At 64.1% G+C, this 57,247-nt stretch carries 51 protein-coding genes (1 of these 51 only partly in view); 26 read left to right on the forward strand and 25 right to left on the reverse strand.

Going from position 1 to position 57,247, the window contains the following annotated elements; all coding sequences use genetic code 11:
• The 3 genes from I6F36_RS12960 to I6F36_RS12970 all read right to left on the reverse strand — a co-directional run.
• Positions 1-21 carry the 5' portion of a tetratricopeptide repeat protein gene (locus I6F36_RS12960; RefSeq protein WP_036021589.1) on the reverse strand. 807 nt of this gene lie to the left of the window's left edge, so only the first 21 of its 828 coding nucleotides appear in the window; it begins with the start codon at positions 19-21; the stop codon falls past the left edge of the window.
• 96 nt (positions 22-117) lie between these two features.
• Positions 118-1,623 (reverse strand): metallophosphoesterase, encoded by a 1,506-nt coding sequence (locus tag I6F36_RS12965; protein WP_225171543.1) that lies wholly within the window; start codon positions 1,621-1,623, stop codon positions 118-120.
• A gap of 124 nt (positions 1,624-1,747) precedes the next feature.
• Positions 1,748-2,014, reverse strand: coding sequence for a hypothetical protein (locus tag I6F36_RS12970; protein WP_225171544.1), 267 nt, complete (start codon positions 2,012-2,014; stop codon positions 1,748-1,750).
• A gap of 59 nt (positions 2,015-2,073) precedes the next feature.
• Here I6F36_RS12970 and I6F36_RS12975 point away from each other — a divergent pair, with 59 nt between their 5' ends.
• A complete protein-coding gene (locus I6F36_RS12975; protein WP_225171545.1) occupies positions 2,074-3,447 on the forward strand; it encodes a M17 family metallopeptidase in 1,374 nt (457 codons plus the stop codon).
• A complete protein-coding gene (locus tag I6F36_RS12980; RefSeq protein ID WP_225139319.1) occupies positions 3,440-4,294 on the forward strand; it encodes an NlpC/P60 family protein in 855 nt (284 codons plus the stop codon). The genes I6F36_RS12975 and I6F36_RS12980 overlap by 8 nt, the downstream gene beginning before the upstream one ends.
• Positions 4,295-4,301: 7 nt before the next feature.
• On the opposite strand, the gene I6F36_RS12985 is transcribed toward I6F36_RS12980, so the two are convergent.
• The 6 genes from I6F36_RS12985 to I6F36_RS13010 form a co-directional block, all read right to left on the reverse strand.
• Complete coding sequence (locus tag I6F36_RS12985; protein WP_036021581.1) at positions 4,302-5,939, reverse strand: ABC transporter ATP-binding protein; 1,638 nt, start codon at positions 5,937-5,939, stop codon at positions 4,302-4,304.
• A gap of 4 nt (positions 5,940-5,943) precedes the next feature.
• On the reverse strand, positions 5,944-7,122 hold the full coding sequence (locus tag I6F36_RS12990) for an ABC transporter permease (RefSeq protein ID WP_225139320.1): 1,179 nt from the start codon (positions 7,120-7,122) through the stop codon (positions 5,944-5,946).
• Positions 7,122-8,231, reverse strand: a complete 1,110-nt coding sequence (locus I6F36_RS12995; protein ID WP_035998032.1) for a microcin C ABC transporter permease YejB — start codon at positions 8,229-8,231, stop codon at positions 7,122-7,124. Before I6F36_RS12995 ends, I6F36_RS12990 begins: the two co-directional genes overlap by 1 nt.
• Before the next feature lie 2 nt (positions 8,232-8,233).
• Positions 8,234-10,120 (reverse strand): extracellular solute-binding protein, encoded by a 1,887-nt coding sequence (locus I6F36_RS13000; RefSeq protein WP_225139321.1) that lies wholly within the window; start codon positions 10,118-10,120, stop codon positions 8,234-8,236.
• Between the two features lie 14 nt (positions 10,121-10,134).
• Entirely contained in the window at positions 10,135-12,048 is a 1,914-nt protein-coding gene (locus I6F36_RS13005) for an extracellular solute-binding protein (protein ID WP_225139322.1), read from the reverse strand.
• A 209-nt stretch (positions 12,049-12,257) separates the two neighbouring features.
• Positions 12,258-12,812: a cytochrome c family protein gene (locus tag I6F36_RS13010; protein WP_057028167.1), complete on the reverse strand. Its 555-nt coding sequence runs from the start codon at positions 12,810-12,812 to the stop codon at positions 12,258-12,260.
• 231 nt (positions 12,813-13,043) lie between these two features.
• Between I6F36_RS13010 and I6F36_RS13015 the strand changes: the two genes are divergently transcribed.
• The gene (locus I6F36_RS13015) at positions 13,044-13,784 is read left to right on the forward strand and encodes a 3-deoxy-manno-octulosonate cytidylyltransferase (protein ID WP_035998024.1); all 741 of its coding nucleotides are present in this window, start codon (positions 13,044-13,046) and stop codon (positions 13,782-13,784) included.
• Between the two features lie 21 nt (positions 13,785-13,805).
• Positions 13,806-14,663: a prephenate dehydratase gene (locus I6F36_RS13020; RefSeq protein WP_057028168.1), complete on the forward strand. Its 858-nt coding sequence runs from the start codon at positions 13,806-13,808 to the stop codon at positions 14,661-14,663.
• Positions 14,664-14,849: 186 nt separating this feature from the next.
• On the opposite strand, the gene I6F36_RS13025 is transcribed toward I6F36_RS13020, so the two are convergent.
• Complete coding sequence (locus tag I6F36_RS13025) at positions 14,850-15,863, reverse strand: LLM class flavin-dependent oxidoreductase (protein WP_036021573.1); 1,014 nt, start codon at positions 15,861-15,863, stop codon at positions 14,850-14,852.
• Positions 15,864-16,236: 373 nt separating this feature from the next.
• On the opposite strand from I6F36_RS13025, the gene metF reads away from it, so the two are divergent.
• Both metF and metH read left to right on the forward strand, forming a co-directional pair.
• Positions 16,237-17,157: a methylenetetrahydrofolate reductase [NAD(P)H] gene (metF, locus tag I6F36_RS13030; protein WP_225171546.1), complete on the forward strand. Its 921-nt coding sequence runs from the start codon at positions 16,237-16,239 to the stop codon at positions 17,155-17,157.
• A gap of 6 nt (positions 17,158-17,163) precedes the next feature.
• Entirely contained in the window at positions 17,164-21,006 is a 3,843-nt protein-coding gene (gene metH / locus I6F36_RS13035; protein WP_225171547.1) for a methionine synthase, read from the forward strand.
• A gap of 282 nt (positions 21,007-21,288) precedes the next feature.
• On the opposite strand, the gene I6F36_RS13040 is transcribed toward metH, so the two are convergent.
• Together I6F36_RS13040 and I6F36_RS13045 are read right to left on the reverse strand one after the other, a co-directional pair.
• Positions 21,289-21,918 (reverse strand): glutathione S-transferase family protein, encoded by a 630-nt coding sequence (locus I6F36_RS13040; RefSeq protein ID WP_225126436.1) that lies wholly within the window; start codon positions 21,916-21,918, stop codon positions 21,289-21,291.
• 140 nt (positions 21,919-22,058) lie between these two features.
• Positions 22,059-22,361 (reverse strand): helix-turn-helix transcriptional regulator, encoded by a 303-nt coding sequence (locus I6F36_RS13045; RefSeq protein ID WP_036021541.1) that lies wholly within the window; start codon positions 22,359-22,361, stop codon positions 22,059-22,061.
• A 27-nt stretch (positions 22,362-22,388) separates the two neighbouring features.
• Between I6F36_RS13045 and I6F36_RS13050 the strand changes: the two genes are divergently transcribed.
• Entirely contained in the window at positions 22,389-23,372 is a 984-nt protein-coding gene (locus tag I6F36_RS13050; protein ID WP_225126437.1) for a threonine/serine dehydratase, read from the forward strand.
• A gap of 11 nt (positions 23,373-23,383) precedes the next feature.
• Positions 23,384-23,803, forward strand: a complete 420-nt coding sequence (locus I6F36_RS13055; RefSeq protein WP_109142415.1) for a DUF6636 domain-containing protein — start codon at positions 23,384-23,386, stop codon at positions 23,801-23,803.
• Here the strand turns inward: I6F36_RS13055 and I6F36_RS13060 are convergent.
• From I6F36_RS13060 to I6F36_RS13100, 9 genes are all read right to left on the reverse strand, one after another.
• A complete protein-coding gene (locus I6F36_RS13060; protein WP_225171548.1) occupies positions 23,800-23,976 on the reverse strand; it encodes a hypothetical protein in 177 nt (58 codons plus the stop codon). The two genes, I6F36_RS13055 and I6F36_RS13060, sit on opposite strands and share 4 nt — an antisense overlap.
• A gap of 35 nt (positions 23,977-24,011) precedes the next feature.
• Complete coding sequence (locus I6F36_RS13065; protein ID WP_225171549.1) at positions 24,012-24,437, reverse strand: nucleoside 2-deoxyribosyltransferase; 426 nt, start codon at positions 24,435-24,437, stop codon at positions 24,012-24,014.
• Positions 24,438-24,581: 144 nt separating this feature from the next.
• Positions 24,582-25,175: an N-acetyltransferase gene (locus tag I6F36_RS13070; protein WP_225171550.1), complete on the reverse strand. Its 594-nt coding sequence runs from the start codon at positions 25,173-25,175 to the stop codon at positions 24,582-24,584.
• Between the two features lie 269 nt (positions 25,176-25,444).
• Positions 25,445-26,950: a glycerol kinase GlpK gene (glpK, locus tag I6F36_RS13075; protein ID WP_225126440.1), complete on the reverse strand. Its 1,506-nt coding sequence runs from the start codon at positions 26,948-26,950 to the stop codon at positions 25,445-25,447.
• A gap of 377 nt (positions 26,951-27,327) precedes the next feature.
• Complete coding sequence (locus I6F36_RS13080) at positions 27,328-28,101, reverse strand: SDR family NAD(P)-dependent oxidoreductase (RefSeq protein ID WP_225171551.1); 774 nt, start codon at positions 28,099-28,101, stop codon at positions 27,328-27,330.
• 143 nt (positions 28,102-28,244) lie between these two features.
• Positions 28,245-29,387 carry a pimeloyl-CoA dehydrogenase small subunit gene (pimD, locus tag I6F36_RS13085; protein ID WP_225126441.1) on the reverse strand — a complete coding sequence of 381 codons (1,143 nt, stop codon included), beginning with the start codon at positions 29,385-29,387 and terminating at the stop codon, positions 28,245-28,247.
• Positions 29,388-29,560: 173 nt separating this feature from the next.
• Positions 29,561-30,751 (reverse strand): pimeloyl-CoA dehydrogenase large subunit, encoded by a 1,191-nt coding sequence (gene pimC / locus I6F36_RS13090; protein ID WP_172784944.1) that lies wholly within the window; start codon positions 30,749-30,751, stop codon positions 29,561-29,563.
• 19 nt (positions 30,752-30,770) lie between these two features.
• Positions 30,771-32,465, reverse strand: coding sequence for a dicarboxylate--CoA ligase PimA (pimA, locus tag I6F36_RS13095; RefSeq protein WP_225126443.1), 1,695 nt, complete (start codon positions 32,463-32,465; stop codon positions 30,771-30,773).
• A gap of 158 nt (positions 32,466-32,623) precedes the next feature.
• On the reverse strand, positions 32,624-34,720 hold the full coding sequence (locus I6F36_RS13100) for a 3-hydroxyacyl-CoA dehydrogenase NAD-binding domain-containing protein (protein ID WP_225171552.1): 2,097 nt from the start codon (positions 34,718-34,720) through the stop codon (positions 32,624-32,626).
• Between the two features lie 130 nt (positions 34,721-34,850).
• On the opposite strand from I6F36_RS13100, the gene I6F36_RS13105 reads away from it, so the two are divergent.
• The 10 genes from I6F36_RS13105 (at position 34,851) to I6F36_RS13150 (ending at position 46,174) form a co-directional block, all read left to right on the forward strand.
• Positions 34,851-35,717, forward strand: coding sequence for an IclR family transcriptional regulator (locus I6F36_RS13105; protein WP_035997958.1), 867 nt, complete (start codon positions 34,851-34,853; stop codon positions 35,715-35,717).
• 66 nt (positions 35,718-35,783) lie between these two features.
• On the forward strand, positions 35,784-36,581 hold the full coding sequence (locus I6F36_RS13110; protein WP_057028181.1) for an ABC transporter ATP-binding protein: 798 nt from the start codon (positions 35,784-35,786) through the stop codon (positions 36,579-36,581).
• Complete coding sequence (locus I6F36_RS13115; RefSeq protein WP_035997952.1) at positions 36,578-37,291, forward strand: ABC transporter ATP-binding protein; 714 nt, start codon at positions 36,578-36,580, stop codon at positions 37,289-37,291. The genes I6F36_RS13110 and I6F36_RS13115 overlap by 4 nt, the downstream gene beginning before the upstream one ends.
• A 13-nt stretch (positions 37,292-37,304) precedes the next feature.
• The gene (locus tag I6F36_RS13120) at positions 37,305-38,183 is read left to right on the forward strand and encodes a branched-chain amino acid ABC transporter permease (protein WP_035997949.1); all 879 of its coding nucleotides are present in this window, start codon (positions 37,305-37,307) and stop codon (positions 38,181-38,183) included.
• Between the two features lie 2 nt (positions 38,184-38,185).
• Complete coding sequence (locus tag I6F36_RS13125) at positions 38,186-39,205, forward strand: branched-chain amino acid ABC transporter permease (protein WP_036021517.1); 1,020 nt, start codon at positions 38,186-38,188, stop codon at positions 39,203-39,205.
• Between the two features lie 30 nt (positions 39,206-39,235).
• Complete coding sequence (locus tag I6F36_RS13130) at positions 39,236-40,471, forward strand: ABC transporter substrate-binding protein (RefSeq protein ID WP_036021515.1); 1,236 nt, start codon at positions 39,236-39,238, stop codon at positions 40,469-40,471.
• Positions 40,472-40,587: 116 nt separating this feature from the next.
• The gene (locus I6F36_RS13135) at positions 40,588-41,814 is read left to right on the forward strand and encodes an ABC transporter substrate-binding protein (RefSeq protein ID WP_225171553.1); all 1,227 of its coding nucleotides are present in this window, start codon (positions 40,588-40,590) and stop codon (positions 41,812-41,814) included.
• Positions 41,815-42,063: 249 nt separating this feature from the next.
• The gene (locus I6F36_RS13140) at positions 42,064-43,293 is read left to right on the forward strand and encodes an ABC transporter substrate-binding protein (RefSeq protein WP_035997935.1); all 1,230 of its coding nucleotides are present in this window, start codon (positions 42,064-42,066) and stop codon (positions 43,291-43,293) included.
• A 178-nt stretch (positions 43,294-43,471) separates the two neighbouring features.
• A complete protein-coding gene (locus I6F36_RS13145) occupies positions 43,472-44,701 on the forward strand; it encodes an ABC transporter substrate-binding protein (protein WP_035997932.1) in 1,230 nt (409 codons plus the stop codon).
• A gap of 189 nt (positions 44,702-44,890) precedes the next feature.
• Positions 44,891-46,174 carry a glycerate kinase gene (locus tag I6F36_RS13150; protein ID WP_225146376.1) on the forward strand — a complete coding sequence of 428 codons (1,284 nt, stop codon included), beginning with the start codon at positions 44,891-44,893 and terminating at the stop codon, positions 46,172-46,174.
• 31 nt (positions 46,175-46,205) lie between these two features.
• On the opposite strand, the gene I6F36_RS13155 is transcribed toward I6F36_RS13150, so the two are convergent.
• Complete coding sequence (locus tag I6F36_RS13155) at positions 46,206-46,727, reverse strand: MarR family winged helix-turn-helix transcriptional regulator (protein ID WP_036021509.1); 522 nt, start codon at positions 46,725-46,727, stop codon at positions 46,206-46,208.
• 173 nt (positions 46,728-46,900) lie between these two features.
• On the opposite strand from I6F36_RS13155, the gene I6F36_RS13160 reads away from it, so the two are divergent.
• Genes I6F36_RS13160 through I6F36_RS13170 form a run of 3 tightly spaced genes read left to right on the forward strand, consistent with a single transcriptional unit; the run spans position 46,901 to position 50,444 of the window.
• Positions 46,901-47,941: a branched-chain amino acid ABC transporter permease gene (locus I6F36_RS13160; protein WP_036036742.1), complete on the forward strand. Its 1,041-nt coding sequence runs from the start codon at positions 46,901-46,903 to the stop codon at positions 47,939-47,941.
• A gap of 5 nt (positions 47,942-47,946) precedes the next feature.
• A complete protein-coding gene (locus I6F36_RS13165) occupies positions 47,947-49,716 on the forward strand; it encodes an ATP-binding cassette domain-containing protein (RefSeq protein ID WP_225171554.1) in 1,770 nt (589 codons plus the stop codon).
• The gene (locus tag I6F36_RS13170) at positions 49,713-50,444 is read left to right on the forward strand and encodes an ABC transporter ATP-binding protein (protein WP_225171555.1); all 732 of its coding nucleotides are present in this window, start codon (positions 49,713-49,715) and stop codon (positions 50,442-50,444) included. Before I6F36_RS13165 ends, I6F36_RS13170 begins: the two co-directional genes overlap by 4 nt.
• Before the next feature lie 206 nt (positions 50,445-50,650).
• On the opposite strand, the gene I6F36_RS13175 is transcribed toward I6F36_RS13170, so the two are convergent.
• A complete protein-coding gene (locus tag I6F36_RS13175; RefSeq protein WP_225126449.1) occupies positions 50,651-51,259 on the reverse strand; it encodes a pyridoxamine 5'-phosphate oxidase family protein in 609 nt (202 codons plus the stop codon).
• A gap of 121 nt (positions 51,260-51,380) precedes the next feature.
• On the opposite strand from I6F36_RS13175, the gene I6F36_RS13180 reads away from it, so the two are divergent.
• Entirely contained in the window at positions 51,381-52,265 is an 885-nt protein-coding gene (locus I6F36_RS13180; protein ID WP_225141304.1) for a LysR family transcriptional regulator, read from the forward strand.
• A 55-nt stretch (positions 52,266-52,320) separates the two neighbouring features.
• Here I6F36_RS13180 and I6F36_RS13185 read toward each other — a convergent pair whose 3' ends face one another.
• Positions 52,321-52,740 carry a PaaI family thioesterase gene (locus I6F36_RS13185; RefSeq protein ID WP_035997915.1) on the reverse strand — a complete coding sequence of 140 codons (420 nt, stop codon included), beginning with the start codon at positions 52,738-52,740 and terminating at the stop codon, positions 52,321-52,323.
• A gap of 415 nt (positions 52,741-53,155) precedes the next feature.
• Here I6F36_RS13185 and I6F36_RS13190 point away from each other — a divergent pair, with 415 nt between their 5' ends.
• The 4 genes from I6F36_RS13190 (at position 53,156) to I6F36_RS13205 (ending at position 56,949) form a co-directional block, all read left to right on the forward strand.
• Positions 53,156-54,172 (forward strand): TRAP transporter substrate-binding protein, encoded by a 1,017-nt coding sequence (locus I6F36_RS13190; protein ID WP_225171556.1) that lies wholly within the window; start codon positions 53,156-53,158, stop codon positions 54,170-54,172.
• Between the two features lie 280 nt (positions 54,173-54,452).
• Positions 54,453-54,962 (forward strand): TRAP transporter small permease, encoded by a 510-nt coding sequence (locus I6F36_RS13195; RefSeq protein WP_035997911.1) that lies wholly within the window; start codon positions 54,453-54,455, stop codon positions 54,960-54,962.
• Between the two features lie 2 nt (positions 54,963-54,964).
• Positions 54,965-56,284 (forward strand): TRAP transporter large permease, encoded by a 1,320-nt coding sequence (locus I6F36_RS13200; RefSeq protein WP_035997903.1) that lies wholly within the window; start codon positions 54,965-54,967, stop codon positions 56,282-56,284.
• Between the two features lie 203 nt (positions 56,285-56,487).
• The gene (locus I6F36_RS13205) at positions 56,488-56,949 is read left to right on the forward strand and encodes a DUF3237 domain-containing protein (RefSeq protein WP_035997901.1); all 462 of its coding nucleotides are present in this window, start codon (positions 56,488-56,490) and stop codon (positions 56,947-56,949) included.
• 83 nt (positions 56,950-57,032) lie between these two features.
• Here the strand turns inward: I6F36_RS13205 and I6F36_RS13210 are convergent, their stop codons facing one another.
• Positions 57,033-57,239: a hypothetical protein gene (locus I6F36_RS13210; RefSeq protein WP_025033895.1), complete on the reverse strand. Its 207-nt coding sequence runs from the start codon at positions 57,237-57,239 to the stop codon at positions 57,033-57,035.
• Between the last annotated feature and the right edge of the window lie 8 nt (positions 57,240-57,247).

Consider the following 57,247-nt stretch of genomic DNA (forward strand, 5'->3'; position numbering starts at 1 on the left):
AAGCCTGATCCGTTGACGCATGACGCTTTGACTCTCGAGCTGCTCGATCGAGCCGAACGTGTCAGCAGTAGAATGTTAACCCTAACGGCCGGTTAACAGCGCTCAGACGCGCTTCTCTCACGCCGGCGATGGTTGCGGCGGCGCTTTGCCGCCGAGGCCGAGATCGGGGCCGAGCGCCTGCACCTGCTGATCCAGCTCCAGCAGCAGTTGCAGCCTCTGCCGCCCCCGCCGCTGAACGTCGACACCTTCAGAAGGCAGCCGCGGCACCTGACGCAGGAAGTCGTTACAATTGATCAGGCCTCTCCCGTAGAGCTCATCGAGCTGAGCGCGATCGATGCCGAGCACGTCAGCGGATTGCTCGATCAATCGGCCGAGCAACGTTTTCACCGCGGCGAGCGCGTCGCTGTCGAATCCCGGCCGGGATCTCGCGGCCTTACGCTCGAGCTCCGCCCAGGCATGGGCCGAGACCATGTAGGTGTAGAGCGCTATCGCCCAGTTCGGCTCCGCCTCATCGTAAAAGCTGCCACGCATGAACAGCCGGCGGACGATCGCCGCGACCTGGTCGCGTTTCAGTGTGCGGGACGAGGCCGCCTCGATCGCCGACTGGACGGCCGGATCGCGCGAAAAATCCCGCCCCGCCGGTAGCCTGATGACGCCGCCCGGCAGGTTGGAATCGAGCGGCCTGAAGGCCGCATCGTTGCGGAGCCTCGTATAGCGGGTGATCGCGAAGCGGTGCTCGTTGCGGCCGGCATGGGACGCGGGGCCGAAATGGACGAGGTTGAAACCGGCATCGTCGCCGGCTTGCCCGGTCGAGGACGGACAGGAGAGCACGTAGATCGTGCGCCAGAACGCCTCACCGCTCTCGCTCGACGTCGCACGCGGATCGGGGATGGAATAGCGGGTCAGCCCCTCGACATGGCGATGACCGTGCAGAACCAGATCGACGTTGAGCGAGGTGGCGGCCTCGAGGAAGGTCGCGGGTGCGGCGAGATACATCAGCGGCTCGTCCGGCATGCCTAGAAAGCGCTTTCCTTCGCCGGTGGCCTGCGGCAGTGGGTGATGGTGCAGGGCCAGCACACGAACCAGATTTTCCGCCGGCTCGGCGTAGTCGGCGCGCCCGGCCGAACCGATGCTTCCCGCGACCTCGGCGCTCAGCCGGGCAGAATCGGCGACCATCGCCTTGTAAGCGCTCTCGTCGATCTTGCCGCTCGCGAGCGCCTTCAAGTTGGCGCGATTGGAATCGAGCAGCACCAGGTCGAGGCCTGCCTGACGGTAATAGACATTCTTCGCCGTCCGCGGCAGGTGCAGGTAATCGTAGGCGTCGTGACGGCCCGCACGCTGGCTCGGCCGCTTGACGTCGTGATTGCCTGCCACGGCTTGGATGTCGGTGAATAGCCCCGTCTGCCGGAAGCATGCGATGACGGCGAGCGCCTCGTCGAGCGCGCGCGGCGTTGGGTCGTCCACCAGATCGCCCGTGATCAGCAGGATGCGATCGGGAACATTCGCGGCAGCCGCCATCTTCTCGCAAATCGCGGCCCTGAGCGTCTCGATGGCCGGAAGCAACCGGCCCGACCCGTCCAGATGCAGGTCGGAAATCTGCGCAACAACGAACGATCTATCCATTTTGCGCCGCTCATCTGCATATGCTGCGCCGCCCAAACAATGAGAAAAATGCTTCGACGAGCAGATTCAGCCGTATCGACCCAACCTGGGCAGGCACCATGCCGCCGCGTGTCTGCGTTCGGGTTCATGCAGAACAAGCGACACAATCTAAAATGTTCGTCGATAATGCCACAACCGAAGCGCTAGTAAAGCCCTGCGGCCGTGGCGTTGCGAACGGCAGCTCTTGGCGTGAGATACGAGATTTGTTCGCGGACGGTTTCGTCGCGCCCGTTCGATACTCGATGGCAAGCCGCTCGCGGATCTCGTCGAGCGCATCGAACCGCATGCCCACCTTGCGGCGAGTAGCGGCTCGCTGAACGGTGACGGCAAAGCCGATTGCAGCGGCGGCCAAACTCTGCGAAGTCTCGTCCGTTCGCATGACTCGCCTGAACTGACGATCCGGACCCGCCAATGCCTTCTGTCTTCGAGACGTCATCCACCGCCACCCCGATCACCTTCGTCACCAAATCGAGCTGGGATCAGGTCGCCGAAACGCTGCCGCCGGCGCAACGCCAGTTCGCGCGTGCCAGCGCCTTCGCCGCCAAGCCGGGCAGCTATCTGGCGCTGCCCGCGACCGACGGCACCATTGCGCAGGTGCTGTTCGGGCTCGATGAAGAGGATGCAAGATCGCGCGACCTGTTTCGGCCCGGCGCCCTGCCCGGCCTCTTGCCGCCCGGCACCTATCGGTTTGCCAATGCACCGCACGATGCGCGGCTGGCCGCGCTCGCCTTCGCATTGGGTTGCTACCGCTTTGCCCGCTACCGCAAGGCAGATCGCCCCGAGATCCGGCTGGTGCCGCCTGACAGTGTCGACGCGGCCGAGATCGAGCGGATTGCCGATGCGGCAATGCTCGCGCGCGACCTCATCAACACGCCGTCCAACGACATGGGCCCGGATGAGCTCGCCGCGGCCGCGCAAGCGCTCGCCGCCGAGTTCGGCGCGAGCTTTTCCTGCACCGTCGGCGAGGAGCTGGCGAAGAACTTTCCGCTGATCCACGCCGTCGGCATGGCCTCCAGCCGCGCGCCACGGCTGATCGACATCATCTGGGGCGATCCTGATCATCCCAAGGTGACGCTGGTCGGCAAGGGCGTCTGTTTCGACACCGGCGGGCTCGACCTGAAGCCGTCGAGCGGCATGCTGATCATGAAGAAGGACATGGGCGGCGCCGCCAACGTGCTGGCGCTGGCGCGCATGGTGATGGATGCGAAGCTGAAGGTGCGGCTGCGCGTGCTGATTCCGGCGGTGGAGAACGCCGTCGCCGGCAATGCCTTCCGTCCGCTCGATATCTTCACCTCGCGCAAAGGGATCACCGTCGAGATCGGCAACACCGACGCCGAAGGCCGCCTCGTGCTCGCCGACGCGCTGGCGCTGGCCGATGAGGAGAAGCCCGATCTGCTGATCGACCTGGGCACGCTGACCGGCGCCGCCCGCGTCGCGCTGGGGCCGGATCTGCCGCCGTTCTACACCCATGATGAGACGCTGGCTGCCGACCTCGCGCGCTGCGCGATGAGGGAGAACGATCCGTTGTGGCGCATGCCGCTGTGGCCGCCCTACGATGCCTGGCTGGACTCCAAGGCCGCCACCATCACCAATGCACCCTCGGGCGGTTTCGCCGGCTCGATCACCTGCGCGCTGTTCCTGCAACGCTTCGTCGAGCACGCCAAGAGCTGGCTCCATGTCGACATCTATGGCTGGACGCCGTCGGCGAAGCCGGCGCGGCCCGAGGGCGGCGAATGCCAGGCCGCACGCGCCATCTACGCACTGCTGAGCGAGCGCTATGCCTGATCCAGGACACGACCCGAGGCTGACGCCGGCGCGGGGCGACCTTGCCGCCAAATATCTCGAAGGCAAGGTCGAGGCGCAGCGCTTCGTCGAGGGTGACGAGTTCGAGGTCGTTGAGCCGATCGCGCCCATACGCGAGCAGCCGTCCTCGAACGCGACGTTGATGACCGAAGCGCTGCGCGGCGAACGCGTCACCATCTACGACCGCAACGGCGAGGGTTGGGCCTGGGGCCAGCTCAGTAGCGATGGCTATGTCGGCTGGCTCCCGGATGCGGCGCTCGCAAAGCCGTCGGCCGCCCCAACGCACGTGGTCGGCGCACTGCGGACGTTTGCGTTCCCCGGCCCCTCGATCAAGCTGCCGCCGGCCGACACGCTCGTGATGGGATCGAAGCTTGCCGTGGCGCGCGAGGACGGCAGCTTCGCCGTGACGCACGACGGCAGATATCTGCCGAGAACGCATCTCATCCCGCTCGATCATCGCGAGCCGGATTTCGTCGCGGTGGCCGAGCGCTTCGTCGGCACGCCCTATCTCTGGGGCGGCAAGAGCAGCTTTGGCATCGATTGCTCCGGCCTCGTCCAGGTCTCGCTGACATCAGCCGGGATCGGCTGCCCGCGCGACAGCGACATGCAGCTCGCCGGTCTCGGCCGCACGCTGGAGCCGCATGAGCGGAGCAGCTCGCAGCGCGGCGATCTGATCTTCTGGAAAGGTCATGTCGCCATCGTGCGCGACGCCACCACCATGGTTCACGCCAATGCGCATCACATGGCAACGGTGATCGAGCCGATCGAGCCGGCGATCGCGCGGATCAAGGCGGCTGGCAGCGAGGTCGTCGCGATCAAGCGGCTCTGACGGAGCGCTACGTCGCCACCGCCCCGTTCCCGGCCGTCTCCAGCCGAAACGCGGCCGCGAACAGCGCTCGGGTGTAATCCGTCTTCGGATTCCTGAACAATTCGGCCGCCTGCCCCTCCTCGACCACCTTGCCGCCGCGCATCACAATGAGGTGGCTGGCGAGCGAGGCGACGACACGCAAATCGTGCGAAATGAACATGTAGGTGAGCTCGCGCTTGCGCTGGAGCTCGCGCAACAGATCGACCATCTGCGCCTGGAACAGCATGTCGAGCGCGCTGGTCGGCTCGTCCAGCACGACGAAATCAGGCTCCAGCACGATCGCGCGCGCGATCGAGATGCGCTGACGCTGGCCGCCGGAGAATTCGTGCGGATAGCGGAAGCGCGTCTCCGGATTGAGTCCGACATCCTCGAGTGCCTTGACCACGCGCGCCTCGCGTTCCTCGCGCGAGAGCGCCGGCTGATGCACGGACAGGCCCTCGGCGATGATGTCGGCGACCGACATGCGCGGTGAGAGCGAGCCGAACGGATCCTGAAACACGATCTGCATGTCGCGCCGGAAGGGACGCATCTCCTTGAAGCGCAGGCCCTGGATGTCGTTCCCTAAGAACACGATGCGTCCGTTCGAGGAGATCAGCCGCAGCAGCGCCAGCCCCAGCGTGGTCTTGCCCGAGCCGGATTCGCCGACGACGCCGAGCGTCTCGCCCTTGCGTACGGCGACACTGACCCCATCGACCGCCTTGATGTGACCGACCGTTTTGCGCATCAGGCCGCGCTTGATCGGGAACCAGACTTTTAGGTCATTGGCCGACATCACCACCGGCGCATTCGGCTGCGGCGGCGCCGGATCGGGCTTGGGCTCCGCCGCGAGCAGGTCGCGTGTATAGGGATGTTTCGGGGTCTTGAAGACCTGCTCGACCGGACCCTGCTCGACGATCACGCCCCCCTTCATGACACAGACGGTGTCGGCAATGCGGCGCACGATGCCGAGATCGTGGGTGATGAACAGCAGGCTCATGCCGAGCCGCGCGCGGATCTCGGCGAGCAGCGCCAGGATCTGCGCCTGCACGGTGACGTCGAGCGCCGTGGTCGGCTCGTCCGCGATCAGAAGGTCCGGCTCGTTGGCGAGCGCCATCGCGATCATCACACGCTGGCGCTGGCCGCCGGAGAGCTGGTGCGGATAGCTGTTCAGCCGCGTCTCTGGATCGGGAATGCCGACCTGGGTCAAGAGCTCCAGCGTCCGCTTGCGGGCCTGCGCATTGCTGGTCGGATTGTGCAGCTGGATGATCTCGCCGATCTGCGCCTCGATCGTGTGCAGCGGATTGAGCGAGGTCATCGGCTCCTGGAAGATGATGGAGATGTCGCTGCCCCTGATCTCCCGCATCTGCTGCTCGGACTGGTCGATCAACTCCTGGCCCTTGAAGCGGATGCTGCCGGAGGGATGGGAGGCATTCGGATACGGCAGCAGCTTCAGGATCGAGAGTGCGCTGACCGACTTGCCGGAGCCGGACTCGCCGACCAGCGCGACGCATTCGCCGCGCTTGATCTGGAACGAGACCTTGTCGACCGCAAGCGTGGTGGCGCCGCCCTGGTGAAAGGCCACCGAGAGGTCGCGAACGGCGAGCAGGGGCTGGTTGATCGCATCCATGGCCTTACCTGAACGTCTTGCGCGGGTCGAAGGCGTCGCGCACGGCTTCACCGATGAAGATCAACAGCGAGAGCATGATCGCGACCGAGAAGAAGCCGGAGAAGCCGAGCCACGGTGCCTGCACATTGGCCTTGGCCTGCGAGAGCAATTCGCCGAGCGAGGGCGATCCCGGTGGCAGGCCGAAGCCGAGGAAATCGAGCGCCGTCAGCGTCATCACCGAGCTCGAAACGATGAACGGCAGGAACGTCATGGTCGCGACCATCGCGTTAGGGAGCAGGTGGCGGAACATGATCAGAGGATTGGAGACGCCGAGCGCACGTGCCGCCTGGACGTATTCGAAATTGCGCCCGCGCAGGAATTCGGCCCGCACGAGGCCAACCAGCGAGACCCAGGAGAACAGCAGCAAGATGCCGAGTAGCACGAAGAAACCGGGCACCAGCACCGAGGACAGGATCAGGAGAAGATACAGCGATGGAATCGCGGTCCAGATCTCGATGAAACGCTGGAAGATCAGATCGACCCAACCGCCGAAATAGCCCTGCACCGCACCCGCCGCGATGCCGATGACCGACGAAACGATGGTGAGGCAAAGGCCGAACAGCACCGAGATGCGGAAGCCGTAGATCAGCCGCGCCACCACGTCGCGGCCCTGATCGTCGGTGCCGAGCCAATTGTATTCGAGATCGCGGCAGCTCTTCAGTCCCTTCTTCTCCACCACCGGCTTGCACTGCTTCTCCGTCAGCATCCAGGTCGGCGGCGACGGCGCCGGCGTCGGCAGATCGAGATTGTGGGTATCGTAGGAGTAACGGATCAGCGGCCAGACGATGCTGCCGCCCTTCTCCTTGATCAGCTTCTGCAAGTAGGGGTCACGATAGTCGGCCGCCGTCTCGAAATCGCCGCCGAACGTCGTCTCCGAATAGGTGACGAAAGCCGGCCAATAGAGACGGCCATCGAACTTGATCAGGAAGGGCCGATCGTTCGCGATCAGCTCGGCGAACAGCGAGATCACGAACAGGCCGATGAAGATCCAGAAGGACCAGTAGCCGCGGTGGTTCGCCTTGAAGTTCTGCCACCGCCGCCGGTTAAGCGGCGATGGAGCGAACGGCTTGCCCGTGATCGGAACGGCATCGCCGAGCGGCGACTTCGCTGTGGTCTCGATCGGCGTCGGCGCGGTGATCGTCATCAGACCTCCCGCGCTTCGAAATCGATCCGGGGGTCGATCCACATATAGGTCAGGTCGGAGATCAGGTTGATCACGAGGCCGACCAGCGAGAAGATGTAGAGCGTGCCGAACACCACGGGATAGTCGCGATTGAGCACGCTCTCGAAGCTGAGCAGTCCGAGCCCGTCCAGCGAGAAGATGGTCTCGATCAGCAGCGAGCCGGAAAAGAAGGCGTGGATGAAAGTGCCGGGGAAGCCGGCGATCACGATCAGCATCGCGTTGCGGAAGACGTGGCCATAGAGCACCCGGTTCTCGCTGCAGCCCTTGGCGCGGGCGGTCATGACGTATTGCTTGCGGATCTCATCCAGGAACGAATTCTTGGTCAGGAACGTCATGGTGGTGAAGGCACCTAGCCCCATGGCGATAAGTGGCAACGTCAGATGCCAGAAATAATCGATGATCTTCCAATACCAGGGAAACTGCGACCAGCCGTCCGAGGTCAGTCCGCGCAGCGGGAACCAGTTGAAGAAGGAGCCGCCGGCAAACAGGATGATGAGGAGAATGGCGAACAGAAAACCGGGGATGGCATAGCCGAGCACGAGCACCGTCGAGGTCCAGGTGTCGAACCGCGCCCCGTCGTTCACGGCCTTGCGAATGCCGAGCGGGATCGAGATCAGGTAGGTCAGAAGTGTTAGCCAGAGGCCAAGCGAGATCGAGACCGGCAGCTTTTCCTTGATGAGCTGCAGAACGCTGACGTCGCGAAAATAGCTCTTGCCGAAATCGAAGCGGGCGAAGTTCCACACCATCAGCAGGAAGCGTTCCGGCGCGGGCTTGTCGAAGCCGAACTGCACTTCCAGCTTCTTGATGAAATCGGGGTCGAGGCCCTGTGCGCCGCGATATTTCGAGTTGACGGAATCGCCGCCGGCACCGACCTGTCCCGGCGCGCGCTGCGCAAAATCACTGCCGCCGGAAATACGCGAGGTGCCGCCGGTGTCGGCGCCCGAGAGTTGCGCGATCACGCGCTCAACCGGGCCGCCGGGCGCGAATTGCACCACGACGAAGGACACGAAGAGGATCCCAAGCAGGGTCGGAATCATTAGCAGGAGGCGGCGGGCGATATAGGCGCTCATGGCTATTTTGCCTGCTCGAGCTTGGCCGCCTTGGCGGGCTCATACCACCAGATGTCGGGCGCGCCGACGCCGTTGGCATAACGCGGCAACCTCGGTGGATGGCCGAACTGGTCCCAATAGGCCAGCCGGTGCGTCTTGTTGTACCATTGCGGGACCCAATAGCGGCCGGCGCGGAACAGGCGATCGAAGGCGCGGCAGGCGACGGTCAGCTCTTCGCGGCTGTCGGCCGCCATGATCTTCTCGATCATGGCGTCGATCGCCGGACTGGCGACGCCAGCCAGATTGTACGAGCCCTTGGTGTTTGCGACCTGCGAGGAGAAGAACGCGCGCATGGCATCGCCTGGCGTCGCCGACATGCTGAAGCGCTGAATGGTCATGTCGAAATCGAAATCTTCCTGCCGGGCCTTGTGCTGTACGGCATCGACGAGGCGCACGCTCGCTTCGATCCCAAGCGTCGCGAGATTCTTGATGTAAGGCGCGTGGTGCGGCTGGAACGAGGGCTCGTCCAGCAGGAACTCGATCTTGAACAATTCGCCGTTCGGCAGCACCCGCTTGCCGTCCTTGATGGGCACGCCGGCCTCGGTGAGCAATTGCTGCGCCTTGCGGAGCAGGCTGCGGTCCTGTCCGGAGCCGTCGGAGGCCGGCGGCGTGAATGGCGCCGCGAACACTTCGTCAGGAACCTGGCCGCGAAACGGCTCCAGCAGCTTCAGCTCTTCCGGCGAAGGCGGCGCATTGCCGGCCATCAGGTCCGAGTTCTGGAACGGCGACACCGTACGAGCGTAAGCGCCGTACATGATTGTCTTGTTGGTCCATTCGAAATCGAAAGCGTTGATCAGGGCCTCGCGCACGCGGGGGTCTTTGAATTTGTCGCGCCGCGTATTGATGAACCAGCCTTGCGCGCCGGAGGGCGTATCGTCGGGCACGACCTCCATCTTGACTCGGCCTTCCTTCACGGCCGGGAAGTCATAGCGCGTCGCCCAGATGCGCGAAGTGAACTCCTCGCGATAAAGATAGCTCTTGCCGGTAAAGCCCTCGAAGGCGACGTCACGATCGCGGTAGAATTCATAGCGGACCACATCGAAATTGTAGCTGCCGCGGCAGGGCGGCAGATCAGCGGCCCACCAGTCCTTCACACGCTCGAACTCGATGTAGCGATTGACCTCGAACCTGCCGACCCTGTACGGGCCCGAGCCGAGCGGAATCTCCAGCGACGATTCTTCGAACGGGCGGGAGGCGTAGTACGCCTTCGAGAAGATCGGCAGGCTGGCGACATAGAGCGGCACGTCGCGTGCACGTCCCTTGGCGAAGGTGACGACGAGCGTCGCATCGTCGAGGGCTTCGGCACTGACCATGTCGCGCATCTGCACGGTGATCAGCGGATGCCCCTTGGTCTTCAGAGTCGTCAGCGAATAGGCTGCATCGTGGGCGGTGAGCCTGGTCCCGTCGTGGAATTTCGCCTCGGGTCGCATCGCGAAGCGGTAGACCAGCTTGTCCGGCGATATCTGCACGGATTTGGCCGCCAACCCGTACATTGCGTCGGGCTCGTCAGCTGCGCGGATCATCAGCGGCGAGAACGTCATACCCATACCTTGTGCGCCGTCGCCTTTCAGGATGAAGGCGTTGAGCGAGTTGAAGGTCTGGTAGGACTGATTGTAGGCCCGCACCGACGGGATTAGCGAGAACGTGCCGCCTTTCGGCGCGTCGACATTGACGTAATCGAAATGACGGAAGTCGGCGGGATATTTGAGATCGCCGAATGCCGACATGCCGTGCGCCTCGGTCGCCGCTTCCGATGCTCGCGCGCTGCGCAGCAGCGGCGCGCCGACGGACGCCCCGAGGGCGCCGCCAACACCCAGGACCAGCACATGGCGGCGTGACATCTGCGTCATGCGGGGATTGTCCTTCACGATTTCTTTGCGATCCGTGCCGCCTTGTCTGCGTCGTACCACCAGATGAACGGGAAGCCGGACAGACCATACCTGGGCAATTCCGTCGGCCGGCCGAAGCGATCCCAGCGCGCGGTGCGCACCTTGTTGTAGGTCCATTGCGGCACGACGTAGTGATTCCACAGCAGCACGCGGTCGAGGGCCTTGGTGGCCGCGACGAGATCGTCGCGATCAGTGGCGTAGATCACCCGCTCGATCAGCTTGTCGATGGCCGGATTCTTGATGCCGGCGATGTTGCGCGACCCGGCGATGTCGGCCGATTTGGAGGACCAGAACTCGCGCTGCTCGTTGCCCGGCGATTGTGACTCGCCCCAGGAGTTCGTCACGATGTCGAAGTCCCACTCGCGCGTCCTGTTCTCATACTGGGTCGGATCGACCGTCCGAACGCTCACCGCAATGCCGAGCCGCTCCAGCGACGGCTTGTAGAACAGCGTAATTCGTTCGAAGCTGGGATCCGAGTTGAGCAATTCCAGCGAGAACTGCGCACCGGTCTTGACATCGACCAGCTTGCGATCTCGCACCTCGTAGCCGGCTTCCTTGAACAGGCGCAGCGCCTCACGCAAATTGTCGCGCACCGCCTCCGGACTACCCCCGACCGGATTGGTGTAGGGCGTCGTGAAGACCTCGGGCGGTACCTGGGCGCGGACGGTCTCGAGAATTTCGAGCTCCTTACCCTGCGGCAATCCCGTTGCCATCAGCTCCTCGATGCCGTCGAAATAGCTGCTGATGCGCTTGTACTGACCGTAGAAGATCTGCTTGTTCATCTCCTCGAAGTCGAACGCGTAGTTGAGCGCACGACGCACGCGCGGATCGCTGAACTTGGCGCGGCGCAGGTTCGGCACGAAGGCCTGCATCACGCCCGAGCTGCGATTGACGAATTCCTCGAGGATCACCCGCTTTTCGGTCACGGCCGGGAAATCATAGGCGGTCGCCCAACTCTTCGCGCTGTTCTCGGTGCGCCAATCGACCTGGTCGGCCTTGAAGGCCTCGATCGCAACGGTGCCGTCGCGAAAATATTCGTAGCGCAGCTCATCGAAATTATTGCGGCCCACATTGATGGGAAGATCGCGGCCCCAATAGTCCTTGACGCGCTCCAGCGCGATCGAGCGTCCTGCGACGAATTCCTTGACCTTGTAGGGGCCCGAGCCAAGCGGCATTTCGAGCGTTGTGGTGGAGATGTCGCGCTTGCGGCCCTGCGCGTCCGTCCCCTCCCACCAATGTTTCGGAAGGACGATCAGCTGTCCCACGATCAGCGGCAGCTCGCGGTTGCCGGGTGCGTCGAACACGAACTTCACGTCACGCTCGCCGACCTTCTCGGCCTTCACCACATGGCTGTAATAGGCCGAGTACATCGGATGGTTCTTCTTGAAAGAATCGAGCGAGAAGATCACGTCCTCCGGCGTAACAGGCTTGCCGTCATGCCATTTCGCCTGCGGGCGCAGGCGATAGGTGACGAAGGAAAAATCGTCGGGATGGCTGACCGCTTCGGCCAGCGCGCCGTATTCGGTCGAGACCTCGTCGAGCGACTGCGTCAGGAGCGATTCATAGATGAACGCGACGGCACCGGCGACCTGGCCCTTCACACCGGAGACGACGATGTTGAAATTGTCGAACGTGCCGACGGCGATCTGGCGCGCGACACCGCCTTTGGGGGCGTCCGGATTGACGTAGTCGAAGCGCTTGAAGTCGGCGGGGTACTTGACCTTTCCGAACAGCGACAGCGCGTGGCGCCAAGGCAACCCGCCGGAAGGCAGCTCAGTTGCTGATTGCGCATGCGCCACGCCGACGGGAACGCCCGCGACGGAGCCAAGGGCTGGAAGCGCTGCGGCTGCAGTGCCGGTGAGCAGGAGATCGCGTCGGGTAATGGCCAAATCAACATCCCTGTCTTGAAGGAGGCTACTCCTTTAAGTTCCCAATATAGGCGAGGTTTCGACCGAATATGTTGCTTTTTCCTCATCTTGGAAGCCCGGCCGGCCTATCGGATGCGGCCAAACGCCCCGATAACGTCGCCGCGAGGCCCGGATAAGGAAACGGCCAGACTTTTCAGCCTGGCCGTATTCGAGCGCCGGTTCTTGGGACCTTATTTTGACGCCGTCGGAAGCGGCTGAGGTTTCTCCGACTGCGAATTCAGATAGGCGATGATATCGGCACGCTCGGAATCCTTGGCAACACCGGCAAAGCCCATCGCGGTGCCCGGAATGAAGCCCTTCGGATTGGCGAGGAACTTGTTGAGGTCGTCGAAGCTCCAGTTGCCACCCTTGGCCTTTATGGCGGCCGAGAAGTTGAAGCCACCACGGCCCTGGCCCTTGGGCTCGCCAACGACGCCATAGAGGTTCGGACCGACTCGGTTCGGGCCGCCCTTCTCGAAGGTGTGGCAGGCGCCACACTTCTTGGCGGCCGCGGAGCCCTTCTCGACGGAGGCGGTTTGGAGCAGCTTTTCGATCGGTTCGGACGATGCGGCGGCAGCGGCGCCCTCCTTGCCGGAGCCGGCATCTTGCTTGACCGCGATCTCGAAGCCCGGCTTTTCCGGCATCTTGGGAGAGAACAGCGCGCTCGCGGTGAAGCTCGTCACCAGCAGGAAGAGACAGGTGCCGAACACGGCGCCGAGAATCTTGTTGAGTTCGAAAGAGTCCATTTCCGGCCAGGCCCCACCGCAAGAAGGAAACAGCGGCCCGGATGGCCGCAGGACGAGCCTCGGAGAATCAAACGTTCCTTATTGTTTCCCCGAGTTTTGCCATTGAGATATCGGTTTGCCCGGGGTCTGGCAACCCGTATAAGCGACCCGGCTTCAGGCCCGTCCCCATCCCATGTCCCGGTGCGGAAAACGCTCCGTTTTCAGGCTCTTGACCTCAGACCTTTGAACCCGATGATCGATCCCCGCATCCTGGTGCTGATCCCGGCTCGCATGGCCGCCACCCGCCTGCCCGGCAAGCCGCTCGCCGATATCGCGGGATTGCCGATGATCGTGCATGTGCTGCGCCGTGCCGAGGCCGCCGCAATCGGCAGGGTCGCGGTGGCCACCGACACCGACGAGATCGCTTCGGTCGTGACCGCCCATGGCGGCGAGGCCGTGATGACCCGCGGCGACCACCCCTCCGGCTCGGACCGTATCCACGAGGCCATGCAGAAGCTCGATCCCGAGGGCAAGGCCGAGATCGTGGTCAATGTCCAGGGGGATTTCCCGACCATCACGATCGACAACATCCGCGAGGTGCTGCCGCCGCTGCAAGACCCGGCCGTGGACATCGCGACGCTGGCCTCGCGGATCCACACCGAGGAAGAGGATCTCGCCCCAAGCGTGGTGAAGGCGATCGGAACCTCGGTTGGCGGCAGGCGGATGCGCGCACTTTATTTCACCCGCGCGACCGCCCCGACCGGCGACGGACCGCGTTATCACCATATCGGCCTCTATGCCTTTCGCCGCGCCGCGCTGGAGCGCTACGTCTCTCTTCCGCCGTCTCCGCTGGAATTGCAGGAGAAGCTCGAGCAGCTCCGGGCGCTTGAGGCCGGAATGCGCATCGATTTCACCATCGTCGACACCGTGCCCCGCGGGGTCGATACGCCGGCGGACCTCGAGACCGCGCGCAGCATCCTTTCCAAATCCTGAGCCGCTGCTACAAGGCCGAGCATGAGCAAGATGAAGATCGCATTCCAGGGCGAGCCTGGCGCCAATTCCCACATCGCCATCGTCGAGGCCTATCCCGACGCCGAACCGATGCCCTGCGCCACATTCGAAGACGCGCTGTCGGCGATCTCGTCGGGCGAGGCCGATCTCGGCATGATCCCGATCGAGAATTCGGTCGCCGGCCGCGTCGCCGACATCCATCACCTCCTGCCGGCGTCCGGCCTCTTCATCGTCGGCGAATGGTTTCTGCCGGTCCGGCATCAGCTGATGGCCGTGAAGGGCACCAAGCTCGAAGACATCAAGAGCGTCGAGAGCCATGTGCATGCGCTCGGCCAGTGCCGGCGCATCATCCGCAAGCTCGGCATCAAGCCGATCGTGCATGCCGATACCGCCGGCAGCGCCCGCGACATCTCGGAGCGCAAGGACAAGACGGTGGCCGCGATCGCCTCGCGCCTTGCTGCAAAGATCTACGGTCTCGACATCCTCGCCGAGGACATCGAGGACGAGGCCCACAACACCACGCGCTTCGTGGTACTGGCGCGCGAGCCGAAATGGGCGCCCCAAGGCGCCGGGCCGCTCGTCACGACTTTTGTTTTCCGGGTGCGCAATTTGCCGGCGGCGCTCTACAAGGCGCTCGGCGGCTTCGCCACCAACGGCGTCAACATGACCAAGCTCGAGAGCTACATGGTCGACGGCAATTTCTTCGCTACGCAGTTCTATGCCGACGTCGACGGCCATCCCGATGACAAGGGCCTCGCCTTCGCCATCGAGGAGCTGAAATTCTTCTCGCGCGAATTCCGCATCGTCGGCGTATATCCGGGCCATCCGTTCCGCGCCACGTTCAGCGAAGTGCAGGATTGATCCCTCACCCTACCCTGGAGGAGTCCGGGACGAGCGCAGCTCGCCCGTGGGTCGCTACGTATGGAGCGCAGCGCAATGCGTTGCGGGGTGGGGTGACGGTCTCTCCACGTCGAATACTGCCCGAGTGGAGAGATCACCCCGCTCGCGCTGCGCGCAATCGACCCGCCCCCTCCAGGGGAGGGTAAGCTACCCCGCCGCTCTGAGCCCGAATGCCTCCGCCAGCAGCGAATACGACTTCTTTCGCGCCGCGTGGTCATACACCGCCGTGATCACCATCAGCTCGTCCGGCTTGCTTGCGTAGATCAGCGGCTGCAGCTTCTTCTGCACCGTCGCGGGACTGCCGACGAACAGGCGCGAGCGGTTGCGCAGGATCGAGGTGCGCTCGGCGTCCGTATACGGATAGGCCATCGCCTCCTCGACGCTCGGCAGCGGCAGATATTGACCGCGGTCGCGGCGAAGACGGTTGAGGTCGAAGGACGAGGCGAGCCTTTCGGCCTCCTCGTCGGTATCGGCCGCAATGACGGCGACCGCGAGAATGGCATGTGGGCTCGCACGCCAGGCCGAGGGTTGAAAGCGATTGCGGTAATGCACCATCGCATCGATCGCGTCGTGGGACGCGAAATGATGGGCGAAGGCGAAGCCCATGCCGACCTGGGCGGCCAATTCCGAGGAATAATCGCTGGAGCCGAGCAGCCAGATAGGCGGCAGTCTGGTGTCGTCGGGCATTGCGACGACGTTGTTGTAGGGGTGCCCCGCGGGGAATTCGCGCGTCTCCCACAGGATCAACTCGTGCAGCCGCTCCAGGAAATCGTCGCCCTCGCGGCGGTCGAGCCGGCTCCTGAGCGCGTAAGCCGTCGCACCATCGGTGCCCGGCGCGCGGCCGAGACCGAGATCGATCCGGCCCGGAAATAGCGCCTCCAGCATCTTGAAGCGCTCAGCGACGACCAGCGGCGCATGGTTGGGCAGCATCACCCCGCCGGAACCGACGCGGAGGTGCTTCGTCACCGCCGCGATCTGGCCGATCATCAGGTCGGGCGCGGGGCTCGCGACGGAGGCGAGATTGTGATGCTCGGCGAGCCAGTAGCGGACATAGCCGAGGCCATCCACGTGACGCGCCAAATCGATGCTGTTGCGCAGCGCCGCGGCGGGCTTGGTGCCTGATGTGACGACGGAGAGGTCGAGGACGGAGAGCGGGATCATGGCGGCTTAACCTAATGGAGGCGGTCGCGGCGGCAATGGCAGGCTGCGCAGGCCTGACGTGTACGGACGGGCGGGCACGCCAGCGGCTGGAGTTGGGACAACCGCCGCTACTTTGCAGACGGTTTTGGTCTGCCCACCAAGAAAATCGTTCATGAAAGATGGCTCACGATAGATAATATCTGAAAATTCAACACATTATGTTATGCAGCGCGTTTCCCACCCAAAACATGATTCGCAAGAATGACCCATCAAACTGCACCTGAATGGGCAACTTCCCATGCATGATGGGCTGTCGATCAAGGGGCCTTTGCCGTATTTTAGCTCTCCGAGGCTAGACCCCGATTGCCGGCCTGACATTGGAGTGAGTGGCGCCATGACTGACCTGACGACGCCTGCAACAGCCGACCGGCAGGACAGGCACCTGAAGCGAGCTGCGATCTCCTTCGAGTTCTTTCCGCCGAAGACGGAAGAGATGGAGCGCAATCTTTGGGAGACCATCAACCGGCTGGCCCCGCTCGAGCCGAAGTTCGTCTCGGTGACCTATGGCGCCGGCGGCTCGACCCGCGAGCGCACCCATTCGACCATCACGCGCATCCTGAAAGAGACCGCGCTGCTGCCGGCGGCGCATCTGACCTGCGTCGGCGCTTCGCGCGGCGAGATCGACGAGATCGTCGACCGCTATCACGAGGTCGGCGTCCGCCACATCGTGGCCTTGCGCGGCGATCCCGTCGGCGGCATCGGCACGCCCTATTCGAGCCATCCCGAGGGTTATCAGAGCTCGGCCGAGCTCGTCGCCGGGATCAAGAAGCGGCACGGCGACATCGAGATCTCGGTCTCTGCCTATCCCGAGAAGCACCCCGAAGCGCGCGACTTCGATGCCGATATCGACACGCTTAAGGCCAAGGTCGACGCCGGCGCGACACGCGCGATTACGCAGGTGTTCTTCGACAACGATCTCTACTTCCGCTATCTCGACCGCGTGCGTGCGCGCGGCATCGACATCCCGATCGTGCCGGGCATCATGCCCATGCACAATTTCAAGCAGGCGCGCAATTTCGTGACCCGTGCCGGCACCACGGTGCCCGACTGGTTCGCGGCGAAGTTCGAGGGCCTCGATGACGATGCCGAGACGCGCAAGCTGGTGGCCGCGACCGTTGCGGCCGGCCAGGTGCAGAAGCTCGCCAAGCACGGCGTCGACACCTTCCATTTCTACACCATGAACCGCGCCGATCTCGTGTTCGCGATCAGCCATTTGCTCGGCATTCGCGCCAAGAGCGCGCAGAAGGCGGCGTAAGAGAACATGACCGTGACCGTCTCTCCGAAGCGAACTGCCCTTCTGAACGCCGCGCGCGAGCGCATCCTGGTGCTCGACGGCGCCATGGGCACGATGATTCAGAACCTGCAGCTCGACGAGAAAGCCTTCCGCGGCGAGCGCTTCAAGAACTTCCATCGCGACCTGCGCGGCAACAACGATTTGTTGATCCTGACCCAGCCGCAGGCGATCGAGGACATCCACGCCGCCTATTTGCGCGCCGGCGCCGACATCGTCGCGACCAATACGTTCTCGACGACCTCGATCGCGCAGGCCGATTACGACCTCACCGACATCGTCTACGAGATGGCGCGTGAAGGCGCCCGCCTCGCCGGCAATGCCGCACGGCGCGTCGAAGCCGAGGACGGCAAGCCGCGCTTCGTCGCCGGCGCCATCGGCCCCACCAACCGCACGGCCTCGATCTCGCCCGATGTGTCCAATCCCGGCTACCGCGCCGTCACCTTCGACGATCTGCGCAAGTCCTATGGCGAGCAGATCCGCGGGCTGATCGACGGCGGCGTCGACCTCCTGCTGGTCGAGACCATCTTCGACACACTCAACGCCAAGGCGGCGCTCTATGCGATCGCCGAGATCACCGAAGAGCTCGGCATCGACGTGCCCGTGATGGTGTCGGGCACCATCACCGACAAATCCGGCCGCCTGCTGTCGGGCCAGATGCCGGAAGCGTTCTGGAATTCGGTGCGGCACGCCAAGCCCATCACCATCGGCTTCAACTGCGCGCTCGGCGCGGAAGACCTGCGCGCGCATATCGCCGATATCGGCCGCGTCGCCGACACGCTGGTCTGCGCCTATCCCAATGCCGGCTTGCCGAACGAGTTCGGCCAGTATGACGAGACGCCCGAATACATGGCGCGGCTGATCGGCGAGTTCGCGCGCGACGGCCTCGTCAACATCGTCGGCGGCTGCTGCGGTACGACCCCGGACCATATCGCGGCGATTGCTGCGGCAGTGGCCCCGCACAAGCCGCGCATCGTGCCGGAGATCACCCCGCGCCTGCGACTCTCCGGCCTCGAGCCGTTCGTGCTGACGGATGCAATCCCATTCGTGAACGTCGGCGAACGCACCAACGTCACGGGCTCGGCCCGCTTCCGCAAGCTGATCACCGCTGGCGACTACACCGCCGCGCTCCAGGTCGCGCGCGATCAGGTCGAGAACGGGGCCCAGATCATCGACGTCAACATGGACGAGGGCCTGCTCGATTCCGAAGCGGCGATGGTGACCTTCCTCAACCTCGTCGCCGCCGAGCCCGACATCGCGCGCGTGCCTGTGATGGTCGATTCCTCGAAATTCTCGGTGATCGAGGCCGGCCTGAAATGCGTGCAGGGCAAGCCGGTCGTCAACTCGATCTCGATGAAGGAAGGCGAGGAGAAGTTCATCCTTGAGGCCAAGATCGCCCGTCGCCACGGCGCGGCCGTTGTCGTGATGGCGTTCGACGAGGTCGGCCAGGCCGACACGTTCGCGCGCAAGACCGAGATCTGCAAGCGCGCCTACGACATCCTGGTGAACAAGGTCGGCTTCCCGCCGGAAGACATCATCTTCGATCCGAACATCTTCGCGATCGCGACCGGCCTCGAGGAGCACAACAATTACGGCGTCGACTTCATCGAGGCGACGCGCTGGATCCGGCAGAACCTGCCGGGCGCGCATGTCTCGGGCGGCGTCTCCAACTTGTCGTTCTCGTTCCGCGGCAACGAGCCGGTGCGCGAGGCCATGCACTCGGTGTTCCTGTATCACGCCATCAAGGCCGGCATGGATATGGGGATCGTCAATGCCGGGCAGATGATCGTCTATGACGACATCGATCCCGAGCTGCGGCAAGTGTGCGAGGACGTCGTCCTCAACCGCGATCCGGGCGCCTCCGAGCGGCTGCTCGCGCTCGCCGAGAAATTCCGCGGCAAGAAGACGGAAAGCAAGGAAGCCGATCTCGCCTGGCGCGAATGGCCGGTGGAGAAGCGGCTGTCGCATTCGCTGGTGCACGGCATCACCGAGTTCATCGAGCAGGACACCGAGGAGGCCCGCAAGAAATCCTCGCGCCCGCTCGACGTCATCGAGGGCCCGCTGATGGCCGGCATGAACGTGGTCGGCGATCTCTTCGGCGACGGCAAGATGTTTTTGCCCCAGGTGGTGAAGTCTGCCCGCGTCATGAAGCAGGCCGTCGCTTACCTCATGCCGTTCATGGAGGAGGAGAAGGCGCGCAATCTTGCGAGCGGCATCGGCACCGAGGGCTCCTCGTCCGCCGGCAAGATCGTGCTCGCGACGGTGAAGGGCGACGTCCACGACATCGGCAAGAACATCGTCGGCATCGTGCTCCAGTGCAACAATTTCGAGGTGATCGATCTTGGCGTGATGGTGCCGGCGGCAAAGATCGTCGAGACCGTGAAAGCTGAGAAGGCCGACATCGTCGGGCTGTCAGGCCTGATCACACCCTCGCTCGACGAGATGGCGTTCTTCGCCGGCGAGTTGCAGCGCGAAGGCTTGAGGCTGCCGCTCCTGATCGGCGGCGCCACCACCAGCCGCGTGCATACGGCCGTCAAGATCGACCCGAGCTATCGCGCCGGTCCCGTCGTGCATGTCAACGACGCCAGCCGCGCGGTCGGCGTCGCCTCCGCGCTGCTCTCGCCGGAGAAGCGCGAGGCCTATGCGGCCGAGGTGCGGGCCGAATACGCCAAGATCTCGGAGGCGCATCTGCGCGCGCAGGCCGACAAGAAGCGGCTGAAGCTCGCTGATGCCCGCGCCAACCGCGTGCCGGTCGATTTCGCCAAGAGCAAGCCGGTGAAGCCGACTTTCCTTGGCACCAAGAGCTTCGACGATTACGATCTCGCCGAGCTCGTCGACTGCATCGACTGGACGCCGTTCTTCCAGACCTGGGAGCTCGCCGGACGCTTCCCCGCCATCCTCGACGATTCCAAGGTCGGCGAGGTCGCGCGCTCGCTCTATGACGATGCGCGCAAGATGCTCGACACGATCGTCAAGGAGAAGTGGTTCCGGGCGCGGGCGACGATCGGCTTCTGGCCGGCGAACGCGCAAGGTGACGACATCGTGCTCTATGCCGACGATAACAGGACCAAGAGCATCGCGACGCTGCACACGCTGCGCCAGCAGCTGGAGAAGCGCGAGGGCCGCTTCAACGCTGCGCTCTCCGACTTCATCGCGCCTGCCGGCGTGCCCGATTACATCGGCGGCTTCGTCGTCACCGCAGGGATCGGCGAAGACGCGGTCGCCGACCGCTTCAAGATGGCCAACGACGATTACTCATCGATCCTATGCAAGGCGCTGGCCGACCGCCTCGCCGAGGCCTTTGCCGAACGCATGCACGCCCGCGTCCGCCGCGAGTTCTGGGCCTATGCACCGGATGAGGCGCTCTCCAACGAGGAGCTGATCCTGGAGAAGTACTCCGGAATCCGCCCCGCGCCCGGCTATCCCGCGCAGCCCGATCATACCGAGAAGGCGACGCTGTTCGAGCTGCTCGATGCGGAGGCGACCGCCGGCGTGAAGCTGACCGAGAGCTTTGCGATGTGGCCGGGCTCGTCCGTCTCCGGCCTCTATTTTGCCAGCCCCGAAAGCTATTATTTCGGCGTCGGCAAGATCGAGCGCGACCAGGTCGAGGACTACGCCGCGCGCAAGGGCATGAGCGTGGCCGAAGCCGAGCGCTGGCTCGCGCCGGTGCTGAACTACATCCCGTCGCAGGACAAGCCCTTCGCCGCCACGCCGGCGAACGACGAAATGCCGAAAGACCTCGCCTCGCATCCGCCGGGCTGCACCTGCGCGGTGCACTTGGTCTGGCAGAAGAAGCGCGCCGGCGCGGGGTAGACGCCGCCGAAACACAAACGTGAAAAACAACCCCATGCACAGTAGCGATGGGGTTGAAAAGGCTTGACGTTTTCTGACTTGCCGAAAACACGGTTGCGGCGTCGGGCAAAACAGGGGTATTATTGCATCATCGACTGCGGTGGCCGTCCGATACTCTCGCCAGGCCCCGCGCTGTCATTCCGGGGCGCGCCTCTTGGCGCGAGCCCGGAATCCATTGCTCCACATCATCCGCTGCACGGATTCCGGGCTCGCGCTTCGCGCGCCCCGGAATGACAGAGCGCTTCACCCCTTCGGCGGGGACAGCGGCTGCACGATCTCCTTGAACGGCGCCAGTGCCTCGCAACGCTCGCTATGGGCCGCGAGCGCCGGATAGCGCGCGGCATCGAACAGCTGCGGATGCGCTTCGCGGGTGAAGCGGACGACACAGGCGACGGCAACGTCGGCGTGGCCGATGCGGTCGCCCAGCCAATACGGCGTCGTCACCTTGGCGCGCTCGGCCTCGAGCACTTTCAGCACGTCCGCGATCTGCGCCTGGCAACGCTCGACCCACAGCGCGAGCTGCTCCTTCCGCAGCACGCGCTCGTAGAGCAGGCTCACCGCCTTGTCGCCGAGGCCGGAAGCGAGCGCGCAGATGCGCAAATGCTTGCGCCGCTCGGTGCCGCCGCGCGGCAGCATGGCCCTGTCCGCGCCGACGAGGTCATCGAGATAATCGAGGATGATCGTGCTCTCGATCAAAGCCTCACCGTCGTCGAGCACCAAGGTCGGCACGCGGCGGAGCGGATTGTACGGCGCGATCTTGTCGGCATCGCCGAAGGTCGACCATGGCCTGTGCTCGAAGGCGAGCCCGTAAAGCCGGAGCGCAATCGCGACGCGGCGGACGAAGGGGGAATCATATTGGCCGATCAGGAACATGGTTCTCGCTCTTCTCTATCATTGAACAAGGCAGGGCCGATCAGTCTCCACGACCAGCTCGGCGCGGCGCAACAAATATCTCGGAAACGGAGCATTGCGCCGGCTGCAACGACCCGCGACGGCCTCACCGCGCACCACGCTCAAAGGCCGTCCTGGATCGAGCGCTTGATCGCGGCAATGGCGGTCTCGTTGCGCTTGTACATCGTCCACTGCTTGATCCGCTTGGCGCGCACCAGCTTGGCTGCCGTCAGCACCCGCATGTGCTCGCTCAATGTCGGCGCGCTGACCCCGAGCTTTTCGGCGATCAGCAATCCGCAGACACCGTCCTCGACCAGGTCGCCGTCTTCCTGCTCGCGAAAATGCTTCCGCGGATCTCGCAGCCATTCCAGGATCTGCAGGCGGCGTTCGTTAGCGAGCGCGCGCAGGGCGACGGCAAATTTCATTTAGCCATTTTGCTAATTACCTAATTGATGTCAACTCTCAGTTGGGTTATCCTGGACGGCATCATGACAGCGACAATGGACATCACACGGGAGCGGATTGCGGCGACCGAGCCGGTCATCCGTCCGCATATCAGGCGCACGCCGCTTGTTCAGGCCGACCTCGCCGATTTCGGCCTGCCGGCCGCGCCGGTCACGTTCAAGCTCGAGATGCTGCAGCATTCCGGATCGTTCAAGGCGCGCGGCGCCTTCGCCAATCTGCTGCTGCGGCAGGTGCCGCAGGCCGGTGTGGTCGCCGCGTCCGGCGGCAATCACGGCGCCGCCGTTGCCTATGCCGCGCATCGGCTCGGCATTCCCGCCACGATCTTCGTGCCCGACATCACCTCGCCGGCCAAGGCCGAGCGGATCAGGACCTATGGCGCAAAGCTCGTGATCGCCGGCAGCCGCTACGCCGATGCGCTCGCCGCGAGCGAGGCGCATGTCGCGCAGACCGGCGCGCTGGCCGTCCATGCCTACGATCAAGCCGAAACCCTGCTCGGCCAGGGCAGCGTCGGGCTGGAGCTTGAGCAGGATGCGCCCGGCATCGACACGCTGCTGGTGGCGGTCGGCGGCGGCGGGCTGATCGGCGGCATTGCGGCGTGGTACGGCGGCCGGACACGCATCGTCGCGGTCGAGCCGGAGCAATCGCCGACCCTGCACGCCGCGTTCGAGGCGGGTGCACCGGTCGATGCGCCGGCCGGCGGCATCGCCGCCGACAGCCTTGCGCCGCGGCGTGTCGGCGAGCTGATGTTTCCGGTCGCGCGGGCAAATGTCGAGCGCGTCGTCCTGGTCAGCGACGATGCGATCCGGCAGGCGCAGGCTGCGCTGTGGTCGCACTTGCGCCTCGTGGCCGAGCCCGGCGGCGCAGCTGCATTTGCCGCGGTGCTCTCCGGCCGCTATCGTCCCTCACCTACCGAGCGCGTCGCAGTTCTGGTCTGCGGGGCAAACACGACGGCGGTGACTTTCGAGAGCTGAGCGGGAATGACATGACGCGACCGCGCGGACTGGTCCTGATGGCGATCCTGCTGCCGATGATCGGCGCCGCCCACGCGCAGGACCGCCCGATCGGCTTTCTGACGCCGTCGAAGAACATCGCCTGCCAGTTCTTCACCGACAACGGACAGGGCGTGCTCCGCTGCGACATCATGAACATGGACGTGCGCCCGCGCCGGCCCGCCGATTGCGAGCTCGACTGGGGCCACGCCTTCGAGATGAGCGCGAAGGGCGCAGCAAGCCGCATCTGCGCCGGCGACACCGTGATGGACCCCTCACTGCCGGTGCTGGCCTATGGCGAGGTGTGGCAGCGCGGGGGATTCACGTGCCGGTCGGAGCAGACGGGATTGACGTGCTTCAATGCGATGCAGCGGGGTTTTTCGCTGGCGCGGGGGAAGCAGGAGGTGTTCTAGAGATTTAGCGCAGGAAAGAAAGCAGGATTGAGAATATAACCCACTGTGCCTTCATTCTTAGAAATCAAGGTCTTGAACAGTCTCATGTCATAACCGACGTCAAATATGTAGCGCGTATTTTCTGCGCCTGTTTTGATGCCAAGGAAGCCGTAGTAGAGAAGATATTCGATCACGGAGTCGATCTTCTCCTCGGACGTACCAGCTCCTCTCAGGATTTCGCCCAACTTCTTTCTGTCGAACCGATCGCCCTCACCAATAAAATGATAGAGAAGAGCGGTCTCACTCCCCAGTATGGCTCAAAACCAAGAGTATCGAATATGCCGATCTTATCGATTGTTTCGACTTCTCGGCGGAAATTGCCATTCCTCGTCACAAAGACGCGTTTGCCGAGCCCGATCGCGTATCCGAGTTCAAAGGTGACATTGAAGTTCACTGTCGTAACATCAGCAAACAGAACATCGCAGCCGTGAATTTGCTCGAAGATGGGGTCAGTAAGCGGCCGTCCGGCTATGTCATTCTCGATCCAAAGATGCAGATGTATGTCATTGCCTCGCTGGGCAACTAGGCGGCCGGCCCCCTTAATGGCTTGCATCACTTCCGCCAACGACGATGGATAAGCATAAAAAATCTTCATTCTTCGAATCGCTCGCTTGAGAAATCGATAGGATCATACAACTATTCGTAGCCTTGTACGAATCCTGCAACGCAGCAGAGGGCCGCGAGGAGCGAGATAGCGCCTGAAGGTTGAAGGTAATTTGAGATGTTATAGCTGTCCGTCCTATTCAATGGTCGGCACGTGCTTCGCCGCATCGCGCGGCGCCGTGCCATCAAGCCGCGGATCATCCGCCACTTCGATCTGGCGGCGAAACGCGCGGAAGCCGGAGCGTTGATAGAACGCGACGGCGGAGGGATGGTCGAGCGTGCAGGTGTGGACCCAGACGCGGCGGACGTCGCGCGACCAGGCGCGCTCCAGCGCGCGGTTCATCAGGAAGCGGGCGGCGCCGGTGCCGATGAGGCCAGCGGTGACGCCGAAATAGGTCAGTTCGCACTGGCCGGGCTCGCGGAAGTCGAGCTCGAGCAGGCCTTCGTCTCGGCCGTCGAGGACGAGGGCATAGACCTCGATTCCAGGCGCATGGATGATCGCGGCGAGCTCGGCGTCGGTCATGCGCGCGCGCGAGAACCACAGCCAGCCCTCGCCGACGCGGCGGAAGAGATCGCGGTACCAGGGAAGCGCGGGGGCATCGACCTTGCGCAAGGTCCAGGCGCCGGGCGGATCATCGCGGCGCGCGGGCGGTGCAGTCATCTCCAGATGGGTGACGATTGCGGCGATCTTGCCGTTCGGGACGTCGGAATAGCCGTCGGGGACGATCATGCTTCGTTTCTTCTTTTGTTAGCGGTTAGCGGGCGGCGCCGTTTGAGGCACCACAGCAGCGCCACACTCCGTCATTGCGAGCGCAGCGAAGCAATCCAGGATCTTTCCGCAGAGGCAGTCTGGATTGCTTCGTCGCAAGAGCTCCTCGCAATGACGGTGTAGAGGCGGTGGTGTAGCCCGGATGGAGCGCAGCGCAATCCGGGATTTGTGCCACCATCGACAGCGGACCCGGATTACGCTGCGCTCCATCCGGGCTACGACATTTGCCGCTACCCCTCCCCCTCGTCGCTCGCCAGCACGCCCTTTACCGCGCGCGCCCAACCCGCGAGCTTCCGCTCGCGCGTGGCCTGGCTCATGTTCGGCTTGAAGCGGTGCTCCAGACGCCAATTGTCGGCGAATTTGGTCGGCTCGGGATAGACGCCCGCCTGGAGGCCGGCGAGATAGGCGGCGCCCAGCGCGGTGGTCTCCTGGATCACGGGGCGGTCGACCGGGGCATCCAGGAGATCGGCGAGGCGCTGCATGGTCCAGTCGGAGGCGGTCATGCCCCCGTCGACGCGGAGCACGACGCTTGCGGTTTCCGAACTCGGCCAGTCCGCGCGCATTGCGGCCCAGAGATCGAAGGTCTGGTAGCAGACGCTTTCCAGCGCGGCATGGGCGAGCTCGGCGGGGCCGGTGTTGCGGGTGAGGCCGAACAGCGCGCCGCGGACGCGCGGATTCCAATAGGGCGCGCCCATGCCGACGAAGGCGGGGACCAGGTAGACGCTCTGCATGGAGTCCGACTGATCGGCAAGCGGTCCGGTTTCGGCGGCATGCTTGATGATGCCGAGGCCGTCGCGCAGCCATTGCACGGCGGAGCCGGCGACGAAGATCGAGCCTTCCAGCGCGTAGGTGCGTTTGCCATCGAGCTGATAGGCGACGGTGGTGAGCAGCTTGTTCTTGGAGACGACGGGCGTGGTGCCGGTGTTGAGCAGCGCGAAACAACCGGTGCCGTAGGTCGACTTCATCATGCCCGGGCGGAAGCAGGCCTGGCCGATGGTGGCGGCCTGCTGGTCGCCGGCGATGCCGGCGATGACGATGGGGCCGCCGAACAGGTCCGGCGTGCTCTCGCCGAAGCGGGCGGAGGAATCCTTCACCTCGGGCAGCATCGAGCGTGGCACGCCGATGATCTCCAGGAGCTCGTCGTCCCACGCGCCGGTGTGGATGTTGAACAGCAGCGTGCGCGAGGCGTTGGTGGCGTCGGTGGCGTGCACCTTGCCGCCGGTGAGGCGCCAGAGCAGATAGCAATCGATGGTGCCGAACATCAGTTCGCCGCGCGCGGCGCGGGCGCGGGCACCGGGGACGTGATCGAGGATCCAGGCGACTTTCGTTCCGGAGAAATAGGGATCGATGATCAGGCCGGTCTTCTCAGAGATCACGGGCTCGCGGCCGTCGGCCTTGAGCTTCGCGCAGATGTCGGCGGTGCGGCGGTCCTGCCAGACGATGGCGCGGTGCACGGCCTGCCCCGTCGCGCGATCCCACACCACGGTGGTCTCGCGCTGGTTGGTGATGCCGATCGCGGCGATATCCTTTGCGCTGATGCCGGCGTGCTCGATCGCCTCGCGGCAGACCATCACGGTCGAGGTCCAGATGTCCTCCGGTTCGTGCTCGACCCAACCCGAGGCCGGAAAGTGCTGCGGAAACTCGGCCTGCGCCTTCGCCGCGATGGAAATATCGCCGCGAAACACGATCGCGCGCGAGGAGGTGGTGCCCTGGTCGATGGCGAGGACGAAAGACATGGCGGATACCTTGGCGTTTTCTTTGGGCGTCTTCCCTGGAGGGGTCATTGTGTCGCGCCAAAGGGAGCGGATTGGAGGCAGAAGGTCAAGGTTTGGATCAGTGGGGGCCGCTGCCCTTCCTTCTCCCCTTGTGGGAGAAGGTGGCATAGGCGGCCGTCGGCCGCCGTTCTCAAGAACGCCGAAGCAAGGCTTCGGCTACGGCGCCGGATGAGGGGTATGCTTCGGCGAACACAGCCGCAAAAGAGTCACGTGCGGAGGGATACCCCTCACCCGTCTCGCCGCTTCGCCATAGCCGATGCGAAGCATCGGCGTTCTTGAGAACGGCGGCCGAAGGCCGCCTATGCCACCCTCTCCCGCAAGGGGAGAGGGGAAGAACCCTACACCGCCGCCGTCGTCACGCCGCCGTCGATGACGATGGTTTGGCCGGTCATGAAGCTCGAGGCGTCGGAGGCGAGGTAGGCGACGGCGCCGGCGATTTCGTCGGGCTCGCCGATGCGGCGGAGCGGCGTGGTGGCGGTGCGGCGCTTCAGATTGGCTTCGTCTTCCCAGAGCGCGCGGGCGAAGTCGGTCTTGACCAGGCCGGGCGCGATGCAGTTGACGCGGACGCCTTTCGGACCCCATTCGCCGGCGAGCGAACGGCACAGCGCGAAGTCGGCGGCCTTGGAGATGCCGTAGGCGCCAATCACGGTGGAGCCGCGCAGGCCCCCGATCGAGGAGATGATGATCACCGAGCCCTTGCCGCGCTCGGCCATTTGCGGGATCGCGAGCGCGGAGAGCCAGATGTTGCTCTTGACGTTCGAGCCCATGATCTTTTCGAAGGCTTCGTCGGTGATTTCGAGCAGCGGGCCGTAATAGGGATTCACGGCGGCGTTGCAGACGAGAATGTCGATCTTGCCGTAATGCTTCGTCGCGCCCGCGATCAGCGCCTCGACCTCGTTCTTGCGCGCGATGTTGCAGGGAATGACGATGGCATCGCCGCCAGCGGCATTGATGCCGTCGGCGACTTCCTTGCAAGCGTCGGCCTTGCGCGAGGAGACAACCACCTTGGCGCCTAACTTGGCGAGCAACTCGGCGGAGGAGCGGCCGATGCCGCGGCTGGAGCCGGTGACCACGGCGACCTTGCCGGTGAGATCGAACGGGGTGTTCTTCATTGTTGTTGCCTCCTCCTGGTCATTCCGGGGCGCGCATAGCGCGAACTACGATGCGCAATTGCGCATCTGAGAATCCATTTCACCGCACGTATTGCCGCCCGATGGATCCCGGGCTCGCGCTTCGCGCGCCCCGGGATGACAGGTCAGATCAACCCGCCCGCATCCGCGACGCGGCGCTGGTGGTAGTCGGTGTCGCCAAAGGTGTTCTCGATCATGGTGAGGCGCTTGAAGTAGTGGCCGATCTTGGCCTCCATGGTCATGCCGATGCCGCCGTGGAGCTGGATCGACTGCTGGCCGACGAATTTCAGCGACTTGCCGATCTGCACCTTGGCCGCGGCGATCGCGTTGCTGCGCTCCTTGGCGTCCTCGAAGTCGTTCGCCATGGTCGCGAACATCGACATCGAGCGCGCCTGCTCGGTGGCGACGAACATGTCGGAGGCGCGGTGCTGCAGCGACTGGAACGAGCCGATCGCGACGCCGAACTGTTTGCGCGTCTTGATGTACTCGACCGTGGTCTTGAGCGATTCGTCCATCAGGCCGACCGCCTCGGCGCAGAGCGCGACGCGGGCTTCGTCCACCACGCGCTCGATCAGTGCGAGTGAATCCTCGGGATTGCCGAGCACGCCGTCGGGACCGACCTCGACACCGGTGAAGGTGATGTCGGCGGCGTGCAGGCCGTCCTGGGTCGGATAGGACTTTTTCGCGACGCCCTTGGCATTGGCGGGGACCAGGAACACGCCGATGCCTGACTTGTCGCGGCGGTCGCCCTTGGTGCGCGCGGTGACTAGAAGCGTGTCGGCGTTCTCGCCGTTCAGCACGACGAACTTCTCGCCGTCGATCACGTAGGCATCGCCCTTCTTCTTCGCGGTCGTGGCGACGTCGAACAGATCGTAGCGCGAGTTCTTCTCGAGCTGGGCGAAGGCCAGCGTCTTGCTGCCGTCGATGATGCCGGGCACGTGCGCGGCCTTCTGCGCATCGGTGCCGGCATGACGCAGGAAGCCGCCGCCGATCACCACCGTCGCCAGATAGGGCTCGAGCACCAGCGCCTTCCCGAGCGCTTCCATCACGATCATGGTCTCGACACCGCCGCCGCCGAAGCCGCCGTCAGCCTCGCTGAAGGGCAGGCCCAAAAGTCCCTGCTCGGCGAGCTTGAGCCAGACCGTTTTGCTCCAGCCGCCCTTCTCCGCCATGTACTTCTTGCGCTGCTCGAAATCGTAGGAATCGGTCAGCAGGCCGTCGATGCTTTCCTTGAGAAGCCGCTGCTCCTCGGACAGATCAAAATCCATTTCTTTGGTTCCTCGTACCCGGACTTATTTGGCTTCGTCATCCCGGGGCGCGCGTAGCGCGAGCCCGGGATCCATACTCCCGATCGGGGTTATGGATTCCGGGTTCGCGACTTCGTCGCGCCCCGGAATGACGGTTGAAATTGCCCTCCCCGCGGTCGCGGTGAGGTGGCAGATCACAGCCCCAGCACCGCCTTGGCGATGATGTTGCGCTGGATCTCGTTGGAGCCGCCGTAGATCGAGACCTTGCGGTTGTTGAAGTAGCTCGGCGCGATCTGGGCGGTCCAGTCCATGGCTTCGTTCGAGCCATCGTCGCCGTGCACGTCGTAAGGCGCGGCGAACGGGCCGATCACTTCCATCAGCAGCTCGGTGGTGGTCTGCTGGATCTCCGAGCCCTTGATCTTCAGCACCGAGGAGGCCGGATTGGGCTTGCCCTTGCCGTGCTTGCCTTCGTCGGCGACGACGCGCAGCTGGGTGAGCTCGAGCGCCTTCAGCTCGATCTCGCAGGCCGCCAGCTTCTCGCGGAAGGCGGGATCCTGGATGATCGGCTTGCCGGCGGACTCGACCTTCGAAGCCAGATCCTTGATGCGGCGGATGCGCTCCTTGGAGACGCCGACGCGGGCGATGCCGGTGCGCTCATTGCCGAGCAGGAACTTGGCGTAGTCCCAACCCTTGTTCTCCTCGCCGATCAGGTTCTCGTAGGGAACCTCGACGTCATCGAAGAAGACCTCGTTGACCTCACGGCCGCCGTCGATGGTCTGGATCGGGCGCACGGTGACGCCCTTCGACTTCATCGAGAACACGATGAAGGAGATGCCCATCTGCTTCTTGGCGTTGTTGTCGGTGCGACAGAGGCAGAAGATCATGTCGGCGTGCTGGGCGAGCGTGGTCCAGGTCTTCTGGCCGTTGATGATCCATTTGTCGCCACGGCGCTCGGCCTTGGTCTTGAGCGAGGCGAGGTCGGAGCCGGAGCCGGGCTCCGAAAAGCCCTGGCACCACCAATCGTCGACATTGGCGATGCGCGGCAGGTACTTCTTCTTCTGCTCCTCGTTGCCGAAGGTGTAGATGACGGGGCCGACCATGCTGACGCCGAAGGCGAGCGGCTGCGGCGCCGGATAGGACTGCAGCTCCTCGTTGAAGATGTAGTGCTGCACGCTGGTCCAGCCGGTGCCGCCATATTCCTTCGGCCAATGGCTGACGCCCCAGCCCTTCTTGTTGAGGATGCGCCACCACGTCACCATCTCGTCCTTGGAGAGGTGACGGCCCTCGACCAGCTTGCGCCGCGTATCCGGCGGCACGTTGTCGCGGAAGAACTGCCGCACTTCGTCGCGAAACGCCTGCTCTTCTTTCGTGAATGCGAGATCCATTGGATCCTCCTGTGAAACGTTACTTCATTTTCGTCATTGCGGGGGCATCAGCAGCGCGAATCCCGGAAGACGATTTCTGCTGCTGGCGCAATTCGTGGCGCGACAATTTCCCGACCGGCGTGCGCGGCAGGTCATCGACGAATTCGACCGCGGCCGGCAATTCGTGCCTGCCGAGCTTGCCGGCAAGCTGCGCGCGCAGCTCGTCGAGCGTGAACGGCTTTGCCTCGGGCCTCAGCTTGATGAAGGCCTTGGCGGCTTCGCCGCGATAGGGATCGGGAATGCCGAGCACGATCACCTCGTGCACGCCCGGGATGGTGTAGATCGCCTGCTCGATCATCTGCGGATAGACGTTGAAACCGCCGGAGATGATCATGTCCTTCTTGCGGTCGACCAGGAAGAAGTAGCCGTCGGCATCGACATAGCCGATGTCGCCGGTGAGAAAGCGGCCATCGACGAAGGCTTCAGTGGATCCCTCCGGCTTGTTCCAGTAGCCCTTGGTGACGTTCGGGCCCTTGATGCGGATCTCGCCGATTTCGCCCGGCGGCAGCACGCGCCTGGGATCGTCGAGCGCGACGACGTCGAGCTCGATGCCGGGCAGCATCAGGCCGATCGAGCCCGGTTTCTCGGGGCCCTCGGGCGGATGGCCGGTGCCGGGCGAGCAGGTCTCGGTCATGCCCCAGCCGCTCTTCAGCTTCTTGCCGACCTTGCGCTCGAAGAAGCTCGCGATCTCCACCGGCAGCGGCGCGCCGCCGGAGCCGATGGTGACCAGCGAGGAGAAATCGCGTTTGTCGAGATCGGGCAGCGCGGCGATCGCGATCCACATCGTCGGCACGCCTGGGAAATACGTTGCACGCTTGACCTCGATGTCGCGCATCACGGCTTCGACGTCGAAGCGCTGATGCAGCGAGATCAGATTGCCGCGGCGGAGCGAGGACAGCAGCACCACCGTGAGCGCGTAGATGTGGAACAGCGGCAGCACGCAGATCACGCGCTCGATTGTCTCGCCGCGGGCGGCGCGGGCCGGCCTGCCCCAGACGTCGTAGATCGACACCGCCGAGGTGAGATTGCCGTGCGTGAGCATCGCGCCCTTCGGCAGGCCGGTGCTGCCGCCGGTATATTGCAGCAGCGCGACGTCGTCGGCCGCAACGACTGGCCATTGCGCCGGCGCGGTGGCGCCCTCGACGAAGGCCGCGAAGGTGACGATGCGGGGATCGTCGGGGATCGCCGCCTGCGGCGTGCCGACCTTGCCCCAATGATCATCCTCGCAGACGACGAGCTTGTCGATCAGGCCCTTCTCCAGGAATTTCAGCGCGGTCGGCAGCAGGGCCTGGAGGTTGGAGGTGACGAGCAGGCGCGAGCCGGAATCGGTGATCTTGTGCGTCAGCGCGATCTCGCCGTCGAGCGGCGACAGATGCGCGACGCGGCCCCCGGCCTTCAGCGCGCCGAAGAAGCTGACGGGATGATCGGGCGTGTTGCCGAGGAACAGCGCGACCGAGCTGTTCCTGCCGATGCCAGCGCGCAGGAACGCCGCGGCGGCACGATCGGCCAAGCTTGCGAGCTCGGTGTAGCTGATGGGCCGGTCGCGGAATTCCAGCGCGGTGCGCGGGCCGTAATCGGCGGCGGCCTTGGCGAGAAGGTCCGGCAGCGTGCCCTGGACGATGGGGTCGTCCCACCGCACGCCCTCGGGATAAAACTGTTCGCCGGGATGGGTCATTTTCCTGATTGCTCGAGCGAACAACTAACACAGACCGTCATTCCGGGGCGCGACGAAGTCGCGAGCCCGGAATCCATAACCACCAGCTGGGGTTATGGATTCCGGGCCTGCGCCTTGCGGCGCATCCCGGAATGACGAAGGTTGGGACGAAGCCCCGATCACGCTGCTTTAGACTCCGCAGCCAGCGACGCAAACGTCTTGCCCTCCGCGGCGAGCTTCTTCAGCAGCGGGGCGGGCTCGAGGCTCGGATCGTTGGTCTCCTTAGCGTAGAAGGCCAGACGATCGGCGATGTGCTTGAGGCCGACGCTGTCGGCCCAGAACATCGGGCCGCCGCGATAGATCGGCCAGCCATAGCCGTAGAGCCAGACCACGTCGATGTCGCTGGGACGCGCGGCGATGCCCTCTTCCAGGATCTTCGCGCCCTCGTTGATCATCGGATACATCATGCGCTCGAGGATCTCCTCGTCGCTGACGACGCGCTTCTTGCGGCCGAGACGCAGCAAGGTCTCGTCAATCAGCTTCTCGACATCAGGGTCGGGCAGCGGCGCACGAGAACCCTGCTCGTACTTGTAATAGCCCTTGCCGGTCTTCTGGCCGAAGCGGCCGGCCTCGCACAGCGCGTCCGCGATCTCCGACTTGATGCCGCGGTCCTTACGCGAGCGCCAGCCGATGTCGAGGCCGGCGAGATCGCTCATCGCGAACGGGCCCATCGGCATGCCGAACTTGGTGACGACGGCATCGACCTGCTGCGGCAGCGCGCCCTCGAACAGCAGCTTCTCGGACTGCTTGCCGCGCTGGGCCAGCATTCGGTTGCCGACGAAGCCGTCGCAGACGCCGACCACGGCCGGCACCTTCGCGATTTTTCGCGCGATCGTCACCGCAGTCACCAGCGCATCCGGCGCGGTCTTGTCGGCACGCACGATCTCGCACAGCTTCATGACGTTGGCCGGCGAGAAGAAGTGCATGCCGAGCACGTCCTGCGGACGCTTGGTCGACTTCGCGATCTCGTCGATGTTGAGATAGGAGGTGTTGGAGGCGAGCACGGCGCCCGGCTTGGCGTACTGGTCGAGCTTGCCGAACACCTCCTTCTTCACCGCCATGGTCTCGAACACGGCCTCGATGACGAGATCGGCATCGCCGACATTCTCGATGCCGACGACGCCGTTGATCAGCGCCATGCGCTTGGCGGGCGCATCGGCCGGGATGCCGCCGCGCGCGGCGGTCGCCTCCCAGTTCTTCTGCATCACGCCCATGCCGCGCTTGAGCTGCTCCTCGCCGGTCTCGATCAGGGTGACGGGAATGCCGGCATTGGCGAAGGACATCGCGATGCCGCCGCCCATGGTGCCGGCACCGAGAATGGCGACGCGGTTCACGGGCCGCGGCTTGGTGCCTTCAGGAACGCCCGCGATCTTGTTGGCCTCGCGCTCGGCGAAGAAGGCGTAACGCTGCGCCTTGGACTGGTCGCTGGCGACGAGCTTGAGGAAGCCCTCGCGCTCCTTCTTCAGGCCCTCGTCGAACGGCAGGTCGATGGCGTAGCCGACGGCATCGGCGGCGGCGAACGGCGCCTCGAGGCCGCGCGACTTCTTGGTCATGGCGGCGACCGCATTGGTGAAGATCGAGCGGTCGGCCTTGGCGGCTGCGAACTTGGAATCGTCGTCGCGCAGGCGGCGCAGCGGGCGCTTCTCCGCGAGCAGCTTGCGCACGAAAGCCTCGCCGCCGGAGGCCGGGCCCTCGACGATCTCCTCGATCAGGCCGTTCTTCAGCGCCTCCGCCGCCCCGATCGGGTCGCCGCCGACGATCATCTTGACCGCAAGCTCCGGGCCCACCGCACGGGGCAGGCGCTGGGTGCCACCGGCGCCGGGCAGAAGTCCGAGCTTCACCTCGGGCAGGCCGAGCTTGGCCTCTTTCACCGCGACGCGGAAATGGCAGGCCAGCGCGACCTCGAGGCCGCCGCCGAGCGCGGTGCCGTGGATCGCGGCAACGACCGGCTTGGGCGAGTTTTCGATCTCGGACAGCACGTCGTTGAGCGCGGGCGGCTTCGGCGGCTTGCCGAACTCGGTGATGTCGGCACCGGCAATGAAGGTGCGACCGGCGCAGGTCAGCACGATGCCCTTGATGGAGGGATCGGCGATCGCGGCTTTGATGCACTCGAGGATGCCGCCGCGGACTGCGGCACTCAGCGCATTGACCGGCGGGCTGTTGACCGTGACGATCCCGACTTCATCATGACGCTCAAGCTTGACCACTTCGCTCACGGTGTCCCTCCTTGGTGGGGATTTACTTTTATTCGATTTCGCATTGCGGAATTTAATTCCGCATCTTGACGGCAGGGTTATTTTGAAGCACGGACGTTGTCAACGACTCCGCGCAAGAAGCAGATCAGGGATGAAGCGTACAGGAAAGAAGACCGCGACCGATCGGAATTTCGTCGTCGCGCTTTCCCGCGGACTGGAAGTATTGCGCGCGTTCCAACCCAATGACGGCCTGCTGGGCAATCAGGAGATTGCGTCCCGCACCAATCTGCCCAAGCCCACCGTGTCGCGGCTGACCTACACGCTGACCAAGCTTGGCTATCTGACGCCGGTTCCTCGCTTCGAGAAGTACCAGCTCGCCCCGGCAGCGATGTCGCTCGGCTACGCGGCGCTGGCCAATCTGGGCGTTCGGCATTTGTCCGAGCCGTTCCGCGAAGAGGTGATGCGCGCGACCGGCGGCGCCGTCGCCGTCGGCGGCCGTGACCGCCACAGCATGATCTATTTCGGGCAGAGCCGCGGCAGCGAGACTGTCGGCGTTCAACTTGACGTCGGCTCGCGCGTGCCGATTGCAACCAGCGCGATGGGCCGCGCCTATTTCTGGGCACTCGATGACGAAGGTCGCGCCGAAGTGTCGCGCATCCTGCGCGAACATTACGGCAGCCGCTGGCCGAAGATGCGCGAGGGCTTGGAACGTTCCGGCGAGACGGTCGCGAAGTACGGCTTTGCGATTTCGGTCGGCGATTGGCACGACGACATCGGCGCCGCCGGCGTCGCACTCAAGCTCAACGACGGAACCGGGCCTTACGCATTCAATTGCGGCGCGCCCGCATTCCGTTTCACGGAAGAGCGTTTAATCAACGACATTGGACCGCGTCTCTTAGCGATGGTAAGGAACATCGAGGCGGCGCTCGGGGGTCTGATGCCGCATTCAAAAAAAGACATCAGCAAAAAGCTGAAATCAGGAGGAAAAGTTGCGCGTGTGGCCGAGGGATTCAGATAGCCTTTGTCATCATCGGGAGCGGCTCGCATCGCCCCATCGCTCACTGTACGTCGTGAGCGAGACGAGATGACGCAGGCACAGCTCGCGCAGGGTACATCGCCCCTGCTCGCGGTTCGCGACGTCAGCGTCGTGTTCGGCGGCATCGTCGCGCTCAACGGCGTGTCCTTCGACATGCACAAGGGAGCCATCCTCGGATTGATCGGCCCGAACGGCGCCGGCAAGACCACGCTCTTCAACTGCCTGTCGCGGCTGTACCAGCCGTCGTCCGGCGACATCTTGATGGACGGCGTGAGCATCCTGACGCGGCCGCCGCACCGGATCGCCGAGATCGGCATCGGCCGCACCTTCCAGAACGTGGCGCTGTTTCCCAACCTTTCGGTGATGGACAACGTCCGCGTCGGCGCCCATTCGAAGACCTCGAGCGACATTATCAGCGACTCCCTGAAGCTTGCCTGGGTCCGGCGCAGCGAGACCAACATCAACAAGAAGGTGCACGAGATCCTTGCTTACCTCGACCTCGAGGACGTCGCCCATACCGTCGTGTCCGGCCTACCGTTCGGTACGCAGAAGCGGGTCGAGCTGGCGCGTGCGCTGGCGGCCGATCCGAAGATCCTGCTGCTCGACGAGCCCGCCGGCGGCCTCAACCACGAGGAAGTTCATGTGCTCGGCGACCTCATCCGCAAAATCCGCGACGAGCGCCATATGACCGTGCTCCTGGTCGAGCATCACATGGGCCTCGTGATGTCGATCGCCGACCATGTCGTCGCGCTGAATTTCGGCAAGAAGCTCGCGGAAGGCACGCCCGCCCAGGTGCAGGCGGACCCGGACGTCATCAAGGCCTATCTCGGGAGCAAGGATCAATGACGCCACTGCTCAACGTCAAGGACCTGCGCGCTTATTACGGCCAGGTCCAGGCGCTCCATGGCCTGTCCTTCTCGCTCAACGAGGGTTCGCTCGTGACGCTGCTGGGCGCCAACGGCGCCGGCAAGACCACCACACTGCGCGCGATCTGCAACATGGTGCGCTCCACCGGCGGCGTCGAGTTCGAAGGCAAGCCGCTGAACAACCGTTCGACCGAGAGCATCGTGCGGTTCGGCATCGCCCACGTGCCGCAGGGCCGCGGCACCTTCACCAACATGACGGTGGAAGAGAACCTCCAGCTCGGGGCCATCACCCGCAAGGACCGCGCCGGCATCGTCTCCGACATCGAGCGCATGTACGCGCATTTCCCGGTGTTGAAGCAGCGCCATACCCAGCAGGCCGGCACGCTCTCCGGCGGCGAGCAGCAGATGCTCGCGGTCGCCCGCGCGCTGATGCTGCGGCCGCGGCTGATGCTGCTCGACGAGCCCTCCTTCGGCCTCGCGCCGCTGGTGGTGCGCGACCTGTTCGGCATCCTCGGCAAGATCAACCGCGAGGACAAGGTCTCGATCCTGGTGGTCGAGCAGAACGCCCAGCTCGCGCTCGAGCTCGCCGACCAGGCCTATGTGATCGAGACCGGGCGCATCGTGATGTCGGGCAAGGCCAAGGACATCGCGAACAACGAAGAAATCCGCAAATCCTATCTGGGTTACTGAGGGAGCCGGCACAATGGAGCTGTTCACCAACCAGGTCCTGGCCGGCATCGCCACGGGGGCGATCTATGCCTGCATGGCGCTCGCCGTGGTCATGATCTACCAGGCCATCGACCATCTCAACTTCGCGCAAGGCGAGATGGCGATGTTCTCGACCTTCATCTCATGGCAGCTGATGCAGTGGGGCGTGTCTTATTGGGCTGCCTTCCTGATCACGCTGGCATTTTCTTTCGTTGCCGGCATCGCGATCGAGCGCATCCTGTTCAAGCCGCTCGTCAAGGCGCCGGTGCTCACCAACGTCGCCGGCTTCATCGCGCTGTTTGCGATCATCAACTCCTCGGCGGGCCTGATCTGGGACTTCACAATCAAGCAATATCCGACCCCGTTCGGCTCCGCACCGTTCCTCGGCAGCCAGCTGATCTCGACGCACCAGGCCGGCATGATCGGCGTCACCGTGGCGCTGCTGCTCGCGCTCTATTTCTTCTTCCAGTACACGCGCATCGGCCTTGCGATGCGAGCCGCAGCGTCGGTGCCCGAATCGGCCCGCCTCGTCGGCATCAACACGAGCTGGATGATCGCGCTCGGCTGGGGCATGGCGACCGCGATTGGCTCGATCGCCGGCATGCTGATCGCACCTGTCGTATTCCTCGAGCCGAACATGATGGGCGGCGTGCTGATCTACGGCTTCGCCGCGGCGGTGCTCGGCGGGCTGTCGAGCCCGTTCGGCGCCGTGGTCGGCGGCTTCCTGGTCGGCGTGTTCGAGAATCTCGCCGGTACCTACATCCCCGGCGTCGGCAATGAGCTGAAACTCCCGATCGCGCTCGCGCTGATCATCTCCGTCCTGGTCGTCAAACCCGCTGGTCTGTTCGGCCGGCATATCGTCAAGCGAGTTTGATCATGAGCGCAGCAGAAGAAGTCGTCGCCGAGGGCCACGAGGCGGTCGAGGCGGTTCCGAAGCGGGCCATGACGCTGGGCACCGGCACCTCGCTGGTGGTGCTGGCGGCGCTGTTGATCGTGCCGATGTTCGTCAAGAACTTCATCATCTTCCAGATGACGATGCTCCTGATCTACGGGCTCGCGGTGCTGGCGCTGAACATCCTGACCGGCGGAAGCGGCCAGTTCTCGCTCGGCCAGAGCGCGTTCTACGCCGTCGGCGCCTATGTGTCCGCGGTCCTGATGGAGCATGCCAACGTCAACTACGCGCTGACCATTCCGATCTCCGCCGTGATTTGCTTCGGATTCGGTTACCTGTTCGGCAAGCCGGCGCTGCGGCTGTCGGGCATCTATCTCGCGCTCGCGACCTTTGCGCTCGCGACCGCGATGCCGCAGTTGCTCAAGCTGAACTTCCTCGAGCACTGGACCGGCGGCGTGCAGGGCCTCGTCGTCACCAAGCCGGACGCGCCGTTCGGCCTGCCGATGTCGCAGGACATGTGGCTGTACTACTTCACGCTCGCCGTGACGGTCGCGATCTACATCTTCTCGGTGAACCTGTTGCGCTCCCGCTCGGGCCGCGCCTTCATGGCGATCCGCGACAACGAGATCGCGGCCTCCTCGATGGGAGTCAACGTCGCGCTGTACAAGACGCTGGCTTTCGGCGTGTCCGCCGGCATCACCGGCGTTGCCGGCTCGCTCGGCGCCATCGCGGTGCAATTCGTCGCGCCCGACAGCTACACCATCACGCTCGCGATCTCGCTGTTCCTCGGCATGGTGGTCGGCGGCGTCGGCTGGCTGCCCGGCTCGTTCGTCGGTGCGGCCTTCATCATCTTCGTGCCGAACATGGCGGAGAGCATCTCCAAGGGCCTCTCCGGCGCGGTATTCGGCGTGCTGCTGTTCCTCGTCATCTACCTCGTGCCGCATGGCGCAAGGCAGGTCGCGATCCTGGGCCAGCAACTCGTCGGCAAGCTCAGGAAGAACTGAAGACCCGTTGAATTAACCAAGGAGACCGAATTGTATTTTGGAAGAACACTGCGAGCCGCCGCGCTGATCACGGCAACGGCGGCCATCACTCTCACCTCCGGCGCTGCACTCGCCCAAAAGAAATACGACACTGGCGCGTCCGATACCGAGATCAAGATCGGCAACATCATGCCGTACAGCGGTCCGGCGTCGGCCTATGGCATCATCGGCAAGACCGAAGAAGCCTATTTCAAGATGATCAACGACAAGGGCGGCATCAACGGCCGCAAGATCAACTTCGTCACCTATGACGACGGCTATTCGCCGCCGAAGGCCGTCGAGCAGGTCCGCAAGCTGGTCGAGAGCGACGAGGTGCTGGTCGTTTTCAATCCGCTCGGCACGCCCTCGAACAGTGCGATCCAGAAGTATCTGAACTCCAAGAAGATCCCGCAGCTCTTCGTCGCGACCGGCGCCACCAAGTGGAACGACCCGAAGAACTTCCCCTGGACCATGGGCTGGCAGCCCTCCTACCAGAGCGAAGCGCAGATCTACGCGAAGTGGCTGATGAAGGAGAAGCCGGACGCCAAGATCGCAATCCTCTACCAGAACGACGATTTCGGCAAAGACTACCTCAAGGGCACCAAGGACGGCCTCGGCGCCAAGGCCTCGTCCATGATCGTCATGGAGGAGAGCTACGAGGTCTCCGAGCCGTCGATCGACGGCCATATCGTCAAGATCAAGGCCGCCAATCCCGACGTGCTGCTGATCTACACCACGCCGAAGTTCGCGGCCCAGACCATCAAGAAGACCGCCGAGCTCAGCTGGAAGCCGCTCCAGATCCTCACCAACGTGTCGATCTCGGTCGGCAGCGTGATGAAGCCGGCTGGCTTCGAGAACGCGCAGGGCGTGCTGTCGGCCGCCTACGCCAAGGACTCCACGGATCCGCAATGGGCCAACGACCCCGGCATGAAGAAGTGGAACGAGTTCGTCGACAAGTACATGCCGGGTGCCGACAAGTCGGACACCAGCATGGTTTATGGCTATGGCGCCGCGTCGACGCTGGCCAAGGTGCTGGAGATGTGCGGTGACGATCTCACCCGCGCCAACATCATGAAGCAGGCCGCCTCGTTGAAGGACTTTGCCCCGGATACGCTGCTGCCCGGCGTCAAGATCAACACCAGCGCCACCGACTTCGCTCCGATCGCGCAGCTGCAGATGATGCGCTTCAAGGGCGAGAAGTGGGAACTGTTCGGCGAGATCATCAGCGGTGACGTCGCCTCCGAGTGACGCGTGCCGCGATGATCGAGGACGAGGAGCCCCCGCGGACAGTCGCGGGGGCTTTTTGTTGACGACAGGCGTCAATCTTGTTCAATGCGATCGATCCATCCCGGGGTAGGAGAGCAATGGCCGCCGTTCGTTCCCAGGTTGCGACGCTCTGGGCCGCACTTGCCTTGTGCACTGCAATGAGCGGCGAGGCGCTGGCGCAGAAGAAATACGACAGCGGCGCCTCCGATACCGAGATCAAGATCGGTAACATCATGCCCTACAGCGGTCCGGCCTCCGGCTATGCTGCGATCGGCAGGACCGAGGAAGCCTACTTCAACAAGATCAATGCCGAGGGCGGCATCAACGGCCGCAAGATCAGATTCATCTCCTATGACGACGGCTATTCGCCGCCGAAGACGGTGGAACAGGCGCGAAAACTGGTCGAGAGCGACCACGTGCTGCTGATCTTCGGCTCGCTCGGCACCTCCACCAACAGCGCCATCCGCAAGTACATGAACGAGAAGAAGGTGCCGCAATTGTTCGTGGCGAGCGGCGCCTCGAAATGGAACGACCCCAAGCAATATTCCTGGACCATGGGCTGGCAGCCGAGCTACGTCAGCGAGGCCCGGATCTATGCCAAATACATCATGAAGGAGAAGCCAAACGGAAAGATCGGCGTGCTCTACCAGAACGACGATTTCGGCAAGGACTATCTAAACGGGTTGAAGGAGGGCCTCGGCGCCAAGGCTTCGATGATCGTGCGGGAGGAAGCCTACGACACGTCCGAGCCCGCAATCGACGAGCGAGTCGTGAAGCTGAAGGCGGCCGGCGCCGATATCTTCATCAGCCTCACCAACCAGAAATTCGCCGCGCAGGGAATCAAGAAAGCCGCGGAGATCAACTGGCATCCGATGCACATCATCTCCAACGTCTCGGCTTCGGTCAGCGGCGTATTGGAGCCGGCGGGCATTGAAGTCTCGCAAGGCATCCTGTCGGCGACCTACACCAAGGACGGCTCCGACCCGCAGTGGAATGCCGACGACGGCATGAAGAAGTTCTACAGTTTCCTCGCGCAATACGAGCCCAGGGCCAACAAGCTCGATGCCGGCGTCGTGTACGGCTATGCCGCCGCACAGACCATCGTGAAGGTGCTGCAGATGTGCGGCGACGATCTCACCCGCGAGAACGTCATGAAGCAGGCCGCCAGCCTGAAGGACTTCGCACCCGACACGCTGCTGCCAGGCATCAAGATCAACACCGCGCCCGACGATTTCGCCCCGATCGAGCAGCTGCAGATGATGCGCTTCAAGGGCAGGAAATGGGAGCTGTTCGGCGACATCATCTCGAGCGAGATGAGCCACTGAACGACGCAATTCAAAATAGCCGCCTTCTCGTAAAGCAACTCAAGCGGTGAGTTTGCCCCGCAAAAAGAATCTCACGCGCCGGAATATTCAGCACGGCCCTTCGACGAGATCGCCGCCTGCGCGAGGCCCGTGCAGGCGTTCTTCTTGCTGACGGCCGTGGATAGGTATTGAATGCGTGACGGAGCGACGCGCAACGATCGCTCCCAATAAGAACAAACGACACATTCAATCCTGTCCAGGGAGATCAAAATGCCTGCAATGCATGTGCGATTGGGGGCCTTCTCGGCTGCCCTCGTGCTAGCCGCCACGCTGTCCACGACAGCGCTCGCGCAGAAGAAATACGACACCGGCGCATCCGACACGGAGATTAAGATCGGCAACATCATGCCCTATAGCGGTCCCGCGTCCGCCTACGGCGTGATCGGCAAGACCGAAGAGGCCTATTTCCGCAAGATCAACGCAGAAGGCGGCATTAACGGCCGCAAGATCAACTTCATCACCTATGACGACGCCTATTCCCCGCCGAAGACCGTGGAGCAGGCGCGCAAGCTGGTCGAGAGCGACGAGGTGCTGCTGATCTTCAACTCGCTCGGCACCCCGCCGAACTCGGCGATCCAGAAGTATATGAACCAGAAGAAGGTTCCGCAGCTGTTCGTCGCCACCGGCGCCACGAAGTGGAACGACCCGCAGACCTTCCCGTGGACGATGGGCTGGCAACCCAACTACCAGATCGAGTCGATCATCTACGCCAAGTACATCCTGAAGAACCATCCGAACGCCAAGATCGCCGTGCTCTACCAGAACGACGATTACGGCAAGGACTATCTGAAGGGGTTCAAGGACGGGCTCGGAGCCAAGGCCGCCTCGATGATCGTCATCGAGGACAGCTACGAAGTCTCCGAGCCGACCATCGACTCCCACATCGTCAAGATGAAGTCGACCAACGCCGACGTGTTCTTCAACATCACGACGCCGAAATTCGCGGCACAGGCGATCAAGAAGAACGCCGAGATCGGCTGGAAGCCGCTGCACTTCCTCAACAACGTCTCGGCCTCGATCGGCAGCGTAATCAAGCCGGCCGGCTTCGAGAACGCGCAGGACATCATCTCGTCGCAGTACTTCAAGGATCCGACCGACGCGCAGTGGAAAAACGACAAGGCGATGATCGCCTGGAACGAATTTCTGGATAAGTACTATCCGGAAGCGAACCGCGCCGATGCCTCGGTAATGTACGGCTACATCGTCGCCCAAGGCCTCGTTCACGTGCTCAAGGCCTGCGGTGACAATCTCACCCGCGAGAACATCATGAAGCAGGCCGCCAACATCAAGGACTTCGAGCCGGCGGGCCTGTTGCCGGGCATCAAGGTCAACACCTCGGCGACCGATTTCGCGCCGCTCTCGCAACTGCAGCTGATCCGGTTCAAGGGCGAGCATTGGGTGCCATTTGGCGAGGTGCTGAGCGGCGACGTCGGCGGCTGACCATTAACCACTTGCTCAAGATGTAGCCAAATCGACTAAAGACGCAGCCCCTGCGGCCATGCCGCAGGGGCTTTTCCTTGAAGCGTTCAGGCAAATCGTATTGAATTGCGGCCGCGTCGCGAAGAAAAACGAGACAAGAAAAGGGACGCACACACAAAGAAAAAACAGGGAGATTGGAATGCCTGCTGTCACCGGCAAGCTTGCGGCCGCATCATTGGCGCTCGCGCTCATCGCGGCCTCGGCCTCAACCGCAACGGCCCAAAAAAAATACGATACCGGTGCGACCGACACCGAGATCAAGATCGGCAACATCATGCCCTACAGCGGACCGGCCTCCGCCTACGGCATCATCGGTCGCACCGAAGCCGCCTATTTCAAGAAGATCAACGAAGAGGGCGGCATCAACGGCCGCAAGATCAATTTCGTCTCCTACGACGACGCCTACTCGCCGCCGAAGACGGTGGAGCAGGCGCGCAAGCTGGTCGAGAGCGACGAGGTGCTGCTCGTCTTCAACTCGCTCGGCACGCCGCCGAACTCCGCGATCCAGAAATACATGAACTCGAAGAAGGTGCCGCAGCTGTTCGTCGCCACCGGCGCTACCAAGTGGAACGATCCGCAGAACTTCCCGTGGACCATGGGCTGGCAACCCAACTACCAGAGCGAGACGCAGATCTACGCGAAATACATCCTCAAGGCCATGCCGAACGCCAAGATCGGCGTGCTCTACCAGAACGACGATTACGGCAAGGATTACCTGAAGGGCCTGAAGGACGGCTTGGGGGCCAAGGCCGCGAGCATGATCGTGCTGGAGGAAAGCTACGAGACGTCGGAGCCGACCATCGACAACCACATCGTCAAGCTGAAAGCCACCGGCGCCGACGTCTTCATCAACATCACCACGCCGAAGTTCGCGGCGCAGGCGATCAAGAAGATCTCCGAGATCGGCTGGAAGCCGACCCACTTCCTCAACAACGTCTCGGCCTCGGTCGGCAGCGTGATCAAGCCCGCCGGCTTCGAGAATTCGCAGGACATCATCTCGGCCGCCTATCTGAAGGACGTCTCCGATCCGCAGTGGAAGGACGACGCCGGCATGAAGGCGTTCCTGGAGTTCATGACGAAGTACTTCCCCGAGGGCGACAAGCTCGACGGCGGCACCATCGTCGGCTACGGCGTCGCGCAGACGCTGGTCGAAGTGCTGAAGAAATGCGGCGACAATCTCACGCGCGAGAACGTCATGAAGCAGGCGGCGAGCCTGAAGGACTTCCGCACCGAAGTGCTGCTGCCCGGCATCAAGATCAGTACCGGGCCGAACGACTTCGCACCGATCAGCTCGCTGCAGCTGATGAAGTTCAAGGGCGACAAGTGGGACCTGTTCGGCGAGGTGATCAGCGCCGACGCCGGCGGCTAGAAGCTTCAAAGCCCGGACGACGAGCCCCCTGCGCTGATCGCGCAGGGGGCTTTTGCTTGTGTGGCAATTATGATCACGCGATTGCACAATCGAATGACGGCGAAGGCGCTTACGCTTTGGCACACGATGCGGTAGGCAGATGGCGGCGACCTCGTCGCCGCCAGTCCAGTCTGCGCAAGGCCATTGTCCATGACCGACCGACGTCCCCTGCTCCGCGCGCTCTACGACGCGGCCGTCGCCGCCGCCCATCCCGAAATGGTGCTGGCCCCTCACCTGCGACCTGCGCCCAGGGGGCGCGTGATCTGCCTCGCGGCCGGCAAGGGCGCCGGCGCGATGGCCGCAGCCGCGGAGCGGCATTATCTCGATGCGCTGGGATTGGCGCCGGAGCGCCTCGTCGGCATCGCCACCACGCGTCACGGCTACGGCGTGCCGACGCGCAGCATTCGCGTGGTCGAGGCCGGTCATCCCGTGCCTGACGAAGCCGGCCTGAAGGGCGCGGCCGACACGCTCGCACTCGCGGGCGAGGCCGGGCCGGACGATCTCCTGCTAGTGCTGCTCACCGGCGGCGGCTCGGCCAACTGGATCGCGCCGGTGGAGGGCATCAGCTTCGCGCAGAAGCAGGCGGTCAACAAGGCGCTGCTGCGCTCGGGCGCGCCGATCGGCGAGATGAACGTCGTGCGCAAGCACCTGTCGCGGATCAAGGGCGGCCGCCTCGCCCGCGCTGGCAGCAACGCCGCGGAGATCGTGACGCTCGCGATCTCCGACGTGCCGCATGACGATCCGTCCGCGATCGCCTCCGGCCCCACCGTGCCCGATCCGACCACGCTGGCGGATGCGCGCGCGATCGTGGCGAAATACAGGCTCGACATCGACGATGCGGTGCGGCGCGCGCTCGACGATCCCAACAACGAGAGCTGCAAGCCGGGCGACGCCGCCTTTGCGCACGCGTCGTTCGAGCTGATCGCGCGGCCCAAGCAGTCGCTGGACGCTGCGGTCAAGCTCGCGCGCGAGGCCGGCTACGAGACCATCGATCTCGGCGCCGATCTCGAAGGCGAGGCGCGCGAGGTCGCCGCCGATCACGCCAGGCTGGCGCTTCAGGCACGCAGCCAGGGCAAGCGCGTCGCGATTCTCTCCGGCGGCGAGCTCACGGTCACCGTGCGCGGCAACGGGCGCGGCGGGCCGAACCAGGAATACGCGCTGGCGCTGGCCTCGCTCTTGAAGGACACTTCCGGCATCGCGGCGCTGGCCGGCGACACCGACGGCGCCGATGGCGGCGCCGGCCACCCGACCGACCCCGCCGGCGCGCTGATCGATGCGGCGACGTTCGCGAAGATGAAGGCGCTGGGGCTCGAGCCGCAGGCCTATCTCGCCAACAACGACGCCACCACGTTTTTCGAGGCGACCGGCGACCTGCTACAGCCTGGACCGACGCTGACCAACGTGAACGACATCAGGGTGATTTTGGTGGATTGACGTTCGCTTACCCTCCCCTGGAGGGTAAGAGTCAAAACTCGTTGGCGATCTTCGCGAGCATCCCGATCAGGGCTTCGCGGTTGGCCTGGCCGAGCAAGTCGTTCAGCCGGGCCTCGTGCTTGGTGGCGACGAGCTTCTTGGCGCGCGCCAGCACGGCCTTGCCCTTGTCGGTCAAGACCAGGATGTGCGAGCGGCGGTCGTTGGTGGAGCGGATCCGCGCGCAGAGGTCGCGGCTCTCCAGATTGTCGAGCATGGCTACGAAGTTCGGCCTGAGGATGCCGAGCGTGGAGGCGATCTCGGTCTGGTTACGGCCGGGGTTCTTCTCGACCAGCAGCAGCACCGAGAACTGCGCCGGCGTCAGCTGGAGCGAGGCCATGCAGCGCAGAAAATTCTCGAACACCTTGAGCTGTGCACGTTTCAGGACATAGCCGAGCTGCTCGGAAAGCTCGCCGAGCTGGAGGGCCTCCGCCTGCGGCTCGCTCGCGTCCTTGCGGCCCTTGGCCACGTCGGCCGGCTTGTCGGAGGACTTTTCAGCGGTTTTGGAAACGGTCATCGCCTCGTGCTCGTAATCCCGCTAAATTCCGGGGCGGGTCGTTCCCACCCTTGAAGTTATATTTGATAATTGTTATGGACCATACCAAATATCGCCTGCGTTTTTCAATGGCTGTGAGCGGACCGTCCACCGCAATCGAGGGGACCGGTCCGGATTAGGGGGAGCGTCCGGTCTTGAATACCACCATCATGCTGTTCCTGGTGCAGGACGGCATCACCAATGGCGCGATCTATGCGCTGCTCGGCCTGGCGCTGGTGCTGGTGTTCGCCGTCACCCGGGTCATCCTCATTCCCCAGGGCGAATTCGTCACCTATGGCGCGCTGACCTATGCCTCGCTGGCCGCCGGCCAGATGCCGGGCACGGCAAAGCTGGCGCTGGCGCTCGGCATCGGCGCCTTCGCCTTCGACCTGTTCGTGGCGCGCAAGGCGCTGCACGGACGGCTGGTCGTCCGCAGCTTCATCGCCAACGTCGTGCTGCCGGCGATCGTGCTGGCGCTGACCCTGTCGCTCGCGGCGCAGAAACCGCCGGTCGCGGTCTGCATCGCGCTGTCGCTGGTGATCGTGGCGATGATCGGCCTCTATCTCTACCGCATCGCCTTCCAGCCGCTGGCGCACACCTCGGTGCTGGTGCTGCTGATCGCCTCGGTCGGCGTCCATCTCGCGCTGCAGGGACTTGGCCTGTTGTTCTTCGGCGCCGAAGGCCAGCGCGGGCCTGCCGTGCTGTCCGGCGCCTTCACCGCCGGCGCATTGCGCTTCACCGGCCAGAGCATCACCGTCTATGCCATCACCATCGCCTTCATCGTCGCGCTCTGGCTGTTCTTCGGCCTGACGCTCTACGGCAAGGCGCTGCGCGCGACCGCGGTCAACCGGCTCGGGGCGCGGCTAGCCGGCATCCGCACCACGCTGTCGGGCCAGATCGCCTTCCTGCTGGCTTCCGTGATCGGCGCACTCTCCGGCATCCTGATCGTGCCGATCACGACACTGTATTACGACTCCGGCTTCCTGATCGGGCTGAAGGGCTTCGTTGCCGCGATCATCGGCGGCCTCGTCAGCTATCCCCTCACCGCCGTCGCGGCGCTGGTGGTCGGCATCGTCGAGGCGTTCTCGTCCTTCTATGCCTCCAACTACAAGGAGGTGATCGTCTTCATGCTGCTGATCCCCGTGCTGCTGCTGCGCTCGCTCGCCGCGCCCGCGGTCGAGGAAGAGAAGGACTGAGCCCGATGCAGAGCCGGCTTCCCATCCTCGTCTTTGCGATCCTCATGGCGGCGATCCCGCTCATCCCGGGCGTGCCCCCGTTCTGGATCGTGCTGCTCGACAATATCGGCCTTGCCGCGCTGGTCGCGATGGGCCTCGTGCTGCTGACCGGCGTCGGCGGCCTCACCTCGTTCGGGCAGGCCGCCTTCGTCGGTTTCGGTGCCTACACCACCGCCGTGCTGACGACGGCCTATGGCCTGTCGCCCTGGCTGACGCTGCCGCTGTCGCTCGTGGTCAGCGGCTCGCTCGCGGTGCTGCTGGGGCTAATCACCGTGCGCCTCTCGGGGCATTATCTGCCGCTCGGCACGCTCGCCTGGGGGCTCGGGCTGTTCTACCTGTTCAGCAAGCTGGAGTTTCTGGGACGTAACGACGGCATCTCGGCGATCCCGCCGCTGTCGATCGGTGCCTTCAAGATGCTCTCGCCCGGCTCGATCTATTACGCGATCTGGATCGCCGTGATCCTCTCGGCCCTGCTGACGATGAACCTCTTGGACTCCCGCACCGGCCGCGCCATCCGCGCGCTGCGCCGCGGCCATGTCGCCGCCGAAGCCTTCGGCGTCCACACGCCTCGCGCAAAGCTCCTGGTGTTCATCCACGCCGCGGTGCTCGCCGGCCTGTCCGGCTGGCTCTACGCCCATCTCCAGCGCGCCGTGAACCCGACGCCGTTCGGCGCGCATATGGGCATCGAGTATCTCTTCATCGCGGTGGTCGGCGGCGCCGGCTATGTCTGGGGCGGCGTGCTGGGCGCGGCGATTGTCGTGATCCTGAAAGAGGTACTGCAGAGCTATCTGCCGCTGATCCTGCCCGGCTCCGGCCAGGTCGAGACCATCGTGTTCGGCATCATGCTGGTGGCGCTGCTGCAGCTTGCGCCCGGCGGCCTCTGGCCCTGGCTGATGTCGTTCTTCCCCGAGCGCACCGACGGCAAGAAGCCGGACACCTCCCTGAAGCTGGAGCATCGCACCCGCGCACCCGCCGAGGCCGGTGTCCTGCTTCAGGTCGAGAAGGCGCGAAAACAATTCGGTGGCGTGGTCGCGGTGAACAACGTCTCCTTCGACGTCCACGCCCGCGAGATCGTCGCGCTGATCGGCCCGAACGGCGCCGGCAAGAGCACGACCTTCAACCTGATCACCGGGGTGCTGTCCGCAACCGCCGGCTCGATCTCCGTGCTCGGCAAGAAGGTCGACAACGCGCCGCCGCAGGAGATCGTCAAGCTCGGGATCAGCAGGACCTTCCAGCACGTCAAGCTCGTCCCCGACATGACCGTGCTGGAGAACGTCGCGATCGGCGCGCATCTGCGCGGGCATTCGGGACCGATTTCCTCGATGCTGCGGCTCGACCGCGCTGACGAGGCCAAGCTGCTCGCCGAGGCCGCGCGCCAGATCGAGCGCGTCGGCCTCACCGAGCAGATGCACCAGCTGGCAGGCTCGCTCTCGCTCGGCCAGCAGCGCATCGTCGAGATCGCCCGCGCGCTCTGCGTCGATCCGATGCTGCTGCTGCTCGACGAGCCGGCAGCCGGACTGCGCCACATGGAAAAGCAGCGCCTCGCAACGTTGCTGCGTGACTTGCGCGACGGCGGCATGAGCGTGTTGCTGGTCGAGCACGACATGGGCTTCGTGATGAACCTTGCCGACCGCATCGTGGTGCTCGATTTCGGCACCAAGATCGCGGAAGGCACGCCGGCGACGATCAAGACCAATCCCGAAGTGATCAAGGCCTATCTCGGAGTGGCGGCATGAGCACGCTGTTGTCCGTCACCGACGCGCATGTCGCCTATGGCAAGGTCGAGGCGGTGCGTTCGGTCTCGCTCGAGGTGGGCGCCAACGAGATCGTCACCATTGTCGGCGCCAACGGCGCCGGCAAGACCACACTGCTCTCGGCCATCATGGGAATCCTGCCGCTGAAGGGCCGCGTCGCCTTTGCCGGGCAGGATCTCGCCCGCCTCGACATCGAGGACCGTGTCGCGATGGGCCTCGGTCTCGTTCCCGAGCATCGCGAATTGTTCGTGACCATGAATGTCGAGGACAATCTCGAGCTGGGCGCGTTCCGGATCGAGCGCAGCAAGGCCAAAGCCTCGATGGAGCGGGTCTATGCGCTGTTTCCGCGGCTCAAGGAGCGGCGCAAGCAGCTCGCCGGCACGCTCTCCGGCGGCGAGCAGCAGATGCTCGCGATGGGCCGCGCGCTGATGGGCGAGCCGAAGCTCTTGATGCTGGACGAGCCGAGCCTCGGCCTTGCCCCGATCATCGTCGCCGACATCTTCCGCATCGTCACCGAGCTCCGCGCCGCCAGCGTCTCCGTGCTGCTGGTCGAGCAGAACGCGCAGGCCGCGCTGAAGATCGCGGACCACGCCTACGTTATGGAGCTCGGCGAGTTCGTGCTCAGCGGCAAGGCCAGCGACATCGCCGCCAACGAACGGGTGGCCGCGAGCTATCTCGGCTTCCAGCACGAAGGCGAGAGTGTGATTTAGCGATTCAGCGCTCTTCTTCCCTCCCCTTGTGGGAGAAGGTGGCGCGAAGCGCCGGATGAGGGGTTCTCTCCGCGCGTGAGACCGTCCGAGAGGACAGAACCCCTCACCCGGCTTCGATGCTTCGCATCGAATCCACCCTCTCCCACAAGGGGAGAGGGTGCACCGCGCAGCCTGCTTCAGCTTTCGTTAGAGGCTAAGCTCGCCGCCTACCCCTTCAGCGCCGCAACCTCCGCTTCCAGCTCTGCGATCCGCTGATCCCTCGCGGCGAGCGCGGCCGCGACATCGGCTGCATCAAACTTCTGCGGGATGTGCTGCGGGCAGTTGGTGTCCCAGGCCGCGATCTTGAACAGGATCACTTGCTCGGGCCGGGCGCGGTAGCCTTTCGGCATCAGCGACGTGGTCAGGGCTTCGTCGTCCTCGACCACGCGCGCCTCGCCCCAGATCTTCACCCGGCGGCGGTGGGCGTAGTCCATCACGAAGATGTAGGCCTTGGGATTCTCCGAGAGATTTCCTTGCGTGATGAACTGCTGGTTGCCGGCGTAGTCGGCGAAGGCGAGCGTCTGCTTGTCCAGCACCTTGAGAAAGCCCTTCGGGCCGCCGCGGTGCTGGATGTAGGGCTGGCCGTCGGCTGAAGCCGTGGCGAAATAGAAGCTGTTGGCGTCGGCCAGGAACGCGGCGAGATTGTCGTCGACCTCGGTGCGCCAGCCGCGCTGCTCGCTGCGCGCATAGGCCTCGCGCGAGCCCTTGCGCGCCTGGATCGTCTTCACCGCCGGCGAAAAGGCCACGTCGCTGGCATAGGTGTGAACTGCCGTCATCGGAACATCTCCTGAAATTCCGGCGCATTGCTGCGTCTTCCGCGCCTAATCTGGACCTTTCGGCGTCTAAAACAATTGAGCAGCTTGACACTTCATCATTGCGATTTATGCAATAATGTCCATGGACCGCCTGGAAGCCATGCACGTCTTCGTCACGGTCGCCGACCTGCGCGGCTTCGCGCCGGCCGCGCGCAAACTGCGGCTGTCGCCGTCGGCGGTGACGCGGACGATCGCGGCGCTGGAGGAGCATCTCGGCGCGCGGCTGCTGCAGCGGACCACGCGGCAGGTGGCGCTGACCGACGTCGGCACGCGCTACCTGGAGCGCGCGCGGCGCATCCTCGCCGACGTCGAGGAGGCTGACGGCTCGGCGCGGGAGGAGCGCAATCGGCCGAGCGGGCGTCTCGTCGTGTCCGCGCCGGTCGGCTTCGGCCGGCTGCATGTCGGGCCTCTCATGACCGCCTATCTCAAGCGCTATCCCGAGGTCGCCGCCGAACTCAGGCTGTCCGATCATCTCGTCAACCTCGTCGAGGACGCCGTCGATGCCGCGGTGCGGATCGGCCATCTCGCCGATTCCTCGCTTGTGGCGCGCCAGGTCGGCGAGATGCGGCGGATCGTGGTGGCCGCGCCCGGTTATCTCAAGCGCAACGGCGAGCCGAAGACGCCGGAAGCGCTCGCCACGCACCAGACCATCCAGTTCGGCCCCTGGTCCGAATGGCGTTTCCTGCGCGACGGCCGCGATATCGGGCTGCCGCTGTCGCCTCGCTTCATCAGCAACAGCGCCGACGCCGCCCTGCAATATGCCGAAGCCGGCGGCGGCGTGACGCGGGTGCTGGCCTATCAGGCCGCCGAGGGCCTGAAGCGCGGGCGCCTGAAGATCGTGCTGGCGCAATACGAGCAGCCGGCGCTGCCGATCCACATCGTCTACCCGACCTCGCGCCTGCTCTCGGCCAAGGTGCGCGCGTTCGTCGACCTCGTGGTGGAGACGGCGGAGTGGAGGTTTGGGTGATCTTTTCCGTCATGGCCGGGCTTGCCCCGGGCATGACGACGGAGAGAGTTGGGCCTCACCCCTTCTTCGGCACTACCCGAAACGTGCCGCTGGCCCGCGCGATCACGGCGTCGTCCGCCTTCACCAGGCACTGCGCGAAGCAGATCGTGTTCCCGGTCTTGATCGCCTCGCCCTCGACCGCCAGCCATTGGCCGATCTCGGCGGCGCCGACATAGTCGACCGACAGCGAGATGGTGACGAATGACGTGGTCCAGCCCGTCGCCTGGGCGCAGCTGTAGCCCATGGCGGCGTCAGCGAGCGCCGCGATCAGCCCGCCATGGATCAATCCGCGGGCGTTGGTGTGCGGCGTCGCCAGGCGCAGTCCGACGGTGACGCCCTTATCGGTCTTCTTCGAATAGAGCGGCTCCCAGGGATCGGTCAGCGGCGCTTTGCGGAAATGTGGCTCGTAGCCGGCGGGGATGTCGGTGCGGGTCATGGCGGTCTCGCTTCATTGCCTCGGCTGCATTGGAAGCGAATGACGCGAGGAATGCATCACCTACAAAGCTTTAAACGGAATTTGTGCAGATGTTTGAAACGAGCCCCGCCATCGCCGCAACGGCCCGACGATTGCGACCTTTGTCCGCAATACATGCTGCTTCCGATCCTGTTAGGCTTTGGCCGCAGCCTGCTTGTGGCAAAGGCTCGCAGGCGATAATTATACCATATAACGTTTGCGCAAAGGGAGAGCGGTGGTCGCCCGAGCAGCGACAAATCCATGCAACATGACTGACGTAGATGGCGCGACACGGCGGGCCTCAGTTCCGGCTTGAACGCGCCGGCGAATTAGATAACATGTTAATTAACGAGACCGGGCCAACGAAGCCCGCCGTCGCAAAAGGGAGAGACGCGTGATGAGGAAAGCCTGTCTGGCCTTGCTGCTGGCAGCAAGCGTGAGCCCCGCGCTCGCGCAGGACAAGACATTTGACCTGAAGGTCTCGCACTGGGTGCCGGCATCGCATCCGCTGCAGAAATCGCTGGAAGACTGGGTGGCTGCGGTGAACAAGGATTCCGGCGGCACCATTACCGGCAAGGTGTTTCCGGCCCAGCAGCTCGGCAAGGCCTTCGACCATTACGACATGGCGCGCGACGGCATCGCCGACGTCACCTATGTCAATCCCGGCTACCAGCCCGGCCGCTTCCCGATCATCGGCGCCGGGGAATTGCCGTTCCTGATCTCGGATGCCAAGGGCGGCTCGATGGGGCTCGACGCGTGGTATCGCAAATATGCCGAGAAGGAGATGAAGGACGTCAAATACTGCCTCGCCTTCGTCCACTCGCCCTCCTCGTTCCATTCCCGCACCAAGAAGATCGTCAACCCCGAGGACGTGAAGGGCATGAAGATCCGCCCGGCGCACGCTACCATGGCGAACTTCGTCACCTCGCTTGGCGGCACCAATGTGCAGTCCTCGGCGCCGGAAGTGCGCGACATCATCGAGCGCGGCGTCGCCGACGGCGTCACCTTCCCCTGGGGCTCCCTGGTGCTGTTCGGCATCGACAAGGTGACCAAATACGACATGGAGGCGCCGCTCTACACCACGACCTTCGTGTTCGTGATCAACAAGGACAAGTACAATGCGATGTCCGACAAGCAGAAGGCCGCGATCGACAAGAACTGCACGGTCGAGATGGCAGGCGCGGTCGGCGAGCATTGGGGCAAGTTCGAGGACGCCGGCATCGCCAAGGTGAAGGCGGAATCCAGCCATGAGGTCTACAAGCTGACGCCCGAGCAGATCGCGGCCTGGAAGAAGGCCGCCGAGCCGCTGGTCAAGACCTGGGGCGACGGCGCCAAGAAGGCCGGTGCCGATCCCGACGCCGCGCTCGCGGATCTCAAGGCCTCGCTGAAGAAATACAACGCGCTGGCGGAGTGACGCGGTGGCGAAGGAAACGCGGCGGCGGGATTGGTCCTGCCGCCGTTGCCTTGCAAGCTGAGAGCAGGTGAGGAGCGCACCGTGTCTCTTCCCCCTCTCCCCGCTTGCGGGGAGAGGCTTGGGGTGAGGGGGAGTCTCCGCAGGGACGGTGACAATCGGACGCGTGGATAGTCCCCCTCACCCGCCACGCTTCGCGTGTCGGCCTCTCCCCGCAAGCGGGGAGAGGCGAAGTGCCGCCGCCAGAGCCGAGAATGAGAATAGCAGTGCTTAGGAAACACCCATGAAGCGCTCCTGGATGGATCGCGTGATCGACTCGATCGAATGGATCGCGGCCGGCTTCGTCGGCATCGTCGCGCTCGACATCTTCCTGTCGGTGCTCTTGCGCAACACGCTGAACTATTCGATCCCCGACAGCTTCGACATCGGCCGAATGCTGCTCGGCATCCTCATCTTCTGGGGCATCGCGGCGACCTCCTATCGCGGCACCCACATCACGGTCGACCTGGTCTGGGGCAATGTCGGGCCGCGCCATCAGCGCTGGATCGACGTGTTCGCGACCCTGGTGCTGCTGTTCGTCGTCACCGTGCAGACCTGGACGCTGTTCGACAAGGTCCGGCTGACCTACAACGACAACGTTCAGACCTTCGACCTGCACATGCCGACATGGCCGTTCTTCCTCGTCGCGTGGATCGGCGACGTCTGCGCCGTGCTGCTGATCGCGATCCGCACGTACCGGCTGATCTTCCACCCCGAAGACATGCATGAACCCAAGATCAAGGTGACGGAGTAACCATGAGTACCGACGCCGTCGCCGTCATCGGCTTCGTCGCCCTGTTCGCCCTGATGCTGCTGCGCGTGCCGGTCGGCATGGCCATGGGCCTCGTCGGCGTGTGCGGCTTCAGCTATCTCGTGGGCTCGACACCGGCCCTGAAGATGGTCGGTCAGGTCACCATGCGCACCGTGACCGACTACACCTTCGGCGTCATCCCGATGTTCCTGCTGATGGGCTCCTTCGTCAGCAATTCCGGCATGAGCCGCGAGCTATTCCGCGCCGCCAACGGCTTCGTCGGACATTTGCGCGGCGGACTCGGCATTGCCACCGTCGGCGCCTGCGGCGGCTTTGCCGCAATCTGCGGCTCCTCGGTCGCGACCGCGGCGACCTTCTCCGCCGTCGCCTATCCCGAGATGCGGCGCTTCGGCTATCCGCAATCCTTCGCCACCGGCGTGATCGCGGCCGGCGGCACGCTGGGCGCGATGCTGCCGCCATCCACTGTTCTTGCGGTCTACGGCATCATCACCGAGCAGGACATCGGCAAGCTGTTCATCGCCGGCATCATCCCGGGCCTGCTCGCGATGACCATGTACATGATCACGATCTCCCTGATCGGCTATTTCCGCCCCGAGTTCCTGCCCAAGGGCAAGGTGACGCCGTGGCGCGAGCGCTTTGCCGGATTGAAGGAGATCTGGGCACCGGTGCTGCTGTTCATCTTCGTCATCGGCGGCCTCTACGGCCTGCCCTTCCTGCCGCGCTTCACGCCGACCGAGGCCGGCGGCGTCGGCGCGACCGGGGCCTTCATCATCGGCGTGCTGACCGGCCGGCTCGACCGCGAGAAGGTGCTGGCCTCGCTGCTGCAGGCGACGCGCACCGCGGCTGCGGTGTTCACCGTGCTGATCGGCGCGCTGATCTTCGGCTATTTCCTCACGGTGACGCAGACGCCGCAGAAGGTGACGGAATTCCTCACCGGGCTCGGCCTCGGCCCCTACGGCGTGCTGGCGCTGATCATGGTGATGTATCTCGTGCTCGGCTGCCTGATGGATGCCATGGCGATGATCATCCTGACCGTGCCGATCATCTTCCCGGTGATCATGCATCTGGGGTTCGATCCGATCTGGTTCGGCATCATCATCGTCGTGACCGTCGAGCTCGGCCTGATCACTCCGCCCGTGGGCATGAACGTCTTCGTCATAAAAAGCGTGGTGAAGGACGTCTCCTTCTCCACCATCTTCAAGGGCGTAAGCCCGTTCGTGGCAACGGACCTCGTGCGCCTCGTGATCCTGATCGCCTTCCCGCTGCTGGCAACCTGGCTGCCGACGCGGATGATGGCGCATTAGAGGTGACAAGATTGAATGCCGCACGGCGTGGCTGCTTCCCCTCTCCCCTTGTGGGAGAGGGTGGCTCGCCGCGATAGCGGCGAGACGGGTGAGGGATCTCTCTCCGCGAGCACGCTTGTGGAGATAGACCCCTCATCCGGCGCTTCGCGCCACCTTCTCCCACAAGGGGAGAAGGGAAGGCTCGTCGATAATTGGAGGCAGAGATGACCACCCCGACCCTCGAAACAAGATACGTTTTCACCATCACCGCGCGGATCGGCGACGTCGTGACCGCGGGCGAGACCGGGATCGGCGTCCGCCGCATCATTCCGATCATCGGCGGCGAGGTGACGGGCGCGGTCAGCGGAAAGGTGCTCCCCTTCGGCGCCGATTTCCAGACCATCCGGCCCAACGAGTTGATCGATCTCGAAGCGAAATACGCCTTCGAGACCGACGACGGTGCGACCGTCTACGTCGAGAACAAGGGTATGCGCTTCGGCCCGGTCGAGCTGTTGCACAAGCTCAAGCGCGGCGAGCCGGTCGATCCGAAGCTGATCTATTTCCGCACCGTGCCGAAGTTCGAGACCGGGCACGAGACGTACCGCTGGCTGATGGAGCACATCTTCGTGGCGTCAGCGGCGCGCCATGCGGATCGCGTCGTGATCGACGTGCATCAGGTGATGTGAGGGAGAGGCCGTAGGGCCTCTAGCCGGATCGCGCCGGACGATGCTGCGCATCGCCGGGGGCGACCCGGATGAGGTGAAGACGCCTACAACGTCTCTTGCTTATGCCCGCAGTTCTTGCAGGCGAACTTGACGCGGGTCTGGCCCTTCTCCGCCTGCACCCGGTTCGGCGCTCCGCACTTGCCGCAGACAGCCTCGATGCGGGTCGTGCCCTGCTTGACCACGATGGTCTTCTTTTCCATCGATTCGCGGATCAGGCGCTCGGCCTCCTCGCGCAGGGATTGTTTCGACAAAGCTCGTC

This window comes from Bradyrhizobium sp. BRP19 (assembly GCF_020194195.1).
GTDB classification, from domain to species: Bacteria; Pseudomonadota; Alphaproteobacteria; order Rhizobiales; family Xanthobacteraceae; genus Bradyrhizobium; species Bradyrhizobium yuanmingense.

Bases quoted from the DNA above. Each gene is read 5' to 3' on its own strand.
- I6F36_RS12965 (WP_225171543.1), bottom strand. From the start codon at position 1,623: ATGGATAGATCGTTCGTTGTTGCGCAGATTTCCGACCTGCATCTGGAC.
- I6F36_RS12975 (WP_225171545.1), top strand. From the start codon at position 2,074: ATGCCTTCTGTCTTCGAGACGTCATCCACCGCCACCCCGATCACCTTC.
- I6F36_RS12980 (WP_225139319.1), top strand. From the start codon at position 3,440: ATGCCTGATCCAGGACACGACCCGAGGCTGACGCCGGCGCGGGGCGAC.
- I6F36_RS12985 (WP_036021581.1), bottom strand. From the start codon at position 5,939: ATGGATGCGATCAACCAGCCCCTGCTCGCCGTTCGCGACCTCTCGGTG.
- I6F36_RS12990 (WP_225139320.1), bottom strand. From the start codon at position 7,122: ATGACGATCACCGCGCCGACGCCGATCGAGACCACAGCGAAGTCGCCG.
- I6F36_RS12995 (WP_035998032.1), bottom strand. From the start codon at position 8,231: ATGAGCGCCTATATCGCCCGCCGCCTCCTGCTAATGATTCCGACCCTG.
- I6F36_RS13000 (WP_225139321.1), bottom strand. From the start codon at position 10,120: ATGACGCAGATGTCACGCCGCCATGTGCTGGTCCTGGGTGTTGGCGGC.
- I6F36_RS13010 (WP_057028167.1), bottom strand. From the start codon at position 12,812: ATGGACTCTTTCGAACTCAACAAGATTCTCGGCGCCGTGTTCGGCACC.
- I6F36_RS13015 (WP_035998024.1), top strand. From the start codon at position 13,044: ATGATCGATCCCCGCATCCTGGTGCTGATCCCGGCTCGCATGGCCGCC.
- I6F36_RS13020 (WP_057028168.1), top strand. From the start codon at position 13,806: ATGAGCAAGATGAAGATCGCATTCCAGGGCGAGCCTGGCGCCAATTCC.
- I6F36_RS13025 (WP_036021573.1), bottom strand. From the start codon at position 15,863: ATGATCCCGCTCTCCGTCCTCGACCTCTCCGTCGTCACATCAGGCACC.
- metF (WP_225171546.1), top strand. From the start codon at position 16,237: ATGACTGACCTGACGACGCCTGCAACAGCCGACCGGCAGGACAGGCAC.
- metH (WP_225171547.1), top strand. From the start codon at position 17,164: ATGACCGTGACCGTCTCTCCGAAGCGAACTGCCCTTCTGAACGCCGCG.
- I6F36_RS13040 (WP_225126436.1), bottom strand. From the start codon at position 21,918: ATGTTCCTGATCGGCCAATATGATTCCCCCTTCGTCCGCCGCGTCGCG.
- I6F36_RS13045 (WP_036021541.1), bottom strand. From the start codon at position 22,361: ATGAAATTTGCCGTCGCCCTGCGCGCGCTCGCTAACGAACGCCGCCTG.
- I6F36_RS13050 (WP_225126437.1), top strand. From the start codon at position 22,389: ATGTCAACTCTCAGTTGGGTTATCCTGGACGGCATCATGACAGCGACA.
- I6F36_RS13055 (WP_109142415.1), top strand. From the start codon at position 23,384: ATGACGCGACCGCGCGGACTGGTCCTGATGGCGATCCTGCTGCCGATG.
- I6F36_RS13065 (WP_225171549.1), bottom strand. From the start codon at position 24,437: ATGAAGATTTTTTATGCTTATCCATCGTCGTTGGCGGAAGTGATGCAA.
- I6F36_RS13070 (WP_225171550.1), bottom strand. From the start codon at position 25,175: ATGATCGTCCCCGACGGCTATTCCGACGTCCCGAACGGCAAGATCGCC.
- glpK (WP_225126440.1), bottom strand. From the start codon at position 26,950: ATGTCTTTCGTCCTCGCCATCGACCAGGGCACCACCTCCTCGCGCGCG.
- I6F36_RS13080 (WP_225171551.1), bottom strand. From the start codon at position 28,101: ATGAAGAACACCCCGTTCGATCTCACCGGCAAGGTCGCCGTGGTCACC.
- pimD (WP_225126441.1), bottom strand. From the start codon at position 29,387: ATGGATTTTGATCTGTCCGAGGAGCAGCGGCTTCTCAAGGAAAGCATC.
- pimC (WP_172784944.1), bottom strand. From the start codon at position 30,751: ATGGATCTCGCATTCACGAAAGAAGAGCAGGCGTTTCGCGACGAAGTG.
- pimA (WP_225126443.1), bottom strand. From the start codon at position 32,465: ATGACCCATCCCGGCGAACAGTTTTATCCCGAGGGCGTGCGGTGGGAC.
- I6F36_RS13105 (WP_035997958.1), top strand. From the start codon at position 34,851: ATGAAGCGTACAGGAAAGAAGACCGCGACCGATCGGAATTTCGTCGTC.
- I6F36_RS13110 (WP_057028181.1), top strand. From the start codon at position 35,784: ATGACGCAGGCACAGCTCGCGCAGGGTACATCGCCCCTGCTCGCGGTT.
- I6F36_RS13115 (WP_035997952.1), top strand. From the start codon at position 36,578: ATGACGCCACTGCTCAACGTCAAGGACCTGCGCGCTTATTACGGCCAG.
- I6F36_RS13120 (WP_035997949.1), top strand. From the start codon at position 37,305: ATGGAGCTGTTCACCAACCAGGTCCTGGCCGGCATCGCCACGGGGGCG.
- I6F36_RS13125 (WP_036021517.1), top strand. From the start codon at position 38,186: ATGAGCGCAGCAGAAGAAGTCGTCGCCGAGGGCCACGAGGCGGTCGAG.
- I6F36_RS13135 (WP_225171553.1), top strand. From the start codon at position 40,588: ATGGCCGCCGTTCGTTCCCAGGTTGCGACGCTCTGGGCCGCACTTGCC.
- I6F36_RS13140 (WP_035997935.1), top strand. From the start codon at position 42,064: ATGCCTGCAATGCATGTGCGATTGGGGGCCTTCTCGGCTGCCCTCGTG.
- I6F36_RS13145 (WP_035997932.1), top strand. From the start codon at position 43,472: ATGCCTGCTGTCACCGGCAAGCTTGCGGCCGCATCATTGGCGCTCGCG.
- I6F36_RS13150 (WP_225146376.1), top strand. From the start codon at position 44,891: ATGACCGACCGACGTCCCCTGCTCCGCGCGCTCTACGACGCGGCCGTC.
- I6F36_RS13155 (WP_036021509.1), bottom strand. From the start codon at position 46,727: ATGACCGTTTCCAAAACCGCTGAAAAGTCCTCCGACAAGCCGGCCGAC.
- I6F36_RS13165 (WP_225171554.1), top strand. From the start codon at position 47,947: ATGCAGAGCCGGCTTCCCATCCTCGTCTTTGCGATCCTCATGGCGGCG.
- I6F36_RS13170 (WP_225171555.1), top strand. From the start codon at position 49,713: ATGAGCACGCTGTTGTCCGTCACCGACGCGCATGTCGCCTATGGCAAG.
- I6F36_RS13175 (WP_225126449.1), bottom strand. From the start codon at position 51,259: ATGACGGCAGTTCACACCTATGCCAGCGACGTGGCCTTTTCGCCGGCG.
- I6F36_RS13180 (WP_225141304.1), top strand. From the start codon at position 51,381: ATGGACCGCCTGGAAGCCATGCACGTCTTCGTCACGGTCGCCGACCTG.
- I6F36_RS13185 (WP_035997915.1), bottom strand. From the start codon at position 52,740: ATGACCCGCACCGACATCCCCGCCGGCTACGAGCCACATTTCCGCAAA.
- I6F36_RS13190 (WP_225171556.1), top strand. From the start codon at position 53,156: ATGAGGAAAGCCTGTCTGGCCTTGCTGCTGGCAGCAAGCGTGAGCCCC.
- I6F36_RS13195 (WP_035997911.1), top strand. From the start codon at position 54,453: ATGAAGCGCTCCTGGATGGATCGCGTGATCGACTCGATCGAATGGATC.
- I6F36_RS13200 (WP_035997903.1), top strand. From the start codon at position 54,965: ATGAGTACCGACGCCGTCGCCGTCATCGGCTTCGTCGCCCTGTTCGCC.
- I6F36_RS13205 (WP_035997901.1), top strand. From the start codon at position 56,488: ATGACCACCCCGACCCTCGAAACAAGATACGTTTTCACCATCACCGCG.